Source organism: Povalibacter sp., from assembly GCF_036735925.1.
Taxonomy (GTDB): domain Bacteria; phylum Pseudomonadota; class Gammaproteobacteria; order Steroidobacterales; family Steroidobacteraceae; genus Steroidobacter.
Genome location: NZ_DAINNK010000035.1, coordinates 9,279 through 51,954, shown reverse-complemented (window position 1 = coordinate 51,954; position 42,676 = coordinate 9,279). Strand labels below are relative to the sequence as shown.

General features: G+C 64.8%; 42 protein-coding genes. 18 read left to right on the top strand and 24 right to left on the bottom strand.

From position 1 onward, the window contains the following. Window positions 1-619 (bottom strand): DUF6776 family protein (locus V7D81_RS12320; protein WP_324316825.1); only part of this gene is annotated, 619 nt, incomplete at its 3' end. Window positions 620-721: 102 nt separating this feature from the next. Here V7D81_RS12320 and hemJ point away from each other — a divergent pair. Beyond that, window positions 722-1,138, top strand: a complete 417-nt coding sequence (gene hemJ / locus V7D81_RS12315; protein ID WP_324316824.1) for a protoporphyrinogen oxidase HemJ — start codon at window positions 722-724, stop codon at window positions 1,136-1,138. 11 nt (window positions 1,139-1,149) lie between these two features. On the opposite strand, the gene V7D81_RS12310 is transcribed toward hemJ, so the two are convergent. After that, window positions 1,150-1,734 carry an RNA pyrophosphohydrolase gene (locus tag V7D81_RS12310; protein ID WP_349257652.1) on the bottom strand — a complete coding sequence of 195 codons (585 nt, stop codon included), beginning with the start codon at window positions 1,732-1,734 and terminating at the stop codon, window positions 1,150-1,152. Window positions 1,735-1,858: 124 nt separating this feature from the next. On the opposite strand from V7D81_RS12310, the gene V7D81_RS12305 reads away from it, so the two are divergent. After that, complete coding sequence (locus tag V7D81_RS12305; protein ID WP_324316823.1) at window positions 1,859-2,839, top strand: FecCD family ABC transporter permease; 981 nt, start codon at window positions 1,859-1,861, stop codon at window positions 2,837-2,839. 74 nt (window positions 2,840-2,913) lie between these two features. Here the strand turns inward: V7D81_RS12305 and V7D81_RS12300 are convergent, their stop codons facing one another. The 5 genes from V7D81_RS12300 to V7D81_RS12280 form a co-directional block, all read right to left on the bottom strand. Then, window positions 2,914-3,957 (bottom strand): ABC transporter ATP-binding protein, encoded by a 1,044-nt coding sequence (locus tag V7D81_RS12300; protein ID WP_324316822.1) that lies wholly within the window; start codon window positions 3,955-3,957, stop codon window positions 2,914-2,916. Beyond that, the gene (locus V7D81_RS12295; RefSeq protein WP_324316821.1) at window positions 3,947-5,596 is read right to left on the bottom strand and encodes an ABC transporter permease; all 1,650 of its coding nucleotides are present in this window, start codon (window positions 5,594-5,596) and stop codon (window positions 3,947-3,949) included. The genes V7D81_RS12300 and V7D81_RS12295 overlap by 11 nt, the downstream gene beginning before the upstream one ends. Window positions 5,597-5,612: 16 nt before the next feature. Continuing rightward, complete coding sequence (locus V7D81_RS12290; RefSeq protein ID WP_324316820.1) at window positions 5,613-6,623, bottom strand: extracellular solute-binding protein; 1,011 nt, start codon at window positions 6,621-6,623, stop codon at window positions 5,613-5,615. 94 nt (window positions 6,624-6,717) lie between these two features. Then, window positions 6,718-7,809 carry a GGDEF domain-containing protein gene (locus tag V7D81_RS12285; protein WP_324316819.1) on the bottom strand — a complete coding sequence of 364 codons (1,092 nt, stop codon included), beginning with the start codon at window positions 7,807-7,809 and terminating at the stop codon, window positions 6,718-6,720. Window positions 7,810-7,818: 9 nt separating this feature from the next. Continuing rightward, the gene (locus V7D81_RS12280; protein ID WP_324316818.1) at window positions 7,819-8,916 is read right to left on the bottom strand and encodes a prephenate dehydrogenase/arogenate dehydrogenase family protein; all 1,098 of its coding nucleotides are present in this window, start codon (window positions 8,914-8,916) and stop codon (window positions 7,819-7,821) included. A gap of 144 nt (window positions 8,917-9,060) precedes the next feature. Here V7D81_RS12280 and pdxH point away from each other — a divergent pair, with 144 nt between their 5' ends. Further along, the gene (gene pdxH / locus V7D81_RS12275; RefSeq protein ID WP_324316817.1) at window positions 9,061-9,726 is read left to right on the top strand and encodes a pyridoxamine 5'-phosphate oxidase; all 666 of its coding nucleotides are present in this window, start codon (window positions 9,061-9,063) and stop codon (window positions 9,724-9,726) included. A gap of 9 nt (window positions 9,727-9,735) precedes the next feature. Here the strand turns inward: pdxH and V7D81_RS12270 are convergent, their stop codons facing one another. The 5 genes from V7D81_RS12270 to petA are packed head-to-tail and all read right to left on the bottom strand — an operon-like array spanning window position 9,736 to window position 13,424. Beyond that, window positions 9,736-10,155 (bottom strand): ClpXP protease specificity-enhancing factor, encoded by a 420-nt coding sequence (locus V7D81_RS12270; RefSeq protein WP_324316816.1) that lies wholly within the window; start codon window positions 10,153-10,155, stop codon window positions 9,736-9,738. A gap of 13 nt (window positions 10,156-10,168) precedes the next feature. After that, window positions 10,169-10,765, bottom strand: coding sequence for a glutathione S-transferase N-terminal domain-containing protein (locus tag V7D81_RS12265; protein WP_324316815.1), 597 nt, complete (start codon window positions 10,763-10,765; stop codon window positions 10,169-10,171). Window positions 10,766-10,823: 58 nt separating this feature from the next. Beyond that, window positions 10,824-11,582: a cytochrome c1 gene (locus V7D81_RS12260; RefSeq protein WP_324316814.1), complete on the bottom strand. Its 759-nt coding sequence runs from the start codon at window positions 11,580-11,582 to the stop codon at window positions 10,824-10,826. After that, entirely contained in the window at window positions 11,572-12,825 is a 1,254-nt protein-coding gene (locus tag V7D81_RS12255) for a cytochrome b (protein ID WP_324316813.1), read from the bottom strand. The genes V7D81_RS12260 and V7D81_RS12255 overlap by 11 nt, the downstream gene beginning before the upstream one ends. Next, window positions 12,825-13,424, bottom strand: coding sequence for a ubiquinol-cytochrome c reductase iron-sulfur subunit (gene petA / locus V7D81_RS12250; RefSeq protein WP_324316812.1), 600 nt, complete (start codon window positions 13,422-13,424; stop codon window positions 12,825-12,827). The genes V7D81_RS12255 and petA overlap by 1 nt, the downstream gene beginning before the upstream one ends. A 304-nt stretch (window positions 13,425-13,728) precedes the next feature. On the opposite strand from petA, the gene V7D81_RS12245 reads away from it, so the two are divergent. Then, complete coding sequence (locus V7D81_RS12245) at window positions 13,729-14,889, top strand: S1C family serine protease (protein ID WP_324316811.1); 1,161 nt, start codon at window positions 13,729-13,731, stop codon at window positions 14,887-14,889. Between the two features lie 6 nt (window positions 14,890-14,895). Here V7D81_RS12245 and murA read toward each other — a convergent pair whose 3' ends face one another. Both murA and V7D81_RS12235 read right to left on the bottom strand, forming a co-directional pair. Continuing rightward, complete coding sequence (murA, locus tag V7D81_RS12240) at window positions 14,896-16,155, bottom strand: UDP-N-acetylglucosamine 1-carboxyvinyltransferase (protein WP_324316810.1); 1,260 nt, start codon at window positions 16,153-16,155, stop codon at window positions 14,896-14,898. A 3-nt stretch (window positions 16,156-16,158) separates the two neighbouring features. Beyond that, window positions 16,159-16,407 carry a BolA family protein gene (locus V7D81_RS12235; RefSeq protein ID WP_324316809.1) on the bottom strand — a complete coding sequence of 83 codons (249 nt, stop codon included), beginning with the start codon at window positions 16,405-16,407 and terminating at the stop codon, window positions 16,159-16,161. 146 nt (window positions 16,408-16,553) lie between these two features. Here V7D81_RS12235 and V7D81_RS12230 point away from each other — a divergent pair, with 146 nt between their 5' ends. The 9 genes from V7D81_RS12230 to mgtE all read left to right on the top strand — a co-directional run bounded on the left by V7D81_RS12230 (window position 16,554) and on the right by mgtE (window position 24,562). Next, window positions 16,554-17,537 carry a KpsF/GutQ family sugar-phosphate isomerase gene (locus V7D81_RS12230; RefSeq protein ID WP_324316808.1) on the top strand — a complete coding sequence of 328 codons (984 nt, stop codon included), beginning with the start codon at window positions 16,554-16,556 and terminating at the stop codon, window positions 17,535-17,537. Between the two features lie 19 nt (window positions 17,538-17,556). Continuing rightward, window positions 17,557-18,063: a 3-deoxy-manno-octulosonate-8-phosphatase KdsC gene (kdsC, locus tag V7D81_RS12225; RefSeq protein WP_324316807.1), complete on the top strand. Its 507-nt coding sequence runs from the start codon at window positions 17,557-17,559 to the stop codon at window positions 18,061-18,063. Beyond that, a complete protein-coding gene (gene lptC, locus V7D81_RS12220) occupies window positions 18,060-18,611 on the top strand; it encodes an LPS export ABC transporter periplasmic protein LptC (RefSeq protein WP_324316806.1) in 552 nt (183 codons plus the stop codon). The genes kdsC and lptC overlap by 4 nt, the downstream gene beginning before the upstream one ends. Then, on the top strand, window positions 18,589-19,263 hold the full coding sequence (locus V7D81_RS12215) for an LptA/OstA family protein (protein ID WP_324316805.1): 675 nt from the start codon (window positions 18,589-18,591) through the stop codon (window positions 19,261-19,263). Before lptC ends, V7D81_RS12215 begins: the two co-directional genes overlap by 23 nt. After that, window positions 19,260-19,985 (top strand): LPS export ABC transporter ATP-binding protein, encoded by a 726-nt coding sequence (lptB, locus tag V7D81_RS12210; protein ID WP_324316804.1) that lies wholly within the window; start codon window positions 19,260-19,262, stop codon window positions 19,983-19,985. Before V7D81_RS12215 ends, lptB begins: the two co-directional genes overlap by 4 nt. A gap of 69 nt (window positions 19,986-20,054) precedes the next feature. Next, window positions 20,055-21,506, top strand: a complete 1,452-nt coding sequence (locus V7D81_RS12205; RefSeq protein WP_324316803.1) for an RNA polymerase factor sigma-54 — start codon at window positions 20,055-20,057, stop codon at window positions 21,504-21,506. Window positions 21,507-21,619: 113 nt separating this feature from the next. After that, window positions 21,620-21,931 (top strand): ribosome hibernation-promoting factor, HPF/YfiA family, encoded by a 312-nt coding sequence (hpf, locus tag V7D81_RS12200; RefSeq protein ID WP_324316802.1) that lies wholly within the window; start codon window positions 21,620-21,622, stop codon window positions 21,929-21,931. A 125-nt stretch (window positions 21,932-22,056) separates the two neighbouring features. Beyond that, on the top strand, window positions 22,057-22,929 hold the full coding sequence (rapZ, locus tag V7D81_RS12195) for an RNase adapter RapZ (protein WP_324316801.1): 873 nt from the start codon (window positions 22,057-22,059) through the stop codon (window positions 22,927-22,929). Window positions 22,930-23,206: 277 nt separating this feature from the next. Continuing rightward, window positions 23,207-24,562, top strand: coding sequence for a magnesium transporter (mgtE, locus tag V7D81_RS12190; protein ID WP_324316800.1), 1,356 nt, complete (start codon window positions 23,207-23,209; stop codon window positions 24,560-24,562). On the opposite strand, the gene V7D81_RS12185 is transcribed toward mgtE, so the two are convergent. Beyond that, on the bottom strand, window positions 24,527-25,759 hold the full coding sequence (locus V7D81_RS12185; RefSeq protein ID WP_324316799.1) for a patatin-like phospholipase family protein: 1,233 nt from the start codon (window positions 25,757-25,759) through the stop codon (window positions 24,527-24,529). The two genes, mgtE and V7D81_RS12185, sit on opposite strands and share 36 nt — an antisense overlap. A gap of 140 nt (window positions 25,760-25,899) precedes the next feature. Between V7D81_RS12185 and V7D81_RS12180 the strand changes: the two genes are divergently transcribed. Further along, window positions 25,900-26,442 (top strand): peroxiredoxin, encoded by a 543-nt coding sequence (locus tag V7D81_RS12180; RefSeq protein ID WP_324316798.1) that lies wholly within the window; start codon window positions 25,900-25,902, stop codon window positions 26,440-26,442. Window positions 26,443-26,521: 79 nt separating this feature from the next. Here V7D81_RS12180 and V7D81_RS12175 read toward each other — a convergent pair whose 3' ends face one another. From V7D81_RS12175 to tkt, 7 genes are all read right to left on the bottom strand, one after another. Further along, the gene (locus tag V7D81_RS12175; RefSeq protein ID WP_324316797.1) at window positions 26,522-27,697 is read right to left on the bottom strand and encodes a vWA domain-containing protein; all 1,176 of its coding nucleotides are present in this window, start codon (window positions 27,695-27,697) and stop codon (window positions 26,522-26,524) included. A 114-nt stretch (window positions 27,698-27,811) separates the two neighbouring features. Further along, window positions 27,812-28,660: an AAA family ATPase gene (locus V7D81_RS12170; RefSeq protein ID WP_324316796.1), complete on the bottom strand. Its 849-nt coding sequence runs from the start codon at window positions 28,658-28,660 to the stop codon at window positions 27,812-27,814. A gap of 141 nt (window positions 28,661-28,801) precedes the next feature. Then, the gene (locus tag V7D81_RS12165) at window positions 28,802-31,192 is read right to left on the bottom strand and encodes a penicillin acylase family protein (RefSeq protein ID WP_324316795.1); all 2,391 of its coding nucleotides are present in this window, start codon (window positions 31,190-31,192) and stop codon (window positions 28,802-28,804) included. Continuing rightward, window positions 31,189-32,622, bottom strand: a complete 1,434-nt coding sequence (gene pyk / locus V7D81_RS12160; protein ID WP_324316794.1) for a pyruvate kinase — start codon at window positions 32,620-32,622, stop codon at window positions 31,189-31,191. The genes V7D81_RS12165 and pyk overlap by 4 nt, the downstream gene beginning before the upstream one ends. A gap of 198 nt (window positions 32,623-32,820) precedes the next feature. After that, window positions 32,821-33,999, bottom strand: a complete 1,179-nt coding sequence (locus V7D81_RS12155) for a phosphoglycerate kinase (RefSeq protein WP_324316793.1) — start codon at window positions 33,997-33,999, stop codon at window positions 32,821-32,823. Between the two features lie 115 nt (window positions 34,000-34,114). Next, the gene (gap, locus tag V7D81_RS12150; RefSeq protein WP_324316792.1) at window positions 34,115-35,113 is read right to left on the bottom strand and encodes a type I glyceraldehyde-3-phosphate dehydrogenase; all 999 of its coding nucleotides are present in this window, start codon (window positions 35,111-35,113) and stop codon (window positions 34,115-34,117) included. A 44-nt stretch (window positions 35,114-35,157) separates the two neighbouring features. After that, window positions 35,158-37,155 carry a transketolase gene (gene tkt / locus V7D81_RS12145; protein ID WP_324316791.1) on the bottom strand — a complete coding sequence of 666 codons (1,998 nt, stop codon included), beginning with the start codon at window positions 37,153-37,155 and terminating at the stop codon, window positions 35,158-35,160. A 391-nt stretch (window positions 37,156-37,546) separates the two neighbouring features. Here tkt and V7D81_RS12140 point away from each other — a divergent pair, with 391 nt between their 5' ends. Beyond that, the gene (locus tag V7D81_RS12140; RefSeq protein WP_324316790.1) at window positions 37,547-38,320 is read left to right on the top strand and encodes a metallophosphoesterase; all 774 of its coding nucleotides are present in this window, start codon (window positions 37,547-37,549) and stop codon (window positions 38,318-38,320) included. A gap of 61 nt (window positions 38,321-38,381) precedes the next feature. Further along, window positions 38,382-39,263, top strand: a complete 882-nt coding sequence (locus V7D81_RS12135; protein ID WP_324316789.1) for a TraB/GumN family protein — start codon at window positions 38,382-38,384, stop codon at window positions 39,261-39,263. A gap of 4 nt (window positions 39,264-39,267) precedes the next feature. Here the strand turns inward: V7D81_RS12135 and crcB are convergent, their stop codons facing one another. Both crcB and V7D81_RS12125 read right to left on the bottom strand, forming a co-directional pair. Then, window positions 39,268-39,657: a fluoride efflux transporter CrcB gene (gene crcB / locus V7D81_RS12130; RefSeq protein ID WP_324316788.1), complete on the bottom strand. Its 390-nt coding sequence runs from the start codon at window positions 39,655-39,657 to the stop codon at window positions 39,268-39,270. Window positions 39,658-39,661: 4 nt separating this feature from the next. Next, entirely contained in the window at window positions 39,662-39,826 is a 165-nt protein-coding gene (locus tag V7D81_RS12125; RefSeq protein WP_324316787.1) for a rubredoxin, read from the bottom strand. Between the two features lie 148 nt (window positions 39,827-39,974). Between V7D81_RS12125 and hemL the strand changes: the two genes are divergently transcribed. Next, window positions 39,975-41,255 (top strand): glutamate-1-semialdehyde 2,1-aminomutase, encoded by a 1,281-nt coding sequence (gene hemL / locus V7D81_RS12120; RefSeq protein ID WP_324316786.1) that lies wholly within the window; start codon window positions 39,975-39,977, stop codon window positions 41,253-41,255. A 51-nt stretch (window positions 41,256-41,306) separates the two neighbouring features. After that, window positions 41,307-42,479 carry a glycosyltransferase family 4 protein gene (locus tag V7D81_RS12115; protein ID WP_324316785.1) on the top strand — a complete coding sequence of 391 codons (1,173 nt, stop codon included), beginning with the start codon at window positions 41,307-41,309 and terminating at the stop codon, window positions 42,477-42,479. The last annotated feature ends 197 nt before the right edge of the window (window positions 42,480-42,676 follow it).

Below are 42,676 nucleotides of genomic sequence, written 5' to 3'. Positions count from 1 at the left end.
TCTCCTGGAAGTACCTGAATTTGAAGTCCAGGGAGCCATCCGCCCGGGTATCGCCGCCAACTTGCGACAGGGGCAGCTGGACCGGCGCATTGTTGCGCACCCCTTCGATGGCGATCGTGACGACGCCCGAGGCGGCGGCGTCCTGGCGCATGGACTGCACCAGCAGGTGTTGGGGGTGGTAGTGATGTTCGGCGCCCCGGGCGGGGACGTGAAACCCCTGGACGCGCACCCCGCCGATCCCGTCCTCGGGCGAGACGATGCCGCGATAGAACGTCAGCTCCTCGCGATGCTTGAGGACCTGGGACTGCAGGTCCGCCAGGCTCTTTTCCACTTCCGCATACGCCTGCTTCTCGACGTTGCGGGCCAGTTCAGCGGCGGCCAGTTCGGTCTTCAGCTTCTCGTTCGTTTCGCTCAGCGCATCCATCTTCGCCGTCAATTCGCGCCGCCGCTGGATCTCGGCGAACTTGCTGTAGCCGCCCTGGAACCGGCCCGTTTCATACGCGCCGTAGAGCAGCAGCAGCGCGAGCAGCGACCCGCCCACGACGAACAACCGGCGCTGCCATTGAGGCCGGCTGCGGATGATGAACTGCCCGGTGCGCAGACCGCCGGATTCAGCCATTCACCACGATCTCCTGCCGCTTTGCAGTTTCATGCATCATCAGTCACGGTAACCTGCCGCATTAAAACACAGCCACCGACTCGAACCGCAGCAAGGTAGCCCATGCTCTGGCTCAAAGCCTTCCATGTCATCTTCGTCGTCACCTGGTTCGCCGGCCTGTTCTACCTGCCGCGCCTGTTCATCTATCACGCCGAAGCGACCGATGCGGTGAGCCTCGAGCGCTTCCAGGTCATGGAACGGCGCCTGTTCATGATCATGACCCTCGGTGCGACGCTCGCCGCGATTTTCGGCATTTCGATGCTGGTTGCCGCGCCCGTGCTGCTGCAGCTCGGCTGGATCCACGCAAAGCTGACGCTGGTCATCCTGCTGATCGGCTACCACCTCTGGTGTCAGCGCCTGATGGTCGCGCTGCGCGACGGCACGAACCGTCACTCGTCGCGCTGGCTGCGCATCTTCAACGAAGTGCCGGCGCTGCTGCTGATCGCGATCGTGATACTGGCCGTCGTGAAGCCGTTCTGAGGCAAAGCGCGTTACTGATCGCGCGTCTCGGCCGGCAGCTCCTGACCGCGCCGGCGCGCCAGACTCCGCAGGTTCTTCTCCGCTCCCGACCACTCGGGCAGCGCCGGCGGATCCGCGGGCCAGGCCCGGTTCGCCAGTTCGTCGAGCGCCCGCACATAGACGGCGCGCTTGAAATAGATCACTTCGCGCACCGGCGTCCAGTAATCGACCCAGCGCCAGCGATCGAATTCGGGCGTATTGGTCGCGTCGAAATGCAGCCGATCCTCGGAGGCAGTCAGCCGCAGCAGGAACCAGCGCTGCTTCTGACCGATGCAGCGCGGCTGGGCATTGCGCCGCACGTACTGCCGCGGCAGCCGGTAGCGTAGCCAGTGGCGCGTGGCCGCGACCAGTTCGACATCCGATTGCTCCAGTCCGATTTCTTCCTTGAGCTCGCGATACAGCGCCTGCTCCGGCGATTCGTCGCGAAGCATGCCTCCCTGCGGGAACTGCCAGCCCTTGCCGCCGGGACGACCGCCGAGAAATACCTGTCGATCGTCCCGGAACAGGACGATTCCGACATTGGCACGGAAACCTTCGGCGTCGATGAAATCGGTCATGGCGTGCGGGGATTGTTCCACAAGCACCGGCGCTGAACTACCCGCACGGCGCGCGACCGCGCCTTGAATCCGCGCGCATCGGCCTCGTACCCTTGCGCACCGTCGTCACCGCAGCAGGCCGTCCTTGTCCGCAGCGACCCGCAGAATCGCTTCTCTCTATGGCCTGCTCGGGCTTGCTGCGTGCGTCGCTTTCGCTCTGTCGCTGCTGACGGGCAGCGTGATGCTGAGTCCGGCGCGGCTCTGGGACGGCCTCATGGGAGGCGACGCGCTGGCGCGATCCGTGATCGTCGATCTGCGATTGCCGCGCACGCTCACCGCCTTCGCTGCCGGCGGACTGCTGGCGATGGCCGGCGTTTTGATGCAGGTATTGCTGCGCAATCCGCTGGCCGACCCGTTCGTCATGGGCGTGTCCGGTGGCGCAGCGGTGGCCGCGCTGACGGCCATGCTGCTCGGCCTGGCCGGCGTCGCCGTCGATGCCTGCGCGACACTCGGCGCGCTGGCCGCCACGCTGATCGTGTTCACGCTCGCGCACGGCGAAGGCGGCTGGACACCGACGCGCCTGCTGCTCACCGGAATCGTGATCGCCGCTGGTGCAAGCGCCGTCGTGAGCGTGCTGCTGGCAATGGGCAACGACGCGGAGCTGCGCGGCATGCTCTTCTGGTTGATGGGCGACCTGTCCCTGAGTTCGCGCCCGTGGCCGCTGCTGATCCTGTTCGTCGTCACGCTGCTCGTGGCGCTGCCGTTCTCGCGGCAGTTGAACGTTCTCGCCCGCGGTGAACTGCAGGCGCGTGTGCTCGGTGCGCCGGTGCAGGGACTGCGCATCGGCATTTTCGTCGCCGCCTCGCTGCTGACTGCAGCGACCGTCACGAGCGCGGGAACGATCGGGTTCGTCGGCCTCGTCACGCCGCACCTGGTGCGACTGATGCTCGGGTCCGATCATCGCTGGGTGATGCCCGCTTCCGCGCTGCTGGGCGGCACGCTCGTGATGCTCGCGGATCTTTGCGCACGAACGCTGCTGGCGCCGCGACAGCTGCCCGTCGGCGCGCTGACGGCGATCGTGGGAGTGCCGTTGTTCCTGATGTTGATGAGGCGTCAGAGGAGGTGACGGAAGTCACGAAGGTCACGAAAGTGACGAAGGCGGGGACGCTTCTCTGACCTTCGTCACTTTCGTGACCCTCGTCACTCTGCCTTTTCAAACGCCACCACGTGGTCCGGCTCGATCCGGATCCCAATTTTTTCGCCGACGGCATGATTGTGGTGGCTCGGCACGAGCGAGAGCAGGCGCGCGCCGCTGGGCAGTTTCAGCGTGTACAGAAACTCGGCGCCACGGAAGGCGCGATGACAGACTTCAGCGCGAAAATCGCTGGCGTCGTCGTGGATCACATCGTCGGGCCGCAGCAGTACGTCGACCCGCGTTCCCGTGCTCCACTGCGACTGACCGTTCGCGCGCAGCACACCGAATTCCGTCTGCACCGCATTCTGTGCGGCCACCTCGCCTGCGATGAAAACGCCCTGACCGATGAAATCGGCCACGAAGCGGGTGGCCGGCCGGTGATACAGGTCATACGGCGCGTCCCATTGCTCCAGTCGTCCGGCGCGCATCACACCGACCAGATCGGCAACGGCGAACGCCTCCTGCTGATCGTGCGTCACCAGCAGCGCCGTCGCGTTGAGACTCTTCAGCACTGTGCGGACTTCCGCGCTCAGGCGCTGGCGCAGCTCCACATCGAGACTCGAAAAGGGCTCGTCGAGCAGCACGAGTTCGGGCTCGGGCGCGAGCGCACGTGCCAGCGCCACGCGCTGCTGCTGGCCGCCGGACAACTGATGCGGATACTGATCGGCGTAGTCGCTCAGCCCGACGGTCGCCAGCATGTCCTGCACGCGACGGGCGCGAGCCGCTGCCGCGGTCTTGTGCAGGCCGAAGGCCACGTTCTGTGCGACGGTGAGGTGCGGAAACAGCGCGTAGTCCTGGAACACCATGCCGATGCGCCGTTCCGCCGGCGACATCGTGAATCCCGGCTGCGCCAGCACGCGCTCGTGAGCGCGGATGGAACCGCCATCGACCGGCTCGAAGCCCGCGATACAGCGCAGCGCCGTCGTCTTGCCGCAGCCGCTGGGCCCGAGCAGGCAGCCGATCGAGCCTTGCGGCAAGCGCAGCGACAGGCCGTCGACGGCGCGACGCTCGCCAAAGGTGCGGACGACGTCCTGCAGCTCAAGCCACATGAGCGTTCCCGCGGCTCAGCATCGCCGCGGGAATCAGTCCCACGGCGACGATCACGACAGAGGGCAACGCGGCGCGTTCCCACTCGCCGATGGACGTCATGTTGAAGACGCGGATGGCCAGCGTGTCCCAGCCGAACGGCCGCGTGAGCAGCGTGATCGGCATTTCCTTCATGACATCGACGAACACCATGATGGCCGCCGTCACCAGGCTGGAGCGCAGCAATGGAACATGGACGCTGCGCACCAGGCGCGTGCCGTTGACGCCGAGGCCGATGGCCGCTTCGTCGAGGCTGCGCGTGACTCGCTGCAGGCCGCTTTCGATGGGATGCAGGCCGACGGCAAGAAAGCGCGCCATGTAGGCGAGCAGCACGCCGATCACCGTGCTCTGAAGCAGGAGGGTCGGGGCCGAAGCACCGAACACCTCGCTCAGCAGGCCCTGCAGGGCGTTGTTCAGCATCACGAGGGGAAACAGTGTTCCCACCGCGAGCACCGTGCCCGGAACGGCATAGCCCACGGTCGCGAGCCGCACCGTCGCATGGTTGAACATCGAGGGTTGCCGGCGCAGCAGGTACGCCAGCACGAGACTCGCGCCCACGATCACGATCGCAGCCGAAGCCGCCAGCACGAGGCTGTGCATGGTGAACATCCAGTAGCGCGCGTCGAGATCGCGTCCCGCGCGCTTGACTGCCCACCACAGGAGCTGCAACAGCGGCAGCACGAAGGCCACGGCGAGAACGCCGCCGGCATAGAGGCTTGCAAACCAGCGGGTGCGCGATCCCAGTGGCGCACGCGCATGACGGCTCAGGTCGCGCGACGCGGCATAGCGCACTCCGGCGCGCGAACGGCGGTCGAAGAACAGCGCGATGAGGACGAACGCCAGCAGCACGGCGGAGAGCTCGAGCGCAGCATGCACCGAGAACAGGCCGAACCAGGCGCGATAGATCGCCGTCGTGAACGTGTTGTAGTTGAAAATCGAAACCGCGCCGAAATCGGCCAGCGCTTCCATGCAGATCAGCGCGATGCCGCCGGCGATCCAAGGCTTCGCCATCGGCAATGCCACGCGCCAGATCGCCGCGCTGCGGCTGTAACCGAAGGTCTGCGCCACTTCCAGCACGCGCCGCCCCTGCGTGAGAAACGCATTGCGCGCCATGAGATACACGTAGGGATAGAACGCGAGCGACAGCACCAGGATGACGCCGCCGGTCGAGCGTATCGGCGGCACCCAGGACGACGTTCCGAATGCGGATCGCAGTGCCGTCTGCAGCGGCCCCGCGTAGTCGAGGAATCCGATCGCGACGAACGCCAGAACATAGGCAGGAATCGCCAGCGGCAGCAGCAGGGCCCATTCCAGCCAGCGCCGGCCAGGGAAATCGCACATCGCCGTGAGCCACGCCAGCGAAGTTCCCAGGGCGCCGGCAACCAGCGCGACGCCGATCACCAGCTTGATCGTATTGGCCACCACTTCCGGCAACACGTAGCGGGCAAGGTGCGCCCACACGCCCGTTTCGGGCGACACGAGTGCAAATGCGATCACGACGAGCGGCAGCAGCGCCGGCAGGCAGAGCACGACCGCCAGCGTCGACCCTCGCCACGCGCCGGTGCGGGGCGCGACGATCATCTCGGCGGGGGCGACACTCATGAACGAGGGAGCGCCGTCAGAGGTAGCCGGCGCGATCCATCAAACGCACGGCGGCCGGCTGCAACTCGCCGGCATGCGCGACATTGAGCGGATTGGGTTTGAATTCGCCCCACCTCACGACCTGTTCGACGGCGCTGGCGGCCGGCGAAGCGGGATATTCCAGATCCACGGCGGCGAACATCGCCTGCGCTTCCGGCTGCGATAGCCATTCCAGGAACTTCTGCGCCTGCGCCGCGCGCGGTGCGTTGGTCGTCACGCCCGCGCCGGAAATGTTGACGTGCGTGCCTTCGCCGCGCTGATCGGCCCAGAACAGCTGGAGCGGAATGTTCGGCTCGTCGCGCTGTAGGCGGCCGAAGTAGTACGTGTTGACGATGCCGACGTCGCACTGGCCGGCGACGATCGCCTGCATCAGCAGCGTGTCGTTGGCGAATGGCGAAGTCGCCAGATTGGCCACCCAGCCGCGCACGATCTGCTCGGTTTTTTCCTCGCCATGCTGTGCGATCAGCATCGCGATCAGCGACTGGTTGTACACGGACTTGGAGGTGCGCAGGCAGACCCGGCCCTTCCACTTCGCATCCGTGAGCGATTCGTAGCTGTCGAGTTCTTCGGGCTTCACGCGCTCGGTGCTGTACACGATCGTGCGCGCGCGCACCGTGAGGCCGAACCAGCGCTTCTGCGGATCGCGCAGATGCTCCGGGATGTTCGCATCGAGCGTTGCCGACTCGGTCGGACGCAGCAAGCCGAGCTGCGCTGCGTGCCACAACACGCCGGCATCCACCGTGATCAGCAGATCCGCTGGTGAGTTCTTGCCTTCGGCCGCGAGCCGCTGGATCAGGGGACCGGCATCATCGGTGATGAGCTGGATCTTCTGTCCGCTCTCCTTGGTGTAGCGTTCGAAAATGTCCTGGATGTGCTCTTCGTTGCGCGCGGAATAGACGATCAGGTCCGACGGCGCCGGCGCGCAGGCTGACAGCAGACCCACCAGGAACAGACCGATCAAGCGGCTGGAAAACACATGGATGGACAAGCGCGTACCCTTCAAATGCGAATCACTCTCATTAAAATAGCACGATTGCTGCGCCCATCAGGCACGTTCTTGCATTACGGACGCGACAGCGAAATCAGGCGAGTTCGACCCGATTGCGGCCGTTCTGCTTGGCGCGGTAGAGCGCGGCATCGGCGTCTGCGAGCAGCCGTTCGGCAGCGGCTTTGAAATCGGCTTCGTTGCGATCGAGCACGATGCCCGCGACGCCGATCGACACCGTCAGATTCAGCGTCACGCCGCCGTGGATGTCGAGCGGCGAATCGGCAACGGCCGCACGGATACGTTCCGCCAGTGCTCCCGCCTGTTCGGGACTGATGCCCGGCGCCAGCACCACGAATTCATCGCCGCCGAAACGTGCGGCCGCATCGCTGTCGCGAATGTGGGCATCGACGCGCTGCGCGGCCTCGCGCAACGCCATGTCGCCGGCCAGGTGACCATGCTGATCGTTGATCTGCTTGAACCGGTCCAGATCGATCAGCAGGCACGTGAGCCCGGTCCCCTGACGCTGCGCTCGCGCGAGTTCTTCCTTGAGTCGCGCATGCAGGTAGCGCCGGTTGTGCCAGCCGGTGAGGAAGTCGGTCAGTCCGCTGCGCACGAGGCGCGCACGGTTCACCGCGTTCTCGATGGCAAAGGAGGCAATCACGCCGAGGTGCGCGAGGAAGTCGGTCGCCAGATGCCGCGAGAACCGCTTCTCGTCGTTGCTGCCGAAATTGAGACTGCCGTGCAGCCGGTCGTTACGACGCAGCGGAATCAGCGCGACGCTGCGCAGCCCTTCCATCTTCGGGAACAGCAGCTGGTGATCGCAGCCCATGTAGGGGCCGAGCCAGGGCTTGTGGAAGGCATTGAACTGCGGCGCGATGCCGACGAGGCCGTCGACGAACAGCACCTGCGGAAAGTCGTCGGTGTTCAGATGATCGGCGATCAGCAGATGGCGGATTTCGTGCTGCGGGTCGCAGAGCAGCAACGTCACGTGCTCCAGTCCGTACGAGGCGCGCAAGCCCTTGCAGATCGCTTCGAACAGCTGCGCGAGATTGTCGGCCTTGAGCAGTTCGAGTTCGCGTTCCTGGCTGCGTTTCAGCAGGCGCTCGTTGGTGGCCGCCTCTTCCACCAGCGTGGCAATGCGCGAGCGCAGTTCGCGCGTTTCGTTTTCCAGGTCGCGCAGGGACATGGCGCAGTCCTAGGTTTCCCGCACTCGCCCGGCGAGGTATTCGCGGCCGCGGCGCATCATGGCGGCGAATTCGGGCGCATCGTTGTTCGCCACCGAGGACCACAGGCGCTCGACGGCGTCGCGCAACGCGGTGAGCGATTCGCGACCGTAGTCGTTGAGGCTCTGGATCTCGAAATACAGTTCCGGACTTTCGCGCGCCACGCGAGTCGCGACGTCGACCTGTGCGTCGTAGGTCGTGCTGGAAAGCTGTGCGAGCCGCGGCGCCGCTTCGCCGCTGTTGGCCAGCGCGGTGAAGAACGCGATATTCAGCGCATGCGACAGGCCCAGCACGTAGGCAATGAGCCGGTCGTGCTCGTCGAGCGACATGACGACGTGCTCCGCCATCGTCGAGGCAAACAGGCTGCGCGCCTCTTCGATCGCCTCGGCGTTGCCCGCGTCAATGAAGATCACGTGACGCCCCGAAAGCAGTTCGGTATCCGGCCCGAACATCGGGTGGACGGAAGTGATGCGACAGCCGGCCTCCTGCATGGCCTTGATCCCGCTACGCAGCGGCGACTTGAGGGAGCCGATGTCGAAGACGATGCCGCGCGGTTTGCGAGCGGCCAGTTCCTGCAGGACCTTGTTGGCGATCTGCAGCGGCGTGGCGACGACGATGAGATCGTGATCGAGCGCCGTCTCGCGCCAGTCCGCGATGTTGGCGAATCCTTCGACCCGTCCCGCCGGATCGGCGATCGCGACGTTGTAACCCTGCGAGGCGAGAAATTCGACGAACCAGCGGCCCATCTTGCCGGCGCCGCCGATGACCAGCGCGGAACGACCGCTGCCGCGACCCGCCGCAGCCACGCGCAGGCGTTCCTGCGTGGTGAGTGAGCCGCGAATGAGCAGACGCAACACGGATTCCGCGAGGTCCGGCGACAGGTCGAGCGATTGCGCCGTTGCCCGGGCGCGCATCAGCACATCGCGCTCGCGCTGGAAATCGCGCGTGCCGAGACCGGTGGCGCGCTTCGCTTCGGCGACTTCGCGACTCAGCCGCTGGCGCTCGGCGACGAGTGCGAGCAACTGTGCATCCAGTGCACTCAGGCGCGTGCGTATTTCATCGAGAGTCATCGCGAGCGACACCGGCGGGTGAGAATTGCGCCGCTGTTTTACGGCAGTGCGCCGGGTCGGGGCAAGCGTCGATCCGCGGCGACGCTACCCGCTGGCATAATCCCCGCCCAGCGACGCAGCAATCCCCTCAAAGGCGGACGATCCATGTTCGAGAACGAGTTCCTGCCCGAACCCCTGCCGGCCAGCCCGCTGCCGCTCTTCGGCAACTGGTTTCGCGAAGCCCGTGCGCGCGCACCGCAGCCCAATCCCGATGCCATGGTATTGGCGACGGTAGGCAACGACGGCGCCCCTTCCGCGCGAGTGGTGCTGTGCAAGCGCGTCGACGAAGCAGCCGGGTACATCGTGTTCTTCACGAACTACGAGTCGCGCAAGGGTCGCGAACTGGGAACGCATCCGCGTGCCGCCGCCGTCATTCACTGGGACTCGATGCACCGGCAGGTACGTATCGAAGGACCGGTGATCCGCTCGCCCGCCGCCGAGAGCGACGAGTATTTCGCCAGTCGCGCGCTCTTGAGCCGGATCGGCGCCTGGGCCAGCGAACAGAGTCGTCCGCTCGCCTCGCGTGCGGCGCTCGCGAATCAGGTCACGGCGACGGCACAGCGATTCGGCGTTTCTCCCGACGCCGCCGACGGCGTCGTGCCGCGACCGCCGCACTGGGGCGGACATCGCCTGTGGATCGAATCGATCGAACTGTGGGTCGAAGGTCCCGGCAGGGTTCACGATCGCGCGATCTGGAGCCGATCGCTCGAGCGTCAGGACGAATTCTCGTTCGCGGCCGGGGCATGGCAGGCGACGCGGCTCAACCCGTGACGGGTCGCGTCATTTGACGACTTTGAGCGTCGGCTTCGTGCGTTTCACTTCGCCGCCCGGCGGATTGTCCGGCGGCGCCGAGGGCGGCGGAGCTGGCGCATCGGCCTCGGAAAAGATCATCCCCTGCCCCGTCTCGCGCGCGTAGATCCCCAGCACCGCAGCGATCGGCACGCTGACGTCGTGCGTCGTCGCGCCGAAGCGCGCCCGGAACACGACACCGTCATTGCCGAGATTGAGCCCGCTGGTCGCATTCAGGCTCACGTTGAGGATGATCTTGCCGTCCTGCACGTACTGGCGCGGTACATCGACACCATTGATGCCGGCGTCGACGACGATGTGCGGCGTCTGCAGGTTATCCGAGATCCATTCGTGCATCGCGCGCAGCAGGTAGGGCCGTCGCGACTTCAGGGGCGGTGATGACTCTGACATCGGAAGCTGCTGCCTAGAGGCGCATGTCCTGCTCGGCGCGCGACAGGCTGTGCCGGAAGGTCGGGCGAGAGAAGACCAGATTCATGTAGCGGGTGATGGCCGGTGCCTGCGCACCCAGGTCGATTTCCCAGGCACTGAGGCGCCACAGCACGGGCGCGATGGTCGCATCGACCAGCGAGAATTCGTCCGAGAGAAAGAACGGCTTGGCCTGGAACACGTCGGCACTCGCCAGCACGCTGTCGCGCAGCACCTTGCGTGCCTTCTGGCTTTCCTTGCGGTCGGGGTTGCGGATCTGTTCGACGAGTCCGTACCAGTCGCGTTCTATCCGGTACAGCGCGAGCCGGAACTGCGCGCGCGCCACCGGATCGACCGGCATCAGCGGCGGATGCGGGAAGCGCTCGTCCAGGTATTCCATGATGACCCGCGAGTCGTAGAGCACCAGATCGCGGTCCACCAGCGTCGGCACGCTGTGGTAGGGATTCAGGTCGAGCAGGTCTTCCGGCAGATTGCCGTCGTCGACATCGATGGCCTCGACGTGGATGCTCTTCTCGGCCAGCACGATGCGCGTGCGGTGACTCCACACGTCATCGGCCTTTGAGAAGAGCGTCATCACACGCGTTGGTCCTGCAGGATCGATCCGGAGATCGCGTCGCTGGGACGCATCGACCTCACTTCACGTCCTTCCAGTACTCCTTCTTCAGGAAATACGCCAGCAGGAAGAACACGGCCAGGAACGCCAGGACCTTGAGTCCGAGGCTCTGGCGCTTCAGCTGCATCGGCTCGCCGATGTAGTCGAGGAAGTTCACCGTGTCGCGCACGAACTGGTCGTACTCGTGCGGCGTGAGCGAGCCTTTCTGCACCAGTTCGAATCCTTCGAACTCCTTGTGTACGGCATTGTGTTCCGCATCGCTCTCGCCCTTGTACACGGCCTTCTGATAGCCCTGCAGTTCCCACAGCACGTGGGGCATCGAGGCGCCGGGCAGCATCGTGTTGTTGACGCCGGTCGGACGGCTCGGATCGAGGTAGAACGACTTGAGGAACGTGTACAGCCAGTCCGTGCCGCGCGCGCGCGCGATCAGGCTGAGATCGGGCGGCGTACGCCCGAACCAGTGAGCGGCATCGCCCGGACGCATCGACACCGTCATCGTGTCGTGCGGACGCTCGCCCGTGAACATCAGGTTCTTCATGACCTGGTCCTCGGACAGGCCGAGATCCTGCTCCAGACGGTTGTAGCGCACGTACTTCGCGGAGTGGCAACCCATGCAGTAGTTCACGAAGTTGCGGGCACCGCGCTGCAGGGACGCTACATTGCCGACGTCGTTGTGCGCAGACTGCAGCAGTCCGCCGTGCTCTGCCGCGCCGGCGGGCAGCGCGGCGCCGAGCATCAGACCCAGCGCAAAAGTAAGGACTGGCTTCTTAATGAGCATCGTAGGTCACTCGTTCAGGCACGGGCTTGGTCTGGTCAGCACGCGTGTACCAGGGCATGAGGAGGAAGAAGGCGAAGTAGATCACCGCAAAGATGCGGGCGGCGTTGGTGAACGCCGGAGTCGCCGGCTGCAGGCCCAGATAGCCCAGCGCGAGGAAGCTGACAGCGAAGGCCGCCAGGAAGGCCTTGTACAGCCAGCCGCGATAACGCACCGACTTCACCTTGGCGCGGTCCAGCCACGGCAGGAAGAAGAACGACACCACCGCGACGCCCATCAGGATGACGCCCAGCAGCTTGTTCGGCACCGCACGCAGGATCGCGTAGAAGGGCGTGAAGTACCACACCGGGGCGATGTGCTCCGGCGTCTGCAGCGCATTGGCCGGTTCGAAGTTGGCGTGTTCGAGGAAGTAACCGCCCATCTCCGGCGCGAAGAACAGCACGCAGGCGAACAGCGCGGCGAACGCCACGAACCCGACCAGATCCTTCACCGTGTAGTAAGGATGGAACGGAATGCCGTCGACCGGATGGCCGTCCGGACCCTTCACCTTCTTGATCTCGACGCCGTCCGGATTGTTCGAGCCCACTTCATGCAGCGCGAAGATGTGCGCGATCACCAGGAAGATCAGCGCGATCGGCAACGCCACGACGTGCAGGGCGAAGAAGCGGTTCAGGGTGATGTCGGAGATGTAGTAGTCGCCGCGGATCCATTCGACCAGCGACTCGCCGATGCCCGGAATCGCACCGAACAGCGACACGATCACCTGCGCGCCCCAGTAGGACATGTTGCCCCACGGCAGCAGGTAGCCGAAGAAGGCTTCGGCCATCAGGCACAGGTAGATCAGCATGCCGAAGATCCACACGAGCTCGCGCGGATTCTTGTACGAGCCGTACATGATGCCGCGGAACATGTGCAGGTAGACGACGATGAAGAACGCCGAGGCGCCCGTCGAATGCATGTAGCGGATCAGCCAGCCCCAGTCGACATCGCGCATGATGTATTCGACCGATGCGAAGGCATGTTCCGCCGAGGGCTTGTAGTTCATCGTCAGGAAGATGCCGGTGACGATCTGCAGCACCAGCACGACCAGCGCGAGCGAGCCGAAGTAGTACCAGAAGTTGAAATTCTTCGGCGCGTAGTACTCGCTGGCGTGTTCCTTCATGAAGCGCGTCATGGGAAAACGCGCATCGATCCAGTCGACCAGGGCGCCCAGGCGCGTGCCCTTGGTGGTTTCCGTGGCGCTCATCAGGCGGCCTCCGCATCGGCGCCGATCTGAATGACGCCATCATTAAGGAAGCGGTACGGGGGTACGCGCAGATTGGTCGGCGCCGGCACGTCCTTGAACACGCGACCGGCGAGATCGAATTTCGAACCATGGCAGGGGCAGTAGAAGCCGCCCGGCCAGGTCGCACCCAGTTCCGCATCCTGCGGCTGGAAGCGATCGAGCGGCGCACAGCCTAGATGGGTACACACGCCGACGAGAACCAGGAATTCCGGTTTCAGTGCGCGGCTGTCGTTCTTGGCGTATCCGGGCTGTTCGGACTCTTCCGATTGCGGATCGCGGAGATGGTCGACGACGGCGGGCGTCGTCAGCGTAGCCAGCATTTCCGGAGTGCGGCGGACGACGTAGATCGCCTGACCGCGCCAGGTCACTTTGAGAATCGCGCCCAGTTCCAGCTTCGACACATCGGCGTCGACCGGCGCGCCGAGTGCACGGGCACGGGCGCTGGGCTTCCACGATGCGAGAAACGGTACGGCAGTCAGTCCCGCTCCGACCACACCGGTGACGGTGGTTGCGACGAGCAGGAAATGTCGCCTGCCGCGGTCAACTTGATCTTCACTCATCCAGATCTCCGCGAGCCGATCGTGCTGGCTCTACCCCAATTGTTCGTTGCTTCAGTTCGTTCGCATCGCCATGAAGTGGATCACAGGACGCAACGACGGGCAGGAACCCGACCGCGCAGGACGCATCCGCAGTCCCTCGCAGACAGACCGCACGAAAGGCGGCTTGAGTCTGCCGTTAAGTTCCAAACCCTGAAGGAATTCCGCATTATACACACATTGAATACTGCGCTGATAAGCGCGCCCCGATGCGTGACCGAATCCAGCATCCCGAATCGTCCCACCGGATCACGCCGCGTCCGATTGCATGGCAACGCTGAAACAGAGCCTCGTCTTTTTGCTGAAGTGGACCCTGGTGGGTCTGGCGATTGCGTGCGCCATCCTGATCGTGCGCTCGACGATTGCGGGACGAACGCCGCCCACCGATCGCAGCAACGGAACCGCGTCGGGACTGCAGCCCGACACGAACATCTCACCTGCCCCGCGCCGATCGTTCGCCGACGCCGTCGCGCGCGCCGCGCCGGCCGTGGTGAACATTCATACGGCCCGCGTCGTCAGCACTTCGGTCGCACCGGGACCCGTGCGTCCGATGTACGAACAGAATTTGCCGGCCGTTCGCAGGCGCGTCGAAAGCAGCCTGGGTTCCGGCGTCATCGTCGACGCGGCCGGACATATCGTCACGAATCTGCACGTGATCCGTGGCGCTGCGGAGATCCGCGTGCAGCTGGCGGATGGCCGGGTCGTCAAGCCGATCGTCGTCGGCACGGATGCAGACACCGATCTTGCAGTCCTGCAGATCGAACTGTCGGATCTGCCCGTCATGCCGCTCGGACGCTCCGACGAATTGCGCCCGGGCGACGTGGTGCTCGCGATCGGCAATCCGCTGGGCCTCAGCCAGACCGTGACGCAAGGCATCGTCAGCGCCATCGGCCGCGGCAGCCTGCGGCTGGTCACGTTCGCGGATTTCATCCAGACCGATGCGGCCATCAACTTCGGCAATTCCGGCGGCGCGTTGATCGATGCCGACGGCGACTTGATCGGCATCAACACCGCCGTGCTCGCGCAGCAACTCGGCACCGAAGGCATCGGCTTCGCGATTCCAGTGAATCTGGTTCGCGGCGTCATCGGCGAAATCATCGAATACGGCCGCGTGCGCCGCGGCTGGCTGGGAGTTCACGTCGTCGGCGATACCAGCCGCCGCTTCAGCGCGCCGGTGATCGGCGTGATCGACAAGGGCAGTCCCGCCGAGCGCGCCGGCCTGCGTCCCGGCGATCTCATTCTGGAGCTCAATGGCAAACCTATTCTCACGGACCAGGAAGCGCTGACCCAGGTCGCCGCAACGTTACCCGGTTCGGAAATGCAGATCCGCTTCCGCCGCGGACAGCAGACCGAAACAGTGACCGCCACGCTCGAACAGCGTCCCGCGGATGATGGGGCCGCGGTCGACGGACCCAGCCCGACGCGCTGACGCCGCTCAGCCGGCCATGCGCCGGATGTGCGCGCCCAGCTGTTCGAGTTTTTCTTCGATGCGTTCGTAGCCGCGATCGATGTGATAGATGCGCAGCACATCCGTGGTGCCCTGCGCGACCAGCCCCGCCAGCACGAGACTTGCCGAAGCGCGCAGATCGGTCGCCATCACCGGCGCCGCGGTGAGCTGCGGCACGCCGCGGATGATCGCCGTATTGCCTTCGATGCGGATGTCCGCGCCCAGGCGACGCATCTCCAGCATGTGCATGAAGCGGTTTTCGAAAATGGTTTCGGTCACCGTCGCCACGCCGTCGGCCACGGTGTTCAGCGCGGCGAACTGCGCCTGCATGTCCGTGGGAAACGCCGGATGCGGCGCGGTCTTGATGTCGACGGAGATCGGCCGCCGGCCGTGCATGTTCAGTTCGATCCACGAATCGCCGACGTCGATGCTCGCGCCTGCTTCACGCAATTTCGCCAGCACGGCGTCGAGATGTTCGGGCCGCGTTCCCTTCACACGCACGCGTCCGCCGGTGATGGCGCCCGCGACCAGGAACGTGCCGGTTTCGATGCGATCCGGCAGCACGTCGTAACGGGTGCTGCCGAGCTTTTCCACGCCATCGATGGTGATCGTGTCGGTGCCGGCGCCGCGGATCTGCGCGCCCATCGAGTTGAGGAAGTCGGCGAGATCCACCACTTCGGGTTCCCGGGCAGCGTTTTCAATGATCGTCTGACCTTCGGCCAGCGTGGCGGCCATCAGCAGATTTTCCGTGCCGGTGACGGTGACGGTCTCGAGCACCAGCCGCGCTCCCTTGAGCCGATCGGCACGCGCACGGATGTAACCGTTCTCGATGTGAATCTCGGCACCCATCGCCTGCAGGCCCGCGACATGGATGTTCACGGGCCGCGCGCCGATCGCGCAGCCGCCAGGCAGCGACACGTCGGCGTGACCGAAGCGCGCGAGCAGCGGACCGAGCACCACGATCGAGGCACGCATCGTCCGCACCAGTTCATAGGGCGCCACGCATTCGCGCACGGTCGAGGCATCGACTTCGACGCGCATCTTCTCGTCGATGGTGACGCTCACGCCCATGCGGCCGAGCAGTTCGATCATGGTCGTGACGTCGCGCAGATGCGGCACGTTGCCGACCGACACCGGCTCCTGCGCCAGCAGCGTGCCGGCAAGAATCGGCAATGCCGCATTCTTCGCGCCGGAGATCTGCACTTCGCCGTCGAGCGGCGCGCCGCCGCGGATCTGCAGCTTGTCCATGGATCAGGCGTCCAGCGGCTGAGCCGGCATTTCCGAAGGCGCGAGCACTTGCATGCTCAGTGCGTGGATCTCGCGTCCCATGCGCTGGCCCAGCGTGGCGTAGACGAGCTGATGACGCTGGATCATGCGCTTGCCCTCGAACTGCGGCGCCACGATCACCGCTTCGAAATGTGTGTCGTCATCGGATTCGACCCGCACCTGCGCGCCCGGCAGGCCGGCTTCGATCATTACTCTCACTTCGGCGGCATTCATGATGGTACTTCGCAGCGGATTCGTCGGATGGAGCGCCCGGCACGCAGGCACGAGCGGTGTGAAGAGCGCGCATCTTAAATGAACTGCCCCGATTCTTCCGTACCGGGAAATCCCTCGCCGGGATGTCCCGCGCTATGATGCGCGCCATGAAACCCACGCTCCGTGCGGAAACTCTCGTCTCCCGGGCCCGGCAGGTACTGGCCATCGAATCCGCTGCCGTCGCCGCGCTCGAGGCACGCATCGGCGATCAGTTCGTCGCGGCCTGCCGGTTGATCGATACCTGCACCGGTCGCGTGGTGGTCACGGGTCTGGGCAAGTCCGGGCACATCGGCGACAAGATCGCCGCCACGTTCGCCAGCACCGGAACGCCGGCGTTCTTCCTGCACACGGCGGAGGCCAGTCACGGCGATCTCGGCATGATCACAGCCGAGGACGTGGTGCTGGCCATCTCCAATTCCGGCGAAATCGCCGAACTCGTCGCCATCCTGCCGATGATCAAGCGGCTGGGCGCCGGTCTCATCGCCCTGACCGGCAAACCGCAGTCGACGCTCGGCCGTCTCGCCGACGTCGTGCTGGATATCAGCGTGCCGCAGGAAGCCTGTCCGCTGAATCTGGCGCCGACGGCCAGCACCACCGCGACGCTCGCCATGGGCGATGCCCTGGCCGTCGCCCTGCTGGATGCCCGCGGTTTCACCGAGGAAGACTTCGCCCGATCGCATCCGGGCGGCAGTCTCGGCCGCAAGCTGCTGCTGCATGTCGAAGACGTCATGCGCACCGGCGAACAGTTGCCGAAGGTCGTGGTCGACACTTCATTGCACGACGGCCTGATCGAGATGAGCGCCAAGGGGCTCGGCATGACCACGGTCGTCGACGACCACAATCGCGTGCTCGGCGTCTTCACGGACGGCGATCTGCGACGCCTGCTCGACAAGCCGTTCGACGTACATCGATCGAAGATGGGCGAACTGATGAAGCGCAATCCGAAAAGCGTGCAGCCGAAGATGCTGGCCGCCGAAGCCGTTCACGTCATGGAGACCGCACGTATCACCGCGCTGCCCGTGACCGATGCCGAAGGAACCCTGGTGGGCGCCCTCAACGTTCATGATCTGTTCCGTGCAGGCGTGATGTGATGGCACGGAGCTGAACCCGATGGACACCCTGGTCGAACGCGCCAATGACATTCGCCTGCTGGTTCTCGACGTGGACGGCGTCCTCACGGACGGCCGCCTGTATTTCTCGCCCAAGGGCGAGGAAATGAAGGTGTTCCACGTGCGCGACGGCGCCGGCATCGTGCAGCTGCTGCGCGCGGGCCTGCAGATCGCCGTCATCTCGGGCCGTCAGTCGAAAGCGGTGGAGCGGCGCATGACCGAACTGGGCGTCACCTGGATCCGTCAGGGGATCGACGACAAGCTCGCCGCGCTGCGCGAACTGCTGGATATCCTCGGCCTCGGGCCGCAGGCCGTTGCAAGCATCGGTGACGACACGCCCGATCTGCCGATCTTCGAAATCGCGCGCCTGGCGGTGGCCGTCGCCGACGCGCATGCGAGCGTCAAATCGCGCGCTCACTTCATCACCCAGGCAAATGGCGGCCAGGGCGCCGTGCGCGAGATCTGCGATCTCATCCTCGAATCGCAGCGACGGGTGGCGCTCTCATGAACTGGCAGTGGATCCTGATCACCGCCGCGCTGGCCGCGATCACCATCGGGGTCGGTGTGCTGTCGCATCGCAATCCCGTGACGGATGCGATCACCGAACTGCCGCCGCAACCTGCGTACTATCTGAAGGACGCCATCGTCACCGAAACCGAAACGAGCGGCGCGCCCAGCCTGCGGCTCATCGCCAAACGCATCGAACAGCAGCCGACGGACAACAGCATCGAGCTGCAGACGGTGCGCGTCGACTATCTCAAGGTACCGGACAAGCGCTGGTATCTGTCGGCGCAGCGCGGACTCGTGCCGCCTGATTCGCACGTCATCCAGTTTCTCGGCAACGTGGAACTGCGTCCCACCGACGGTCCGGCGACGACGTTCCTGCGCACCGAAGAACTGAGCGTCGATCCGGAAAAGAACCTCGCGTACACGACGACGTCGCCCGTTGCGATCCGGTTCGGCACGTACGCGATGCGGGTCAAGCGCTTCGAAGCCAACCTGAAGACCGAGAAAGTCAGAATGGAGTCGGTGAATGGCCGTTCCGAAGCAGGCTGAATCCGTCGCGCTGCTGCTGTGCAGCGTCTGGTTGCTGGCGCTACCGGCGGGCGCTGCCAACGCGCCGGCGCTGGGCACCGAAGACATCCATCTGTCGGCGGATCTGCTGGACTCGGACGCGCGCAACGACGAGCACGTGATGACCGGCAATGTCCGCATCACGCAGGGCGCCATGTCGATGCAGGCGGATCAGGCGACGGTGAATGGCCTGCAATCCGAAAACAGCCGCTGGCAGTTCGAACGCAACGTGCATATCCGCACCGCCGAGGCCGATCTCAAATCGAACTCCGCCGATGCCGTGTTCGCTGCGGGACGCATTGCCGAAGCCACCGTGCACGGCACGCCCGCGATCTTCGAGCAGCTCAATGCCGAGACGGCCGACAAGAACGTGCACGGCCGCGCCGGAACGATCGAATACGATTTCGCCAAGGGCCTGGTGAAAATGACGCAGGATGTGTGGTTCAGCTACGGCGGCAATGAATTCCGCGGCGACACCGTGATCTACAACCTCAACGACGAACGCGTCATGGTCAATCCCGGCGGCGGCGGAAACAACGCCGGCGGCCGGGTCAACATCACGATCAAACCCGGTACGCCGATCAAGCTGCCGGGTTCGCAGACGCCAGGCGACAAGGGCGGAAGCACCGAATGAGTCGCCTCCTGGTCGAAGGTCTCGCCAAACGCTATCGCTCGCGGCAGGTCGTCAAGGATCTCTCGATCGAAGTATCGAGCGGCGAAGTCGTCGGCCTGCTCGGCCCGAACGGTGCCGGCAAAACCACGGCCTTCTACATGATCGTCGGCCTGGTGCCGATGGACGGCGGCCGCATCGTCCTCGATCAGGACGACATCTCGAAACTGCCCGTGCACCGCCGCGCGCGGCTCGGGCTCGGCTACCTGCCGCAGGAAGCCTCGGTGTTCCGCAAGCTCACGGTCGCCCAGAACATCACGGCGATCCTCGAAACGCGCCCGGAACTCAGCCGGGAGAAGCGCGAGGAAGCGCTGGAGTCGCTGCTCGAGGAATTGCACATCGGTCACATCCGCAACAGCATCGGGCAGAGCCTGTCGGGCGGCGAACGACGGCGCGTCGAAATCGCACGGGCGCTGGCCGCCGAACCCCGCTTCATGCTGCTGGACGAACCCTTCGCGGGCGTCGATCCCATTTCGGTGCTGGACATCCAGCGGATCATCCGGCACCTCACCGCACGCAACATCGGCGTCCTCATCACCGATCATAACGTTCGGGAAACATTGGGAATTTGCGGTCGCGCCTACATCGTCAGCGGCGGTTCCGTGATCGCCTCGGGAACTGCGGACGAGATCCTTGCCAATCAGGAGGTCCGTGAGGTGTACTTGGGCCAGGATTTCCGCTTGTGATTCTTTGGAAGACGGCACGACGCCACGAGTCTGCGTCCTGCCGTATCGCGACCAGGTACCACGCACCGAATGCTCAAACCCGCACTGCAGCTAAGACTCGGCCAGCAGCTCACGATGACTCCGCAGCTGCAACAGGCCATACGCCTGCTGCAGCTTCCTGTACTCGAGTTACAGGCGCAGATCCGCGAAGCGCTCGAAACGAACGTGATGCTGGAGTCGGAAGACGAGGCCGGCAGCCTCGAAACCGGCGACACCGTCGTCGAACTGCCGCAGTTCGAATCCGCCGCTCCCGCTCAATCGCCTGAAGTCGTCGAAGCCCTGCCCGAAACCGAGCCCGCCGACGACCAGGACTGGAGCGAAAACCAGATCACCGGCCAGTCGGATACGCCGTGGTCGGGCGAAGATCACTCCCAGGACTTCTCCGACAACAGCGGCGAAACGCTGCAGGAACACCTCACCTGGCAGCTCGAAATGGCGCGACTCAACGAGCGCGACCGCCGCATCGGCGCCGCGATCATCGATGCCATCAACGACGACGGCTACGTCATCGAGCCGCTGGACGAGATCGCGCGCAATCTGCAGCCGGAAGTCATCGCCTCCGTCGACGATCTCGAGCGCGTGCTGCTGCACGTGCAGGCCATGGATCCGCCCGGCGTCGGCGCGCGCTCCGTCAGCGAATGCATCCAGCTGCAGCTGCGCCAGCTCGATCCGGATACGCCGGGCCGCGAAACGGCGCTGCAGATCGCGGAGACCTATCTCGACCAGGTGGCCGAGCATCAGTACTCGCTGCTGCGGCGCCAGCTGCGCGTATCCGAGGAAGAACTCGAACACGCGCTGGTGCTGGTCCGCGCCTGCCAGCCGCGTCCCGGCTCCAGCGTGCATTCCGTGCCGGCCGAATACATCGTTCCCGACGTCTTCGTGCGTCGCACCGAACGCGGCGGCTGGGCCGTCGACATCAATCCGGCAAGCCTGCCGCGCATCCGCGTCAACCAGGGTTATGCGAGCCTGATCGGTCGCTCGTCCGATCACGCCATGCTGCGCACGCAGCTGCAGGAAGCGCGCTGGCTGATCCGCAGTCTCGAAATTCGCAATGACACGCTGCTGAAGGTGGCGCGCTGCATCGTGCAGCGCCAGTCGGCCTTCCTCGAGAACGGCGACGAATACATGCAGCCGATGATCCTCAAGGACGTCGCCGAGGCCGTGGAGATGCACGAGTCCACCATCTCGCGCGTCACGACCAACAAGTACATGCACACCCATCGCGGTGTGTTCGAGTTCCGTTACTTCTTCTCCAGCCACGTGGCGGCCAGCGACGGCACCGAACTGTCGTCGACGGCCATCCGCGCCAAGATCCGCAAGCTGGTCGCGGCCGAAGATGCCGACAAGCCGCTGTCCGACAGCCGCATTGCCGAAATCCTGTCGCAGGAAGGAGTGCAGGTCGCCCGTCGCACGGTCGCGAAATATCGCGAAGCGCTCGGCATTCCGCCGTCGAGCGACCGTAAACGGGTTTCGGTGAGATAGTCGCGAGGAGCCTGCAGCACCACGTCATCCACCGATCACAGTTTGTGCAACCGGCGGATGGCAGTCACACCGGTTGTCGTTCCAACGTCTGCCGCCCAAGTCTAGGAGGCGCCATGCAATTGAACGTCACCGGTCACCATGTGGATGTCACGACATCCCTCAAGGGCTACGTCGAGAAGAAGCTGGACCGCATCGTCCGCCATTCCGACCACGTCATCGACGTTCATTGCATCCTCACGGTCGAGAAGCTGCGACATAAGGCCGAGGCCACCGTGGCGCTGAGCGGCGCGACGGTCTACGCGGACGCGACCGACCCCAACATGTACGCCGCCATCGACGCGCTGGCCGACAAGCTGGACCGGCGCGTGAAGAAGCACAAGGAAAAGCTCGGCGATCACTATTCGCCGCGCCACCTCAGCCCCTGATACGCTCCGTTCCGGATCGCACCGCCGCGATCCGCCGCATCGCAAGACCCCGCCGCGCAGGCTGCGGGGTCTTTCTTTTTGCCGCCCACTACCCGCCCGTCATGGCAGCCTGCTAGCCTGCCGTCATGCGCCTGGTCATCGTCAGCGGCCTGTCCGGCTCCGGCAAAAGCGTCGCCCTCCACATGCTGGAGGATCTCGACTACTACTGCGTGGACAACATTCCCGCGGGCCTGCTGCCCATGTTCATCTCGCACACCGTGCGGTCGCACGAGTCCATCTATGGCTCGACGGCGGTCGGCGTCGATGCGCGCAATCGCCCCGCCGAAATCGCTTCCGTGCCGAAGCTGGTCGACGAACTCAAGCGCAGCGGCGTCGGCTGCGAGGTGCTGTTCCTGCGCGCGAACGAGGAAGTCCTGCTCAAGCGCTACAGCGAGACGCGCCGCCGCCATCCGCTCAGTCGCGACGGAACGGGTCTCATCGACGCCATCCGCCAGGAACAGACCCTGCTGGGGCCGATCGCCGATGCGGCCGATCTCGTGCTGGACACCTCGCGCACCAGCGTTCACGAACTGCGCGAACTCATCCGCCAGCGCGTCGCCGGCCGCACGGGAGACCGGCTCTCGATCCTGTTCGAGTCCTTCGCTTTCCGACACGGCGTACCGGACGATGCGGACTTCGTCTTCGACGTACGCAATCTGCCGAACCCGCACTGGGAACCCGGCCTCTCGCACCTGACCGGCCGCGACGCCGCCGTCGCTGAATATCTCGAACGCCATCCGATCGTCGCCCGCATGTTCGCCGACATCATCGGCTTCCTCGAACACTGGATTCCCGACTTCGTCCGTACCAACCGCAGCTACCTCACCATCGCCATCGGCTGCACCGGCGGCCAGCATCGCTCGGTCTACCTGGTCGAGCGACTGACCGAGCACTTCGCAAAACGCTACCCGCTCGTCCACGCCCGCCACCAGGTCGTCGGCGACGCCAGCCGCCGCTGACGGAAACAGAAATTTCACACGGAGTTCACGGAGAACACGGAGGTCGGAGAAGAGAAGGAAAATTTCCACGGGGGACACGGGGAACACGGGGTTTCAAGAGAAAAGATAATTTCCCCGTGCTCCCCGTGTTCCCATTCCTCCCCCGTGGAAATTCTTCTTCCTGATCTCTGGCTCCGTGCTCTCCGTGAACTCCGTGTGAAACTCCGCACCTCTCCCGCTACACTGCGCGCCACTTCGCACCCTGCACGCGCTGCAGGACACAGATGTGGGCTCATGCATGACGGCCGAGGCTCAGGTCGCAAAAATCAGTCGGCTCGCGGCGCTGCGCACGGCGCTGGAGCAGGGATCCATGCGGCACGGCCACCGCATGGTCAATTCGCTGCACCCTGCTGAAATCGCCTCGCTGATCGAATCGCTGCCGCCGGCCAAGCGCGAGATCGTGTGGGAATTCGTCGATCCCGAACTGGAGGGCGACGTCCTCATCGAACTGAACGAGGAAGTGCGCTCCGAACTCATCGGCGGCATGGACGCGGATGAACTGATCGCCGCCACCGAGGGCATGGAAGTCGACGACCTCGCCGACCTCATCGGCGACCTGCCCGAGACGCTCAACGAGCGCGTGCTGCAGTCCATGGACGCGCAGGATCGCGAGCGGCTGTCGGCCGTGCTGGCCTTCGAAGAGGACAGCGCCGGCCGTCTGATGAACCTCGACGCCGTGACCATCCGTCCCGACGTGACGATCGAAACCGTGCTGCGCTATCTGCGCATGCGCGCCGAACTGCCCGAGCGCACCGACCGGCTGTTCGTGGTCAATCGCCACGACCGCTATCTCGGCGGGCTCGACATCACGCGCCTGCTGACCGAAGACCCGGAATCGACCGTCGGCGACGTGATGGACTCGACGGTCGAAGGCATCTCGCCCGAGACGCCGGCGCGCGACGTCGCCAAGCTGTTCGAAGACCGCGACCTGGTGTCCGCCGCCGTGGTCAGCGCGGACGGCCGCCTGCTCGGCCGCATCACCATCGACGACGTCGTCGACGTCATCCGCGAGGAAGCCGATCACTCGGTGCTGAGCATGGCGGGTCTCGACGAAGACGACGACATGTTCGCCGGCGTGGTGCGCAGCGCGCGCCGCCGCGCGGTCTGGCTCGGCGTGAATCTCGCCACGGCCTTCCTCGCGGCCAATGTGGTCGGGCTGTTCGAAGCCACCATCGAGAAAGTCGTGGCGCTCGCCGTCCTCATGCCCATCGTCGCCAGCATGGGCGGCATCGCCGGCAGTCAGACGCTGGTGCTGATCATCCGCGGCATCGCGCTCGGCCAGGTCGAACAGGCCAATGCGCGCTGGCTGCTGATCCGGGAAATTTCCGTCGGCATGCTGAACGGGCTGTTCGTCGCCGGTCTCGTCGGACTCGCCGCAGGCCTGTGGTTTCAGGAATGGAAGGTGGGCGCGATCATCTGCGGCGCGCTGATGATCAACCTGTTCGCCGCGGCCATCGTCGGCGTCAGCGTGCCGCTGGTCCTGAAACGTCTGGGAATCGATCCGGCACTCGCCGGCAGCGTGGTACTGACGACCTTCACCGACTGTATCGGCTTTGCCTCACTGCTCGGCCTCGGCACGCTGTTCCTGACGTGACGACAGCCGCCTGAGAACGCCGGTGGCGCCGGTCGAGGCCACCGCGTGACCACCAATGAAAGCCAGCAGATCATCGGAGCGCTTCATCGCATCCTGATAGCCGAGCGCGATCAGTTCGCGCGTGAACGTGTCCTGGAACAGCAGGTAGCTCATGAGCTGGCCGCCGCCGGTGTTCAAGGCGCCCATGGTCCGCAACAGCACACGCAGGGCTCGCGGCAACGACCCCACGTGATGACGCGCGATCTCTGAAATATCCCGGCTCGGCAGGATCACCAGCAGATCGATCCTGCGCAGGCGCGTCAGATCCGGGCCGGCAGCCAGCCCCTGCTCCACCAGATGATTGATCTGCACCAGGCGCTCCATGTCCAGGGACAGTCCGTCCGTGAACAAGGCGTCGAGCATGTAGCCGAAGATCTGCCCGAACGTCGGAGGAGTCGGCGGCTGCGCGACGACGCGGTGGTGCGCCTCGTTGCGCGTGCCGATGACCAGCAGGCGGTCGGCACCCAGGTGGATCGCCGGGCTGAACGGACTCGACTGACGCATCGCGCCGTCGCCGAAGTATTCGTCGCCCATCAGCACCGGCGGGAACAGAAACGGCACGGCAACGCTCGCCATCAGGTGATCGAGCGACAGCTGGGCCGGCTCACCGAAGCGCCGCAGGCGACTCCAGGACACGCCGCTCTCGCGCGCTTCGCAGAATGCAACCGACCGCGCGCTGGCATAGCCCGCCGCCGCGATCGACAGGGCGTCGAGCTGCCCGGCATCGATCGAGCGCCGCACCGCCGCGAAATCGAACTGCTGCCCGAGCAGTTCGCGCAGCGGCGTGTTGTCGAACAGCGATTTCGGCGGCGGCAGCAGCCACCCGCCCGACATCATGGCGAGCAGCCAGTGCAGTCCGGAGCGCAACATGCTGGCCGTGTCGGCCTTGAAAACCTGCCCGACCTGGAAATTGCGCCAGACGCGTTCCAGGTTGCCGACGGCGACGCGGAAACGCTCCGCGTGTACTGCGATCGCGGTCGCGTTCACCGCGCCGGCGGATGTACCGGTCACGACCGGAAAGGGATTCGAAGCACGGGCGGGCAGCAGATCGGAAATCGCACGCAATACACCCACCTGATAGGCAGCGCGTGCGCCGCCCCCCGGCAGGATCAAGCCGAGCTTCGCAGCAGGATTGACGGGACCTCGCTCTGTGGTCACATGCGGCTCTCGGGAAAACGGGGCATCGTTCGTTGCCCCGCCCATGGAACTCGTGAGTTGTCTTTGGGTTCAGGATTAGTATGGCACAGTGCCTTCACGCACCCGCCGCGCCAGCGGTCCATTCGACTACAGGAGCCGCCATGAATCGCCTCTCCGTCCTGCGCCACCTCACTTTCGGTGTGCTGCTCGCCTGGTTCACCCTGCTGCACGCAGAACCCCAGCTCGGCAGTCCGGCCCCGGAATTCAAGCTCCAGGACCAGAACGGCAAGTGGCACGAACTGAAGGACTACCGCGGCAAATGGGTTGCGCTGTATTTCTATCCGAAGGATCAGACCCCCGGCTGCACGACGCAGGCCTGCGAGTTCCGCGACAACATCTTCGCCTTCCGCGATGCCGATGCCGTGATCCTGGGCGTGAGCGTCGACGACGTCGAATCCCACAAGAAGTTTTCCGAGAAGCACGGCCTGCCCTTCCCGATCCTGGCCGATCCCACCAAGGCCACGGCGAAGGAATACGGCGTGCTCAAGAAGTTCTTCGGCACCCTCGAAGCCGCCCGCCGCGACACCTTCCTGATCGATCCGCAGGGCAAGCTCGTCAAGCACTACATGGACGTGGATCCGAAAGGCCACTCGCAGGTGGTGCTGAAAGACATCAAGGAACTGCAGAAGAGGCAGGCAGGCTGAAGCGTAGCTGCTACGGGCGACTGGCTGCTGGCGACTGGCTTCTGGCCAGCAGCCAGCAGCGGTCGAGCCGACGGCTCGACTAGTGCAGCGCCTTGATCGCCTGATCCAGCCCCGCCAGCGTCAGCGGGAACATCCGGTCTTCGACCAGTTCCCGCGTGATCTGCACCGACGGCGTGTATTCCCAGCGCTGCTGCGGCTCGGGATTGAGCCAGACATGATGCGGCCAGGTCTTGAGGAGCCGCTTGATCCACACCGCACCGGCCTCTTCGTTCCAGTGTTCGACGCTGCCGCCGGGCTGCACGATTTCGTACGGGCTCATGGTGGCATCGCCGACGAAGATCAGCTTGTAGTCATGGCCGTAGGTGCGCATGACGTCCATCGTCGACGTTTTTTCGCGATGCCGGCGGCGGTTGTCCTTCCACACCGATTCGTAGACGAAGTTGTGGAAGTAGAAGTATTCGAGATGCTTGAACTCGGTACGCGCCGCGGAGAACAGTTCCTCGCAGACCTTGACGTGATCGTCCATGGAGCCGCCGACGTCGAGAAACAGCAGGATCTTGATGGCGTTGTGGCGTTCGGGGACGAACTTCAGATCCAGCAATCCCGCGTTGCGCGCCGTGGATGAGATGGTGTCGTCGAGATCCAGGTGATCGGCGACGCCTTCGCGGGCGAACTTGCGCAGCTTGCGCAATGCCACCTTGATGTTGCGCGTGCCGAGTTCGACATTGTCGGCGAGGTTCTGGTATTCGCGCTGGTCCCACACCTTCACCGCGCGGCGATTGCGCGATCCGTCCTGACCGATGCGGATGCCTTCGGGGTTGTAGCCATAGGCGCCGAACGGCGAGGTGCCGCGGGTACCGATCCATTTGTTGCCGCCTTCGTGGCGTTCCTTCTGTTCTTCGAGCCGTTTCTTCAGCGTCTCGATCAGCTTGTCCCAGCCGCCGAGCGCCTCGATCTTCGCCTTCTCCTCGTCGCTCAGGTTGCGCTCGCCCATGCGACGCAGCCAGTCCTCGGGGATCTGCTTCATCATCGAATCGAACAGCTCTTCAGCGCCCTTGAAGTGCGCGGCGAAGGCGCGATCGAAACGATCGAAGTGACGCTCGTCCTTCACCATGCAGGCGCGCGACAGATAGTAGAAATCCTCGGCGCTCGCATTCGCGAGCCGTGCTTCCAGCGCTTCCAGCAGCGCCAGGAACTCCGTGATCGACACCGGCACGCCGGCTTCGCGGAGTTTGAAGAAGAAGGGAATCAGCATGGTTGTAAGTGACGTGAGTGACGAAAGTCATGAGGGTGACGAAGGTCGGAAAACAGATGCGACCCTTCTGGCCTTCGTCACTTCCGTCACCCTCGTGACCTTCGTCACTCCTCTTTATTGCCTGCGCCGGTTCAGGAACACCAGCTGCTCGAACAGATGCACGTCCTGCTCGTTCTTCAGCAGCGCGCCGTACAGCGGCGGAATCGACTTCTTCGGATCGTCCGTGCGCAGGGCTTCCGGCGGAATGTCTTCGGCGACGATCAGCTTGATCCAGTCGAGCAGTTCGGACGTCGAAGGCTTCTTCTTCAGGCCCGGCGTTTCGCGCAGCTTGAAGAAGGCGCCGAGCGCTTCCGCCAGCAGCTCCTTCTTGAGCGTCGGATAGTGCACCTGGACGATCCGGGTCATGGTCGCTTCGTCAGGGAAACGGATGTAGTGGAAGAAGCAGCGGCGCAGGAAGGCGTCGGGCAGCTCCTTCTCGTTGTTGCTGGTGATGATGATGATCGGCCGGTGATGCGCCTTCACCCACTGGCGCGTCTCGTAGACGTAGAACTCCATGCGATCGAGTTCGTGCAGCAGGTCGTTGGGGAATTCGATGTCGGCCTTGTCGATCTCGTCGACCAGCAGCACCGGCTGCACGTCGCTCTCGAACGCTTCCCACATGCGTCCCTTGACGATGTAGTTGCCGATGTCGTGCACCTTGGCTTCGCCGAGCTGCGAATCGCGCAGGCGCGATACCGCGTCGTATTCGTACAGACCCTGCTGCGCCTTGGTCGTCGACTTGATGTGCCAGCGGTACAGCGGGCGCTGCAGGGAAGCCGCGACTTCCTCGGCCAGCTGCGTCTTGCCCGTGCCGGGCTCGCCTTTCACCAGCAATGGACGACCGAGCGTCACGGCCGCATTGACGGCCATCATCAGATCTTCGGTCGCGACGTAGCTGTCGGTACCGGCAAAACGTGAGGTCATTGAAACTCCGGAAGCTGACGAAATTGCTCCTGAAGCGACGCAACCCGCATCGCTTGCCCCCTCCCTGACCCTCCCCCGCTTCGCAGGGGAGGGGAACGGAGGCCCAACCAGTGTGCCAGTTTGCCGCTCTGCCGGCTTCCCCTACTGCGCCAGCCTGAGCGTGTGTTCAGTTTTTCCGGGCAACAGCGGCTGGGGTTCTCCACGAACCCAGGCCTCGTGGCCTGCACCGTAGAAAGGCGACAGCGGGTGATCGACCGGTCCGCCCGGCATCTGGAACAGTCCCTCGGCTTCACGGCCCGGCGAGACGACCAGCCGCTGCGAGGCGCCGAAGGCCGGCCCCTGTGCCAGCGGCATGGCGAAGTCGCCGTGCATGCGATCGGCCGGCATGTCGAGCCAGCGCGCGGAGAACGGCAATGCCGCCGACAGCGGATGATGCATCTGCAGCGTGTTCTGCCGACCCCAGCTGCAGGGGTCGGCGCATTCGCGCGCGAGCGTCGCCGTCGAGGTATCGAGCGCCGCGAGCAGCGCCGCTTCCCACGTGGCGTAGTGCGGATCGAGCAGGTGCGCCGGCTGCTGCGTCACGAGCTGCCACAACGCGCCTTCGAACTGTGCCGACGGCTCGAACTTCGCCTCGGGATATTCCAGACGCGCCTGCGACGTGAGCGAATCGAACACCTGCTTGCGGACCTGCTGGCGGAAGGCGCGCACGACCGGATACCCCAGGTCGTCGGCGCTGGCGCGGCCGCTCCATCGTTCGACGCGCTCGCGCGCCAGGCGCCGCGCCGGATGATCGGCGACCGCGGCATCGTCCAGCAGTTGCAGCAACAGATCGCGCCAGCGCGTCATGAAGAGCGCACGGTCGTCGATCTGGATCTTCGCCAGATCCGTGGCAGTTGCCGCCCGCAGCGCGAGCAGATCGTCGCGGATCTGCGCGGCGCGCGCGCCGAGATCGTAGCCGCCGTCGCCCATGAAGTTCAGCCAGGTATCGACGTCGATCGTGCGCGCATTCGCGGTCCACAGGCGGCCCGGCGCGGGATCGATGATGCGCGGATAGTCCTCCGGCGCGTGCCAGCCGATCCAGCCGGTGCCGGGCGCACGCCACGAGGCGGGCTGGGTCGAATCGTAGTTGGCGCGGATCGGCACCTGTCCCATGAGCGACCAGCCGATGTGTCCTGCGCGGTCCACGGCGAGGAAGTTCTGTACCGGCGCGCCGGAACGATTCGCCGCCAGCAGCGCCTCCTGCACGGTCGCTGCGGTTTCGAAATCGAGCATGCGTACGTTGGTGGCGCGCGGATCGTGCGCCGTCCATGCCAGCGCCAGCGGCCGGCCCTGCGCGTCATGGTTGATGATCGGCCCCCAGCGGGTGGCCGTCACGTCGAGGCTCACCGGCGAGCCGCCGCGCACGGCGATCGATTCCGTGCGTTTGACGAAGGCCTCCGTGTCGTCGCCGACGAAGTAGCGGTCCGGATTCGCAGGATCGGTCTCGACGATCACCAGATCGGTCCAGTCGCCGTAGCTGTTCGTGAAGCCCCACGCGACCTGGCCATTGCTGCCGACGACGATGATCGGCAGGCCCGGCAGCGTCACGCCGACCAGATCGCGCGGCGCCTCGGCGCCGCCGCTCACCTTGAGGCGCGCCCGATACCAGACGTGCGGCAGTCGCAAACCGAGATGCATGTCGTTCGCCAGCAGCGCCGCATGCCCTGCAGCATGCGGCGCGGCCACGGCCCAGCTGTTGCTGCCGACGACCGGACGTTCTTCCAGAGCGGTTCGCGAGGGCGGATCGAGCAATGCTGCGACGTGCTGTTCGCCGCTGCGCAGATCGACGATCTCGGGACCGGGAATCGCCGCGACGCGCCAGGTGCCGCCGGTCACCGGCGCATCCCATTCGGTGCCGAGCGGATGCAGAAAATCGAACAGTGCCGGCGGCAGTGCCTCGCGCAATTGCGAGCGCGCCAGTTCATGCGCGCCGGTCGAATCGTTGAGGCTGAGATACATCGAGAAGGCCGCGAGGACCGAATCCTCCGGCAGCCAGGCGCGCGGCTGCTCCCGCAGCAACAGATATTCCCACGGCCTCGCGCGCGCATCGCCGAGCGCGCGGTTTACGCCAGCGACATACGCATCGAGCGTCCGACGATCTTCATCGGGCATCTGCGCCACGACCTGCTGCGCCACCGCGCGAAAGCCGTGGATGCGAAAGTGCCTGTCCGTATCGAGCGCTGCCGCGCCAAGCAGTTCCGCCAGTTCGCCCGCGGCCGCACGCCGCATCAGGTCCATCTGGAAGAAGCGATCCTGCGAGTGCGCGTAGCCCGTGGCATAGGCGAGATCGCGACGCGACGTGCCCGTGATCGTCGGCGTGCCGTTGGCGTCGCGCTCGATCGTCGCGGTCGCACCGGTGCCGGCGATGTCCCCATCCAGTTGCGGCAGGCTGCCGCGGAACAGCACGTACAGCGCGCCGGCAGTGATCGCGACGAGCGCGACGATGGCGATCAGAATGCGACGGAACAGGCGCACGGGAACCCGGCCCTTCACACCCGCACTTCGAGGATCTTCATCGAGTTGGTCTTGCCCGAAACGCCCGACAGTTCGCCCTTGGTGAGAATGATGCGGTCGCCAGGTTCAACCATCTTCTTCTGCAGCATCAGCCGGAAGATGTTCGCGTACACCTCCTGCGCATCCGTGTGCGTGACGTCGAAGGTCACGGGATAGACGCCGCGATAGAGCATGACGCGCCGGCTGGTGATTTCGTGGCGGGTGAACGCATAGATGGGAATGTCGGCGCGGATGCGCGACATCCACAGCGGCGTCGAGCCGGACTCGGTCAGGGCCACGATCGCCTTCACCTTGAGATGGTTCGCGGTGTACATCACCGCCATCGCGATGGCTTCGTCCGTCTTTTCGAACAGCCCGCCGTCGCTGCGATGCCGGATGGGCGAATGCGACGATTCGTACTTCTCCGCGCCGAGAATGACCTGCGCCATCGCCTGCACCGCTTTCACGGGATATTTGCCGACGGCGCTTTCGCCGGACAGCATCACCGCGTCCGTGCCGTCCATCACGGCATTGGCGACGTCGGACACTTCGGCGCGGGTCGGAATCGGATTGTGGATCATCGATTCCATCATCTGCGTCGCAGTGATGACGACGCGGTTGCGCTTGCGCGTGGCCGAGATGATGTGTTTCTGCAGACCGGTGAGTTCGGCGTAGCCGACTTCGACGCCGAGATCGCCGCGCGCCACCATCACGGCATCGCTCGCCTGGATGATGCGGTCGAGATTGACGATGGCCTCGCTGCGCTCGATCTTGGCGACGAGCTGGCCGTGCCCGCCTTCCTTGCGCAGCAGTTGCCGCGCTTCGTCCATGTCGGAGCCGTCGCGCGCGAACGAGACGGCGAGATAGTCGACGCCGAGTTCGGCGGCGAGTTTGATGTCGAGCCGGTCCTTGTCGGTCAGCGCGCCGGCCGACAGGCCGCCGCCCTGCTTGTTGATGCCCTTGTTGTCGGAGAGTTCGCCGCCGACGATGACTTTCGTGGCGATGCGCGGACCGTCCACCGCCGTAACTTCCAGCGCGATCTGGCCGTCGTTCAGCAGCAGCACATCCGACGCCTGCACATCGCGCGGCAGGCTCTTGTAGGCAACGCCGACGCTGGTTGCAGTGCCCGCCTTCGGATCGAGCGATACATCCAGCGTGAACGGCTCGCCTTCGATCAGCTGGACCGGGCCGTTGGCGAAACGCTCGATGCGGATCTTCGGCCCCTGCAGGTCGCCCAGCACGGCGATCTGCTTGCCGACCTGTTCGGCCACTTCCCGCACCATCTGCACGCGCTTCGCATGCGCCTGCGGTTCGCCGTGGGAGAAGTTGATGCGCACGACGTCGGCGCCGGCGATGATCAGGTCGCTCAGCACCTTGGGATTGTCGGTGGCGGGACCGAGGGTGGTCAGGATCTTCGTGCGGCGGAGCATGCAGGCGACCGTGTCGATTGAACAATGGCGGACAGTCTAATCCGTCCGCATTGCCGGAATGAAATGGGGCCGGCGATCCGCCGATAAGCCGCGGCGATTTCTTCGTGTGGGGCCGGCTTCAGCCGGCCTGTGTCGGAGTCAGGCTGAAGCCTGACCTACAGCCTGACCTACAGCCTGACCTGCAGGAAGAGGCCGGCTTCAGCCGGCCGCGCGCTCTTCCAGCACCGCGACCGCCGGCAGCTTCTTGCCTTCGAGGAATTCGAGGAAGGCGCCGCCGCCGGTGGAGATGTACGAGATGTCGTCTTCGACCCGGTATTTCTCGATCGCCGCGAGCGTGTCGCCGCCGCCGGCAATGGAGAATGCGGAGCTGCGGGCCACGGCCTGCGCCAGCGCCTTCGTGCCTTCGCCGAACTGGTCGAACTCGAACACGCCGACCGGGCCGTTCCAGACGATCGAACCCGCGGTCGCACAGGCTTTCGCGAAACGCTCGGCCGTGTCGGGGCCGATGTCGAGGATCATCTCGTCATCCGCCACCTGGTCGACCTTCTTCACGTCCGCTTCCGCATTCGCCGAAAACTCCGTGGCCACGACGACGTCGGTCGGCAGCGGGATCTCGACCTTGAGTTCGGCCGAACGCTTCAGCAGGCCCTTGGCGATGTCGAGCATCTCTTTTTCGACCAGCGATTTACCGATGGGATGACCGGCCGCCGCGATGAACGTATTGGCGATGCCGCCGCCGACGATCAGCTTGTCGACCTTGGTCAGCAACGTTTCCAGCACGGTGAGCTTGGTCGACACCTTCGAGCCCGCCACGATCGCCACCAGCGGACGCTTGGGTTTTTCCAGCGCCGTTTCGAGCGCGACCAGTTCGTTCATCAGCAGCGGGCCGGCGCAGGCGACCTTGGCGAATTTCGCCACCCCGTGCGTGCTGGCTTCGGCGCGATGCGCGGTACCGAAGGCATCCATGACATAGACATCGCAGAGCGCCGCCATCTTGCGCGACAGGTCTTCCTTGTCCTTCTTCTCGCCCTTGTTGAAACGCACGTTCTCCAGCAGCACGACTTCGCCCGGCTCGACGCTGACGCCCTCCAGCCAGTTCTTTTCGAACCGGACCTTGTAACCGAGCAGTTCCGAGAGGCGCTGCGCCACCGGCGCGAGCGAGAACTCGTCGTCGTACACGCCTTCTTCCGGACGGCCGAGATGCGACATGAGCATGACGCGGGCGCCCGCGTTCTTCGCTGCCTGGATGGTCGGCAGCGATGCGCGGATGCGCGCATCGCTGGTCACGACCCCTCCCTGCACCGGAACGTTGAGATCCTCGCGGATCAGCACGCGCTTGCCGCGCAGGTCGAGATCGGTCATGCGCAAAACAGTCATGCGAGGGCAGCTCCAGGTTATCGCAAGTAAACGGGCTACAGGCGACAGGCGACGGCCAGAACCAGATTCGAGCTCTTGCCGTAGCCCGTGGCCTGTTGGCCGTAGCCCGTCTTGGTTACTTCGAAATGACGCGAGCCATCTCCAGGACCTTGCTCGAATAACCCCACTCGTTGTCGTACCAGGACACGATCTTGACGAAGGTGCCGTCGAGCGCGATGCCGGCCTCGGCGTCGAAGATGGAGGTGCGTGCGTCGCCGCGGAAATCGGTGGAGACGACTTTCTCGTCGGTGTAGCCGAGCACGCCCTTCATCGCGCCTTCGGAGGCGGCCTTCATGGCATTGCAGATCTGCTCGTAGGTGGTGTCCTGCTTCAGTTCGACCGTGAGATCGACCACCGAAACGTCCGACGTCGGCACGCGGAACGACATGCCGGTCAGCTTCTTGTTCAGCTCGGGGATCACGACGCCGACGGCCTTCGCCGCGCCGGTCGATGACGGAATGATGTTTTCCAGGATGCCGCGGCCGCCGCGCCAGTCCTTGTTCGAGGGGCCGTCGACGGTCTTCTGCGTCGCCGTCGTGGCATGCACCGTCGTCATCAGGCCGCGCTTGATGCCGAAGCTGTCGTTCAGCACCTTGGCGATCGGCGCGAGGCAGTTCGTCGTGCACGAGGCGTTGGAGATGATGGCCTGGCCGGCGTAGGTCTTGTCGTTCACGCCGAACACGAACATCGGCGTGTCGTCCTTCGACGGCGCCGACATGATCACTTTCTTCGCGCCGGCGCTGATGTGCTTCTGCGCGGTTTCCTTGGTGAGGAACAGGCCCGTCGATTCGACGACGATGTCGGCGCCCACGTCGCCCCACTTCAGTTCGGCCGGATCCTTGACGGCGGTGAGACGGATCTTCCTGCCGTTGACCACCAGCGTATTGCCGTCGACCGACACCGTGCCCTTGAACTGGCCGTGCACGGAATCGTATTTCAGCATGTAGGCGAGGTAGTCCGGCTCGAGCAGATCGTTGATCCCCACGATCTCGATGTCCGGAAAATTCTGCGTGGCCGCGCGAAACACCATGCGACCGATGCGACCGAATCCGTTGATGCCGACTTTGATGCTCATTAACTGCTCCAATGCTCTGGCTAGTGTCTGGTGGCGCCCAGGACCTAGAGAATCGACTGAACCACTTTCACCACGTTTTCAACCGTAAACCCGAAGTGCCTGAACAGATCCTTGCCGGCGCCTGAGGCGCCGAAGCTGTGCATGGCGACGACGGCACCGCGCGGACCGACGTAGCGGTACCACGTATCCGGCGCCGCCGCCTCGATGGCGACACGACGTTCGACCGCAGCGGGCAGCACCTGTTCGCGATAAGCGGCATCCTGCGCATCGAACACGTTGCTGCTCGGCATCGACACCACGCGCACCTTGCGGCCCTGCTGCTGCAATGCCGTTGCCGCATCGACCGCGATGCCGACTTCGGAGCCGGTCGCGATCAGGATCACCTCGGGCGTGCCTTCGCAATCCTTCAGCACGTAGCCGCCGCGACGCACGGCGTCGATCTGCTGCGCCGTGCGCGTCTGCGCCGGCAGGCCCTGGCGCGTCAGCGCCAGCGTCGTCGGGCCATTGCGGCGTTCGATCGCGTCTGCCCATGCGACGGCCGTTTCGAGCGTGTCGCACGGGCGCCAGACCGTCATGTTCGGAATGATGCGCAGGCTCGGCAGGTGTTCCACCGGCTGGTGCGTCGGGCCGTCTTCGCCGAGGCCGATCGAATCGTGCGTCATCACATAGATGACGCGCTGCTTCATCAGCGCCGACATGCGCATGCCGTTGCGCGCGTAGTCGGAGAACACCAGGAACGTGCCGCCGTAGGGGATTTCGCCGCCGTGCAGGGCGACGCCGTTCATGATCGCGGCCATGCCGAATTCGCGCACGCCGTAGTGCAGGTAGTTGCCCGAGGCATCGGCGCCGGTGATCGATTTCGAATCCTTGCGGTTGGTGTTGTTCGAACCCGTCAGGTCGGCCGAGCCGCCGAACAGTTCGGGCAGCGCCGCGCCGTACGCGTTGAGCGCCTGCTGCGATGACTGCCGCGTTGCGAGGTTTCCGCCCGCCTGGGCGACCTGTGCCACGTAGTTGCGCACGACTTCCGGCCACGTCGCGGGCAGTTCGCCCTGCATGCGGCGCTGGAATTCCGCAGCCAGCGCCGGGAACTGCTTCGAGTAGGTCTCGAACTTCGACTGCCAGCCCGCCTCGACCTGCTTGCCGCGCTCGCGCGCGTCCCAGCCATTGCGGACGTCGTCGGGAATGACGAAGGGCTCGTAGTTCCAGCCAAGGTGCTTGCGTGTCGCTGCGACTTCGTCTGCGCCCAGCGCGGCGCCGTGCGTTGCCTCCGTACCCTGCTTGTTGGGCGAACCCCAGCCGATGATGGTCTTGCAGCAGATCAGGCTCGGCCGGTCGGTCACGGCCTTCGAGGCGGCGATTGCTTTTTCGATGGCTGCCGGATCGTGCCCGTCCACATTCGGCACGACGTGCCAACCGTAGGCTTCGAAGCGCTTCGGCGTGTCGTCCGTGAACCAGCCGTGGACTTCGCCGTCGATGGAAATGCCGTTGTCGTCATAGAAGGCGATCAGCTTGCCGAGCTTCAGGGTGCCGGCCAGCGAGCAGGCCTCGTGCGAGACGCCTTCCATGAGGCAGCCGTCGCCGAGGAACACCCAGGTGTGATGGTCGACGATGTCGTGCCCCGGGCGATTGAAAGTGGCCGCGAGCATCTTTTCCGCCAGCGCCATGCCGACGGCGTTGGCCAGCCCTTGCCCCAGCGGGCCGGTCGTGGTTTCGATGCCGAGATGCGCGTCGTGCTCGGGATGCCCCGCCGTGTGCGAGCCGAGCTGGCGGAAGGCCTTCAGGTCATCGATCGTCAGGGGATAGCCGCTCAGGTGCAGCAGCGCGTACAGGAGCATGGAACCGTGACCGTTGGAGACGACGAAACGGTCGCGATCGGCCCACTGCGGATTGCCGGGATTGTGCCTGAGGTGGTCGTTCCACAAGACTTCGGCGATGTCGGCCATGCCCATGGGCATGCCGGGATGGCCGGAATTGGCTTTCTGAACAGCGTCCATCGCCAGTGCCCGGATGGCATTGGCAAGCTGCCTGCGCTGCGACGTCATCGACCAACCCCTTCAGGAATACCGGTTTTCGAGAGCCGCGCATTCTGGACCAAGGGGGCGTCAGCGGCAATCGAACCCGACGATGGGAATGCGCGGAACTTTGCGGGTGACGCGACGTATTTGATTCTTCCTGTGGGGCCGGCTTTAGCCGGCCGGATAAGGCGTCAGGCTAAAGCCTGACCTACAGGCCCGCCCGGCGACGCGGATGGCCGACAGTGAGACGGACTGCAAATAATCTTCCCGTGCATCGCGGACTGCCCGGGCGATTAGAGGTCGATCACCTTTTGCGGCTGGGCCGCATTGCTACGATCCGGCGCGCATTCGTCCTGCACATGACTCGCCGAATGATTATGTCGCGCCTCGCGCACGACATCGGACCACAAGGGCAGCAATGAAGTCGTTTCGCCTCATTCAGTTCACGGACACCCATCTGACGGGAGATGCGGCAGCGACCATTCGCGGCGTCGCCTGCCTGCCGGCGTTGCGTGCCGTCATGGCCGATGCGCAGCACCGTTGTCACCGTCCCGACGGCGTCCTGCTGACTGGCGATCTGGTGCAGGACGATCCCTCCGGTTACGCACTCATCCGCCAGGTGTTCGGCGCCTCGCCGGTGCCGGTGCTGTGCCTGGCCGGCAATCACGATCTGCCCGACCACATGCGCGCCGCGCTGCGCGGCGAGCCGTTCCATGTCGGCGGTGAAGTCGAATTCGGTCGCTGGCTGGTCGTGCTGCTCGACACCTGGGTCGAACACAGTGCGGGCGGTCGGCTCGGCGCCGCCCAGCTCGCGCGATTGCGCGAAACGCTGCAGGCCCATCGCAATCATCATGTGCTGCTGTGCCTGCATCACCATCCCATCCGCATGCGCAGCGAATGGCTCGATCAGGTCGGCCTCGAAGATGCGGACGAGTTCATGTCGATCGTGCGCACGCACGCCAACGTGCGCGGCGTGCTGTGGGGCCACGTGCATCAGTCGCTCGACAGCTTCGTTGCCGGCGTGCGCTTCATGGCGACACCGGCGACCTGTGCGCAATTCCTGCCGCGCAGCGATGACTTCGCGATCGACGATCGTCCGCCCGGCTATCGCGTGCTCGAACTGCTGCCCGACGGCACCATCGCCACCGAAGTGATCTGGCTGGAGCGCTACGCACAGCGCGTGGTGGCTTGATCGAACGCTGGGCCTGACTCGTCGCTGGCGGCCACGGACGGATCGGCAGATACTGGCCGCGATGCCAACGCTCAGCCGATTTCTCGCCAGCCTCCTCGTTCTTGCACTCGTTCAGACCGCATCGGCGGCGGACTCCGCACCCGCGCGTCATGCGCTGTGGTCGCTGCAGGGCAAGACCAACACCGTCTACCTGCTCGGCTCGGTCCACTTCCTCAAGCCTTCCGATGAACTGCCCGCGGCGCTCGACGCCGCGTATCGCGACGCCGAGCGCCTGGTGATGGAGATCGACATGGACGATCTCGATCCCCTCGTCGCGCAACAGACCACGATGGATCTCGGTCTGTTGCCGGACGGCAAGACCCTGGAGTCCGAACTGGGCAGCGAGGCCTATCAGCTGGTATCGAAACAGGCGCGCGTCATGGGCATCGATCCTGCGCTGCTGAATCGCTTCCGTCCGTGGCTCGCTGCCATGACGCTCGTACAGCTGCAGCTGATGAAGCAGGGGCTCGATCCGCAATCCGGCGTCGAGCAGCGCCTGACGGCACGCGCCGTCGCCGATCACAAGGAAATCACCGGCCTCGAGACGCTGCAGCAACAGCTGGGCATGCTGGCCGGACTGTCGTCGGAGCAGCAGCGCGAATTCCTGCTCTACAGCGTCGAGAATGCGGAACACGCCGCGGAGGAAATCGACGAGCTGATCGATGCCTGGCGCAGGGGCGACACGACCGTCCTCGCGCGTCTGCTCGCGGAAGGATTCGACAAGTATCCCGACCTGTACCGCCCGCTGACCGTCGATCGCAATCGACAATGGCTCGGGCCGATCGAGGAGTTACTGAAGTCGCAGGACGACTACCTGGTAGTCGTGGGCGCACTGCACCTGGTCGGAAAAGACAGCGTCATCGACCTGCTCGAGAGCAAGGGTCACAAGGTGACGCAGCACTGATCGTTCAGACCGCGGCCGGCCGCAGAGCCGTGCCCAGCAGGTAGCCGAGAAAAACGACGATCAGACAGACACCGACCGACAGCGCCACGTTGGCCGCCGCGGCCGCCAGCCGGCCTTCCCGCAGCAACAGCAGCGTCTGCAGGCTGAATGCCGAAAACGTCGTGAAACCGCCCATCACGCCGACCATCAGGAAATCGCGGGTGAGCTGCGCCGACTGCGACACCTTTCCCACGGTCAGCGCGGCGATCAGTCCGATCAGGAACGAGCCCACGACATTCACCAGCAACGTGCCCCAGGGAAAGGATGCACCCCAGCGGCTTGCGGCGAGGAGACCGCACCCGTGCCTCGCGACCCCGCCCAGCGCGCTGCCGATCGCGATGAGCAGCCAGTTCATGGCTTCAGACTTCCACCATCTCGAAATCTTCCTTGCCCGCACCGCAATCCGGGCAGCGCCAGGACAGCGGCACATCGTCCCAGCGCGTCCCCGGGGCGATGCCGGAGATGGGGTCCCCCTTCTCCTCCTCGTAGACATAGCCGCAGATCACGCACATGTAAGCTTTCATCAACGATCACGCCGGGCAAGTGTTGGAAGGCGGCGATTATAGGGAAGTGTCGCCGCGGCCGGGTCGGAAAACCTCGGTTTCGTGCGCTGGTTTTCATGGCGCCGCGACCCACTTACTATCGCGGCCCTGTTTCGGCGGAGCGCAAGCCTTGTCCCTGTTTACCGATGCCTCGCAATACATCCCCGGCGGCGTGAACTCGCCGGTCCGCGCCTTCCGCTCGGTCGGCGGCGAACCCGTGTTCATCGAGCGGGCCAGCGGCGCGCACGTATTCTCCTCGGACGGCCGGCAGTACCTCGACTACGTCGGCTCCTGGGGCCCGATGATCCTCGGCCATGCGCATCCGGACGTCATCCGCACCGTGCAGGAACGCGCCGCGCTCGGCCTGTCCTTCGGCGCCCCCACCCGGATCGAAACGCAGCTCGCACGCAAGGTCTGCGAACTCATGCCGTCGATCGAACGGGTGCGCATGGTGAGTTCCGGCACCGAGGCGACCATGAGCGCCATCCGCCTCGCCCGCGGCTTCACCGGCCGCAGCAAGATCGTGAAGTTCGAGGGCTGCTATCACGGACATTCCGATTCGCTGCTCGTGAAGGCAGGTTCCGGCGCCCTGACCCTGGGCGTGCCGACCTCGCCCGGCGTGCCGCCCGAACTCGCCGCCCACACGATCACGCTCGCGTACAACGACATCGCGCAGGTGCAGCAGACCTTCGCGGATATGGGCAACGAGATCGCCTGCATCATCGTCGAACCGATCGCCGGCAACATGAACTGCGTGCTGCCCGTGCCCGGCTTTCTCGAAGCGCTGCGCGCGGTCTGCGACAAGTCCGGCAGCGTGCTGATCTTCGATGAAGTCATGACGGGTTTTCGCGTCGCCCTCGGCGGCGCGCAGGCGCTGTACGGCATCAAGCCGGACCTCACCACGCTCGGCAAGATCATCGGCGGCGGCATGCCCGTCGGCGCCTTCGGCGGCCGCCGCGACATCATGGAGCAGATCGCCCCGCTCGGCCCCGTGTATCAGGCGGGCACGCTGTCGGGAAATCCCGTGGCAATGGCGGCAGGACTGGCCACGCTCGAAGCGATCAGCGCGCCGGGCTTTCATGCCGCACTGACCGAGCGCACGAATCAACTCATCGAAGGACTGAACCTTGCCGCGCGCGCCGCGAACGTGCCGTTCAGCACGAATCATGTCTGCGGCATGTTCGGGCTGTTCTTCACGGACAAGTCGCCGGTGCGCTACTTCCGTGAAGTGATGGCGTGCGATGTCGAGCGGTTCAAGCGGTTCTTCCACCTGATGCTGGAGGAGGGCGTGTATCTGGCGCCGTCGGCGTTCGAGGCAGGGTTTGTGTCGGCGGCGCATTCGGCGGCGGAGGTCGAGAAGACGATCGCTGCGGCAAAGCGCGCGCTGCAATCTCTGGCTGGAAATCGCTGATCAGCGGCCGCTGTTTCGCCCAAGCTGCCGATCAGCCGACACCGCGCCCTGATGCGTATCGCCTTTGTGTCACTGATGGCTGGCTCTCCGTGGGCAGCGTCCGAAGCGCTCTGGGCTGAGACCGCACATCGCGCACTTGCCGCCGGCCACCGGGTTTTCGTCAGCACCTACTTCTGGCCGCAGCAACCGCAAGCCCTGGCAGAGCTGGCAAGGGACGGCGCGCTGCTCGATAGCCGACCATCCACCCGATGGGTCCGGCGCTCAGCGATCGCAAGCAGACTGGCGCGAACTTTCACCGCGCTCGAAACCTTCAAGCCGGATGTCATCTGCCTCAGTCAGGGCGGCACGTATGACGTTGCTCGCAGCGGTAGCACCGCCGTGCTGAGGAGAACGCTGAAGCACCTCAGTGCCCCTTACGTCGTACTGTGCCATTGTGAACAACCAGCACCTCCAGCGCGCATTGTGTCCCATGCGCGCGCGGTCTTCGAACAGGCGGCGATTGTTGGATTCGTTGGAAAAAGAGCGCTGGACATCGCCGAGTTGCATCTCGGCATCTCACTCCCTAAAGCCCGCATCTTTCACAATCCAGTCAACCTTGATCGCATCACCCGTCTGCCCTGGCCCCAACAGTCGTCGCCGCTGCGCCTGGCCTTCGTCGGACGCCTCGAACCGGTGAAGAATCTGCAGGCGCTGCTGATCGCGCTGACACAGGATCGATGGGTGCAACGCGATTGGACGCTCACGGTCTTCGGTTCCGGATCGTTGCGTAGCGAACTGGAGAGCTTCGCAGCCAACAGCAGCCTGGCCTCGCGCTGCACTTTTGCCGGTTACGCGACAGACATCAGTTCAGTCTGGGCAAACCACCATGCGCTGATCCTGCCTTCCCGATTCGAAGGGGTTCCTCTGGCATTGATCGAGGCATTGCTCTGCGGACGACCCGCCATAGCAACGAACACGGGCGGAATCGCCGAATGGATTCAGAGCGGCGAAACCGGATTTCTGATTCGCGACGCCGGCGGCCCTGCAATTGCGGATGCGCTGGAACGCCTCTGGGAAAGGCGCGGAGACCTTGAAACCATGGGAGCCCTGGCACATTCACGAACACTCGAGAAAAGAGACCCCGATCCGGTGGGCACGTTGCTGGACTGGTTGACGACGAACGGAAATCGAACGAACGCAGTCACGGAACCGCTTGATCGTCGCGATAGGCGTGTGGACTCGTGAGGCGCTTCAGCTTCAGCCCGGCACAGAATCGCAAGGCAGGCCATAACCGGGCTTTTGATTTTCGAATCGCATGGATGCGTCGCCAGTGGCGGTACATGAATACAGCCAACGCAAAAAAAAAACACTGATACTCCCCCGCCCCGCCCCGAACACCCAACCGGGCCAGGGAAAAAATACTCCCCCCCTCCCAGCCGCCC

What these genes read in the sequence shown, in the direction of transcription:
- V7D81_RS12140 (WP_324316790.1), top strand. Translation starts at nt 37,547, where the DNA reads ATGAAGTCGTTTCGCCTCATTCAGTTCACGGACACCCATCTGACGGGA.
- pdxH (WP_324316817.1), top strand. Translation starts at nt 9,061, where the DNA reads ATGTTCGAGAACGAGTTCCTGCCCGAACCCCTGCCGGCCAGCCCGCTG.
- gap (WP_324316792.1), bottom strand. Translation starts at nt 35,113, where the DNA reads ATGAGCATCAAAGTCGGCATCAACGGATTCGGTCGCATCGGTCGCATG.
- mgtE (WP_324316800.1), top strand. Translation starts at nt 23,207, where the DNA reads ATGACGGCCGAGGCTCAGGTCGCAAAAATCAGTCGGCTCGCGGCGCTG.
- V7D81_RS12245 (WP_324316811.1), top strand. Translation starts at nt 13,729, where the DNA reads ATGGCAACGCTGAAACAGAGCCTCGTCTTTTTGCTGAAGTGGACCCTG.
- V7D81_RS12205 (WP_324316803.1), top strand. Translation starts at nt 20,055, where the DNA reads ATGCTCAAACCCGCACTGCAGCTAAGACTCGGCCAGCAGCTCACGATG.
- V7D81_RS12230 (WP_324316808.1), top strand. Translation starts at nt 16,554, where the DNA reads ATGAAACCCACGCTCCGTGCGGAAACTCTCGTCTCCCGGGCCCGGCAG.
- V7D81_RS12285 (WP_324316819.1), bottom strand. Translation starts at nt 7,809, where the DNA reads ATGTCCCTGCGCGACCTGGAAAACGAAACGCGCGAACTGCGCTCGCGC.
- rapZ (WP_324316801.1), top strand. Translation starts at nt 22,057, where the DNA reads ATGCGCCTGGTCATCGTCAGCGGCCTGTCCGGCTCCGGCAAAAGCGTC.
- kdsC (WP_324316807.1), top strand. Translation starts at nt 17,557, where the DNA reads ATGGACACCCTGGTCGAACGCGCCAATGACATTCGCCTGCTGGTTCTC.
- petA (WP_324316812.1), bottom strand. Translation starts at nt 13,424, where the DNA reads ATGAGTGAAGATCAAGTTGACCGCGGCAGGCGACATTTCCTGCTCGTC.
- V7D81_RS12295 (WP_324316821.1), bottom strand. Translation starts at nt 5,596, where the DNA reads ATGAGTGTCGCCCCCGCCGAGATGATCGTCGCGCCCCGCACCGGCGCG.
- V7D81_RS12235 (WP_324316809.1), bottom strand. Translation starts at nt 16,407, where the DNA reads ATGAATGCCGCCGAAGTGAGAGTAATGATCGAAGCCGGCCTGCCGGGC.
- V7D81_RS12175 (WP_324316797.1), bottom strand. Translation starts at nt 27,697, where the DNA reads ATGCTGATTCCCTTCTTCTTCAAACTCCGCGAAGCCGGCGTGCCGGTG.
- V7D81_RS12265 (WP_324316815.1), bottom strand. Translation starts at nt 10,765, where the DNA reads ATGACGCTCTTCTCAAAGGCCGATGACGTGTGGAGTCACCGCACGCGC.
- V7D81_RS12180 (WP_324316798.1), top strand. Translation starts at nt 25,900, where the DNA reads ATGAATCGCCTCTCCGTCCTGCGCCACCTCACTTTCGGTGTGCTGCTC.
- V7D81_RS12135 (WP_324316789.1), top strand. Translation starts at nt 38,382, where the DNA reads ATGCCAACGCTCAGCCGATTTCTCGCCAGCCTCCTCGTTCTTGCACTC.
- V7D81_RS12170 (WP_324316796.1), bottom strand. Translation starts at nt 28,660, where the DNA reads ATGACCTCACGTTTTGCCGGTACCGACAGCTACGTCGCGACCGAAGAT.
- V7D81_RS12310 (WP_349257652.1), bottom strand. Translation starts at nt 1,734, where the DNA reads ATGACCGATTTCATCGACGCCGAAGGTTTCCGTGCCAATGTCGGAATC.
- V7D81_RS12125 (WP_324316787.1), bottom strand. Translation starts at nt 39,826, where the DNA reads ATGAAAGCTTACATGTGCGTGATCTGCGGCTATGTCTACGAGGAGGAG.
- lptC (WP_324316806.1), top strand. Translation starts at nt 18,060, where the DNA reads ATGAACTGGCAGTGGATCCTGATCACCGCCGCGCTGGCCGCGATCACC.
- V7D81_RS12115 (WP_324316785.1), top strand. Translation starts at nt 41,307, where the DNA reads ATGCGTATCGCCTTTGTGTCACTGATGGCTGGCTCTCCGTGGGCAGCG.
- V7D81_RS12155 (WP_324316793.1), bottom strand. Translation starts at nt 33,999, where the DNA reads ATGACTGTTTTGCGCATGACCGATCTCGACCTGCGCGGCAAGCGCGTG.
- V7D81_RS12255 (WP_324316813.1), bottom strand. Translation starts at nt 12,825, where the DNA reads ATGAGCGCCACGGAAACCACCAAGGGCACGCGCCTGGGCGCCCTGGTC.
- V7D81_RS12300 (WP_324316822.1), bottom strand. Translation starts at nt 3,957, where the DNA reads ATGTGGCTTGAGCTGCAGGACGTCGTCCGCACCTTTGGCGAGCGTCGC.
- hemJ (WP_324316824.1), top strand. Translation starts at nt 722, where the DNA reads ATGCTCTGGCTCAAAGCCTTCCATGTCATCTTCGTCGTCACCTGGTTC.
- V7D81_RS12215 (WP_324316805.1), top strand. Translation starts at nt 18,589, where the DNA reads ATGGCCGTTCCGAAGCAGGCTGAATCCGTCGCGCTGCTGCTGTGCAGC.
- pyk (WP_324316794.1), bottom strand. Translation starts at nt 32,622, where the DNA reads ATGCTCCGCCGCACGAAGATCCTGACCACCCTCGGTCCCGCCACCGAC.
- murA (WP_324316810.1), bottom strand. Translation starts at nt 16,155, where the DNA reads ATGGACAAGCTGCAGATCCGCGGCGGCGCGCCGCTCGACGGCGAAGTG.
- hpf (WP_324316802.1), top strand. Translation starts at nt 21,620, where the DNA reads ATGCAATTGAACGTCACCGGTCACCATGTGGATGTCACGACATCCCTC.
- tkt (WP_324316791.1), bottom strand. Translation starts at nt 37,155, where the DNA reads ATGACGTCGCAGCGCAGGCAGCTTGCCAATGCCATCCGGGCACTGGCG.
- lptB (WP_324316804.1), top strand. Translation starts at nt 19,260, where the DNA reads ATGAGTCGCCTCCTGGTCGAAGGTCTCGCCAAACGCTATCGCTCGCGG.
- V7D81_RS12260 (WP_324316814.1), bottom strand. Translation starts at nt 11,582, where the DNA reads ATGCTCATTAAGAAGCCAGTCCTTACTTTTGCGCTGGGTCTGATGCTC.
- V7D81_RS12280 (WP_324316818.1), bottom strand. Translation starts at nt 8,916, where the DNA reads ATGACTCTCGATGAAATACGCACGCGCCTGAGTGCACTGGATGCACAG.
- crcB (WP_324316788.1), bottom strand. Translation starts at nt 39,657, where the DNA reads ATGAACTGGCTGCTCATCGCGATCGGCAGCGCGCTGGGCGGGGTCGCG.
- V7D81_RS12270 (WP_324316816.1), bottom strand. Translation starts at nt 10,155, where the DNA reads ATGTCAGAGTCATCACCGCCCCTGAAGTCGCGACGGCCCTACCTGCTG.